Annotated in this window: 48 protein-coding genes, 1 pseudogene and 2 riboswitches (2 of these 51 only partly in view); of the genes and pseudogenes, 25 read left to right on the top strand and 24 right to left on the bottom strand. The window is 61.5% G+C overall.

The genetic code is table 11. The features are described from left to right. Together ACZ445_RS13110 and ACZ445_RS13105 are read left to right on the top strand one after the other, a co-directional pair. On the top strand, positions 1–17 hold the end of the coding sequence (locus ACZ445_RS13110) for an NAD(P)-dependent oxidoreductase (protein WP_464708422.1). The gene continues 967 nt to the left of window position 1, outside the view; 17 of the gene's 984 nt are visible here — the last part of the coding sequence; the start codon falls outside the window, past its left edge; its stop codon occupies positions 15–17. A 119-nt stretch (positions 18–136) separates the two neighbouring features. Then, positions 137–1,285: an integrase core domain-containing protein gene (locus ACZ445_RS13105; RefSeq protein ID WP_464707611.1), complete on the top strand. Its 1,149-nt coding sequence runs from the start codon at positions 137–139 to the stop codon at positions 1,283–1,285. A 136-nt stretch (positions 1,286–1,421) separates the two neighbouring features. Here ACZ445_RS13105 and ACZ445_RS13100 read toward each other — a convergent pair whose 3' ends face one another. Continuing rightward, positions 1,422–3,047 carry a methyl-accepting chemotaxis protein gene (locus ACZ445_RS13100; protein ID WP_058424868.1) on the bottom strand — a complete coding sequence of 542 codons (1,626 nt, stop codon included), beginning with the start codon at positions 3,045–3,047 and terminating at the stop codon, positions 1,422–1,424. Positions 3,048–3,281: 234 nt separating this feature from the next. Here ACZ445_RS13100 and ACZ445_RS13095 point away from each other — a divergent pair, with 234 nt between their 5' ends. Next, complete coding sequence (locus ACZ445_RS13095; protein ID WP_058424869.1) at positions 3,282–4,709, top strand: nucleobase:cation symporter-2 family protein; 1,428 nt, start codon at positions 3,282–3,284, stop codon at positions 4,707–4,709. 12 nt (positions 4,710–4,721) lie between these two features. Then, positions 4,722–5,183, top strand: a complete 462-nt coding sequence (locus tag ACZ445_RS13090) for an LEA/WHy family protein (protein WP_464705321.1) — start codon at positions 4,722–4,724, stop codon at positions 5,181–5,183. A gap of 167 nt (positions 5,184–5,350) precedes the next feature. On the opposite strand, the gene ACZ445_RS13085 is transcribed toward ACZ445_RS13090, so the two are convergent. Next, positions 5,351–6,277, bottom strand: a complete 927-nt coding sequence (locus ACZ445_RS13085; RefSeq protein WP_464705320.1) for a carbon-nitrogen hydrolase family protein — start codon at positions 6,275–6,277, stop codon at positions 5,351–5,353. An 84-nt stretch (positions 6,278–6,361) separates the two neighbouring features. Between ACZ445_RS13085 and ACZ445_RS13080 the strand changes: the two genes are divergently transcribed. Beyond that, positions 6,362–7,276 (top strand): LysR family transcriptional regulator, encoded by a 915-nt coding sequence (locus ACZ445_RS13080; RefSeq protein WP_179028718.1) that lies wholly within the window; start codon positions 6,362–6,364, stop codon positions 7,274–7,276. Here ACZ445_RS13080 and ACZ445_RS13075 read toward each other — a convergent pair. Further along, positions 7,248–7,502, bottom strand: coding sequence for a hypothetical protein (locus ACZ445_RS13075; protein WP_058424873.1), 255 nt, complete (start codon positions 7,500–7,502; stop codon positions 7,248–7,250). The two genes, ACZ445_RS13080 and ACZ445_RS13075, sit on opposite strands and share 29 nt — an antisense overlap. Positions 7,503–7,665: 163 nt before the next feature. Between ACZ445_RS13075 and ACZ445_RS13070 the strand changes: the two genes are divergently transcribed. Beyond that, positions 7,666–7,986: an ElaB/YgaM/YqjD family protein gene (locus ACZ445_RS13070; RefSeq protein ID WP_310864175.1), complete on the top strand. Its 321-nt coding sequence runs from the start codon at positions 7,666–7,668 to the stop codon at positions 7,984–7,986. A 37-nt stretch (positions 7,987–8,023) separates the two neighbouring features. Here ACZ445_RS13070 and ACZ445_RS13065 read toward each other — a convergent pair whose 3' ends face one another. Beyond that, positions 8,024–9,052: an Ldh family oxidoreductase gene (locus ACZ445_RS13065; protein WP_464708421.1), complete on the bottom strand. Its 1,029-nt coding sequence runs from the start codon at positions 9,050–9,052 to the stop codon at positions 8,024–8,026. 189 nt (positions 9,053–9,241) lie between these two features. Between ACZ445_RS13065 and ACZ445_RS13060 the strand changes: the two genes are divergently transcribed. Continuing rightward, positions 9,242–14,398 (top strand): dermonecrotic toxin domain-containing protein, encoded by a 5,157-nt coding sequence (locus ACZ445_RS13060; RefSeq protein ID WP_464708419.1) that lies wholly within the window; start codon positions 9,242–9,244, stop codon positions 14,396–14,398. An 18-nt stretch (positions 14,399–14,416) separates the two neighbouring features. Here the strand turns inward: ACZ445_RS13060 and ACZ445_RS13055 are convergent, their stop codons facing one another. Further along, positions 14,417–14,686 carry a PepSY domain-containing protein gene (locus ACZ445_RS13055; RefSeq protein WP_058424876.1) on the bottom strand — a complete coding sequence of 90 codons (270 nt, stop codon included), beginning with the start codon at positions 14,684–14,686 and terminating at the stop codon, positions 14,417–14,419. Between the two features lie 154 nt (positions 14,687–14,840). On the opposite strand from ACZ445_RS13055, the gene ACZ445_RS13050 reads away from it, so the two are divergent. The 7 genes from ACZ445_RS13050 (at position 14,841) to ACZ445_RS13020 (ending at position 20,871) form a co-directional block, all read left to right on the top strand. Then, positions 14,841–15,836 (top strand): FecR family protein, encoded by a 996-nt coding sequence (locus ACZ445_RS13050; protein WP_058424877.1) that lies wholly within the window; start codon positions 14,841–14,843, stop codon positions 15,834–15,836. Between the two features lie 330 nt (positions 15,837–16,166). Then, the gene (locus tag ACZ445_RS13045) at positions 16,167–16,628 is read left to right on the top strand and encodes a hypothetical protein (RefSeq protein ID WP_058424878.1); all 462 of its coding nucleotides are present in this window, start codon (positions 16,167–16,169) and stop codon (positions 16,626–16,628) included. Next, a complete protein-coding gene (locus ACZ445_RS13040) occupies positions 16,625–17,176 on the top strand; it encodes a hypothetical protein (RefSeq protein WP_058424879.1) in 552 nt (183 codons plus the stop codon). Before ACZ445_RS13045 ends, ACZ445_RS13040 begins: the two co-directional genes overlap by 4 nt. 67 nt (positions 17,177–17,243) lie before the next feature. Further along, positions 17,244–17,993 carry a hypothetical protein gene (locus ACZ445_RS13035; protein WP_058424880.1) on the top strand — a complete coding sequence of 250 codons (750 nt, stop codon included), beginning with the start codon at positions 17,244–17,246 and terminating at the stop codon, positions 17,991–17,993. Between the two features lie 61 nt (positions 17,994–18,054). Further along, entirely contained in the window at positions 18,055–18,735 is a 681-nt protein-coding gene (locus ACZ445_RS13030) for a C39 family peptidase (protein WP_464708418.1), read from the top strand. Positions 18,736–18,773: 38 nt separating this feature from the next. Further along, positions 18,774–19,517, top strand: coding sequence for a hypothetical protein (locus tag ACZ445_RS13025; RefSeq protein ID WP_464708417.1), 744 nt, complete (start codon positions 18,774–18,776; stop codon positions 19,515–19,517). Between the two features lie 49 nt (positions 19,518–19,566). Then, positions 19,567–20,871 (top strand): hypothetical protein, encoded by a 1,305-nt coding sequence (locus tag ACZ445_RS13020; protein ID WP_310864170.1) that lies wholly within the window; start codon positions 19,567–19,569, stop codon positions 20,869–20,871. A 169-nt stretch (positions 20,872–21,040) separates the two neighbouring features. On the opposite strand, the gene ACZ445_RS13015 is transcribed toward ACZ445_RS13020, so the two are convergent. Next, positions 21,041–22,366 (bottom strand): sigma-54 dependent transcriptional regulator, encoded by a 1,326-nt coding sequence (locus ACZ445_RS13015; RefSeq protein WP_464708415.1) that lies wholly within the window; start codon positions 22,364–22,366, stop codon positions 21,041–21,043. Positions 22,367–22,710: 344 nt separating this feature from the next. Here ACZ445_RS13015 and ACZ445_RS13010 point away from each other — a divergent pair, with 344 nt between their 5' ends. Beyond that, on the top strand, positions 22,711–22,971 hold the full coding sequence (locus tag ACZ445_RS13010) for a hypothetical protein (protein WP_179029255.1): 261 nt from the start codon (positions 22,711–22,713) through the stop codon (positions 22,969–22,971). A 1-nt stretch (position 22,972) separates the two neighbouring features. Here the strand turns inward: ACZ445_RS13010 and ACZ445_RS13005 are convergent, their stop codons facing one another. The 4 genes from ACZ445_RS13005 to gnd all read right to left on the bottom strand — a co-directional run bounded on the left by ACZ445_RS13005 (position 22,973) and on the right by gnd (position 31,125). Next, positions 22,973–27,697: a dermonecrotic toxin domain-containing protein gene (locus tag ACZ445_RS13005; protein WP_464708414.1), complete on the bottom strand. Its 4,725-nt coding sequence runs from the start codon at positions 27,695–27,697 to the stop codon at positions 22,973–22,975. Between the two features lie 94 nt (positions 27,698–27,791). Then, a complete protein-coding gene (locus ACZ445_RS13000) occupies positions 27,792–28,625 on the bottom strand; it encodes an HAD family hydrolase (protein ID WP_179029252.1) in 834 nt (277 codons plus the stop codon). Further along, a complete protein-coding gene (gene zwf / locus ACZ445_RS12995) occupies positions 28,622–30,145 on the bottom strand; it encodes a glucose-6-phosphate dehydrogenase (protein ID WP_179029251.1) in 1,524 nt (507 codons plus the stop codon). The genes ACZ445_RS13000 and zwf overlap by 4 nt, the downstream gene beginning before the upstream one ends. Continuing rightward, positions 30,142–31,125, bottom strand: a complete 984-nt coding sequence (gnd, locus tag ACZ445_RS12990) for a phosphogluconate dehydrogenase (NAD(+)-dependent, decarboxylating) (protein WP_058424889.1) — start codon at positions 31,123–31,125, stop codon at positions 30,142–30,144. The genes zwf and gnd overlap by 4 nt, the downstream gene beginning before the upstream one ends. Before the next feature lie 269 nt (positions 31,126–31,394). Between gnd and ACZ445_RS12985 the strand changes: the two genes are divergently transcribed. The 4 genes and pseudogenes from ACZ445_RS12985 (at position 31,395) to ACZ445_RS12970 (ending at position 36,202) form a co-directional block, all read left to right on the top strand. Beyond that, positions 31,395–31,574: a DUF6026 family protein gene (locus ACZ445_RS12985; protein WP_259641660.1), complete on the top strand. Its 180-nt coding sequence runs from the start codon at positions 31,395–31,397 to the stop codon at positions 31,572–31,574. A 161-nt stretch (positions 31,575–31,735) separates the two neighbouring features. Then, on the top strand, positions 31,736–33,493 hold the full coding sequence (locus tag ACZ445_RS12980; protein WP_058424890.1) for a phosphoethanolamine transferase CptA: 1,758 nt from the start codon (positions 31,736–31,738) through the stop codon (positions 33,491–33,493). Between the two features lie 114 nt (positions 33,494–33,607). Continuing rightward, positions 33,608–35,836, top strand: a pseudogene (locus ACZ445_RS12975) (TonB-dependent siderophore receptor). 144 nt (positions 35,837–35,980) lie between these two features. Beyond that, positions 35,981–36,202 (top strand): hypothetical protein, encoded by a 222-nt coding sequence (locus tag ACZ445_RS12970; RefSeq protein WP_058424892.1) that lies wholly within the window; start codon positions 35,981–35,983, stop codon positions 36,200–36,202. Between the two features lie 88 nt (positions 36,203–36,290). Here the strand turns inward: ACZ445_RS12970 and ACZ445_RS12965 are convergent, their stop codons facing one another. The 4 genes from ACZ445_RS12965 to ACZ445_RS12950 all read right to left on the bottom strand — a co-directional run bounded on the left by ACZ445_RS12965 (position 36,291) and on the right by ACZ445_RS12950 (position 39,179). Next, the gene (locus ACZ445_RS12965) at positions 36,291–36,782 is read right to left on the bottom strand and encodes a GNAT family N-acetyltransferase (RefSeq protein WP_058424893.1); all 492 of its coding nucleotides are present in this window, start codon (positions 36,780–36,782) and stop codon (positions 36,291–36,293) included. 173 nt (positions 36,783–36,955) lie between these two features. Continuing rightward, positions 36,956–38,059, bottom strand: a complete 1,104-nt coding sequence (gene zapE / locus ACZ445_RS12960) for a cell division protein ZapE (protein ID WP_058424894.1) — start codon at positions 38,057–38,059, stop codon at positions 36,956–36,958. Positions 38,060–38,074: 15 nt separating this feature from the next. Further along, entirely contained in the window at positions 38,075–38,410 is a 336-nt protein-coding gene (locus tag ACZ445_RS12955) for a nuclear transport factor 2 family protein (protein ID WP_058424895.1), read from the bottom strand. Positions 38,411–38,462: 52 nt separating this feature from the next. After that, entirely contained in the window at positions 38,463–39,179 is a 717-nt protein-coding gene (locus ACZ445_RS12950; RefSeq protein ID WP_058424896.1) for a helix-turn-helix transcriptional regulator, read from the bottom strand. 161 nt (positions 39,180–39,340) lie between these two features. Between ACZ445_RS12950 and ACZ445_RS12945 the strand changes: the two genes are divergently transcribed. Continuing rightward, on the top strand, positions 39,341–40,387 hold the full coding sequence (locus tag ACZ445_RS12945; protein WP_058424897.1) for an aldo/keto reductase: 1,047 nt from the start codon (positions 39,341–39,343) through the stop codon (positions 40,385–40,387). A gap of 53 nt (positions 40,388–40,440) precedes the next feature. Here ACZ445_RS12945 and pepN read toward each other — a convergent pair whose 3' ends face one another. Genes pepN through ACZ445_RS12915 form a run of 6 tightly spaced genes read right to left on the bottom strand, consistent with a single transcriptional unit; the run spans position 40,441 to position 46,941 of the window. After that, positions 40,441–43,098 carry an aminopeptidase N gene (gene pepN / locus ACZ445_RS12940; protein ID WP_464708412.1) on the bottom strand — a complete coding sequence of 886 codons (2,658 nt, stop codon included), beginning with the start codon at positions 43,096–43,098 and terminating at the stop codon, positions 40,441–40,443. Positions 43,099–43,111: 13 nt separating this feature from the next. After that, positions 43,112–43,942: a DUF2797 domain-containing protein gene (locus tag ACZ445_RS12935; RefSeq protein WP_058424899.1), complete on the bottom strand. Its 831-nt coding sequence runs from the start codon at positions 43,940–43,942 to the stop codon at positions 43,112–43,114. Then, entirely contained in the window at positions 43,939–44,199 is a 261-nt protein-coding gene (locus ACZ445_RS12930; RefSeq protein WP_017528545.1) for a YeaC family protein, read from the bottom strand. Before ACZ445_RS12930 ends, ACZ445_RS12935 begins: the two co-directional genes overlap by 4 nt. A 14-nt stretch (positions 44,200–44,213) precedes the next feature. Continuing rightward, positions 44,214–45,083, bottom strand: a complete 870-nt coding sequence (locus ACZ445_RS12925; protein WP_058424900.1) for a rhomboid family intramembrane serine protease — start codon at positions 45,081–45,083, stop codon at positions 44,214–44,216. Continuing rightward, positions 45,080–46,054, bottom strand: a complete 975-nt coding sequence (locus ACZ445_RS12920) for a metallophosphoesterase (protein WP_179029684.1) — start codon at positions 46,052–46,054, stop codon at positions 45,080–45,082. Before ACZ445_RS12920 ends, ACZ445_RS12925 begins: the two co-directional genes overlap by 4 nt. Beyond that, positions 46,051–46,941, bottom strand: coding sequence for an NAD(+) kinase (locus tag ACZ445_RS12915; protein WP_038845279.1), 891 nt, complete (start codon positions 46,939–46,941; stop codon positions 46,051–46,053). The genes ACZ445_RS12920 and ACZ445_RS12915 overlap by 4 nt, the downstream gene beginning before the upstream one ends. Before the next feature lie 145 nt (positions 46,942–47,086). Between ACZ445_RS12915 and ACZ445_RS12910 the strand changes: the two genes are divergently transcribed. Then, entirely contained in the window at positions 47,087–48,040 is a 954-nt protein-coding gene (locus ACZ445_RS12910; RefSeq protein ID WP_058424902.1) for a DUF1853 family protein, read from the top strand. Between the two features lie 107 nt (positions 48,041–48,147). On the opposite strand, the gene ACZ445_RS12905 is transcribed toward ACZ445_RS12910, so the two are convergent. From ACZ445_RS12905 to cobW, 4 genes are all read right to left on the bottom strand, one after another. Then, on the bottom strand, positions 48,148–48,879 hold the full coding sequence (locus tag ACZ445_RS12905; RefSeq protein ID WP_183133335.1) for a vWA domain-containing protein: 732 nt from the start codon (positions 48,877–48,879) through the stop codon (positions 48,148–48,150). Continuing rightward, the gene (locus ACZ445_RS12900) at positions 48,804–49,802 is read right to left on the bottom strand and encodes an ATP-binding protein (protein WP_058424903.1); all 999 of its coding nucleotides are present in this window, start codon (positions 49,800–49,802) and stop codon (positions 48,804–48,806) included. The genes ACZ445_RS12905 and ACZ445_RS12900 overlap by 76 nt, the downstream gene beginning before the upstream one ends. 213 nt (positions 49,803–50,015) lie before the next feature. Beyond that, the gene (gene cobN, locus ACZ445_RS12895) at positions 50,016–53,777 is read right to left on the bottom strand and encodes a cobaltochelatase subunit CobN (RefSeq protein WP_464708411.1); all 3,762 of its coding nucleotides are present in this window, start codon (positions 53,775–53,777) and stop codon (positions 50,016–50,018) included. Between the two features lie 3 nt (positions 53,778–53,780). Further along, positions 53,781–54,842: a cobalamin biosynthesis protein CobW gene (cobW, locus tag ACZ445_RS12890; RefSeq protein WP_092248911.1), complete on the bottom strand. Its 1,062-nt coding sequence runs from the start codon at positions 54,840–54,842 to the stop codon at positions 53,781–53,783. A 93-nt stretch (positions 54,843–54,935) separates the two neighbouring features. Then, positions 54,936–55,135: riboswitch (cobalamin riboswitch) on the bottom strand. 681 nt (positions 55,136–55,816) lie between these two features. Further along, a riboswitch (cobalamin riboswitch) is annotated at positions 55,817–56,020 on the top strand. A gap of 97 nt (positions 56,021–56,117) precedes the next feature. On the opposite strand from cobW, the gene ACZ445_RS12885 reads away from it, so the two are divergent. The 4 genes from ACZ445_RS12885 to cobM all read left to right on the top strand — a co-directional run. Then, positions 56,118–56,306 carry a CbtB domain-containing protein gene (locus tag ACZ445_RS12885; protein WP_012723860.1) on the top strand — a complete coding sequence of 63 codons (189 nt, stop codon included), beginning with the start codon at positions 56,118–56,120 and terminating at the stop codon, positions 56,304–56,306. 11 nt (positions 56,307–56,317) lie between these two features. After that, positions 56,318–57,019, top strand: coding sequence for a CbtA family protein (locus ACZ445_RS12880; protein ID WP_058427814.1), 702 nt, complete (start codon positions 56,318–56,320; stop codon positions 57,017–57,019). Then, positions 57,016–57,408, top strand: a complete 393-nt coding sequence (locus tag ACZ445_RS12875) for a cobalamin biosynthesis protein (protein WP_179040949.1) — start codon at positions 57,016–57,018, stop codon at positions 57,406–57,408. Before ACZ445_RS12880 ends, ACZ445_RS12875 begins: the two co-directional genes overlap by 4 nt. A gap of 69 nt (positions 57,409–57,477) precedes the next feature. Next, on the top strand, positions 57,478–57,671 hold the 5' portion of the coding sequence (gene cobM, locus ACZ445_RS12870; RefSeq protein ID WP_310864105.1) for a precorrin-4 C(11)-methyltransferase. 553 nt of this gene lie beyond the right edge of the window; 194 of the gene's 747 nt are visible here — the first part of the coding sequence; it begins with the start codon at positions 57,478–57,480; its stop codon lies off the right edge, out of view.

The following is a 57,671-nucleotide window of genomic DNA, read 5'->3' as shown; positions in this document are numbered from 1 at the left end:
GGAAGCAGCAGCGCTGACACAACACAGAGCAAATGTGGGAGGGGGCTTGCCCCGGTACAAACCGGGGACATCGTTTACATTTCTAACCGGGGACATGGTTTACAGGTTAATACGCATGATCAGGAGGTAACTGATCATGCCCTGGAACCAAGAGTCCCCCATGAACCAACGAATCAAGCTGGTTGCTGACTGGCTTTCGGGTAACTTCACGAAAAGCCAACTGGCCCGCCGCTTCGGTGTCAGTCGACCTACCGTAGACAAATGGATTGCTCGGCATAACGGCGATTTGAAGTCGTTAGCCGAGGTTTCTCGTCGACCCCACAACAGCCCCAACAAGACCGACGATAAGATCCTCGCTCGCGTAGTGGCCATGAAGGAAGCCCACGATAAATGGGGGCCAAAGAAGCTCATTGAGCTATTGCGAATTGAAGATCCCTCTATCGATTGGCCGTCTCCCAGTACAGCCGGCCAATGGCTTGACCGACTTGGGCTGGTCAGAAAACGGCGGTTCAAGCGTCGGCACGGTACCTCGCATATTGAAATGCGAGAGGCCAATGACCCCAACAAAACCTGGTGCGTGGACTACAAAGGGCAATTCAAGATGCTCAACGCCCAGATGTGCTTCCCGCTGACGGTTACAGACCATGCATCCCGTTTGATTCTGGCTTGCAGGGCTCATCCTAAAATCATGACCCAGCCTGTAAAACAAACCTTTGAGCGGCTTTTTCAGGATTACGGCATGCCGGAAGTCATTCGTTCTGACAACGGAGTCCCTTTCGCCTCTCCTGGCCTGGCGAGGATATCCACACTGGCCGTCTGGTGGATCCGTTTAGGTATCTATCCCGAGCGAACCATGCCGGGAAGACCTGCCCAGAATGGTCGACACGAACGAATGCATCGCAGCCTGAAACTTGAGCTACCGCTAGGGAGCAACTTGGTGGAGCAGCAGCTTTTGCTGGAGCACTTCCGGCATGAGTTCAATTACGTACGCCCTCATGAAGCGCTTGGTATGAAACGTCCGGGAGATGTGTACGTGCCGTCTACTCGGCTTTACCCAGGGTGCTTGCCCGATGTGGAGTATCCGGCAGAAATGCGGGTGCGAAGCGTCAGGCAGGATGGATCGATCAAGTGGAACGGCAAGTTGGTATTTGTCAGCGAGGCCCTATCCGGAGAAAGGATAGGGCTTAAAGAAGCTGAGGATGATGCCTGGGATTTGTACCTGTGTGATTATCCCTTGGGGAGGCTTGGACGAGGTATGACCCGCGTCCAAGCCTCAAATGTGTAAACGATGTCCCCGGTTTCAGATGTAAACGATGTCTACGGTTCTACACCCCGATGGCGGTGTATCAGTCAGCCAATGTCTAGCTGACACATTGCAATCGGGGGCAAGCCCCCCTCCCACCTTTTGACCTCATTTCAGGTCAGATAACGAACCTGGCCACCATTCCATTCAGGTCCACCGCCAACCGCGACAGCTCGTGGCTGGCCGCGCTGGTCTGGTTGGCACCCGCCGCCGACTGGGTCGCCAGGTCACGGATATTGACCAGGTTGCGGTCCACTTCGCGGGACACCTGGGCCTGTTCTTCCGAGGCACTGGCGATCACCAGGTTGCGCTCGTTGATCAGGCTGATGGACTGGGTGATCTGCTCCAGGGCCACACCGGCGGCGCGGGCCATTTCCAGGGTGTCCTGGGTGCGCTGGTTGCTCTGTTGCATGGACTGCACGGCTTCACCGGTGCCGTTCTGGATACCGGCGACCATTTTCTCGATTTCCTGGGTCGACTGCGCCGTACGGTGGGCCAGTGCCCGCACTTCGTCGGCCACCACCGCAAAACCACGCCCGGCCTCACCGGCACGTGCCGCTTCGATGGCGGCGTTGAGCGCCAGCAGGTTGGTCTGTTCGGCAATCGCGCGGATCACGTCCAGCACCTTGCCAATGTCCCGGCCTTGGGTGGCCAGGCCTTCGATCATCGCGGCAGTGGTCTGCACGTCCTGGGTCATGGTCTGGATCGCGCCGACGGTTTCCACCACGCGGTCGCGCCCTTCCCGCGCCGCCTGGTTGGACTGGGTCGACGCCTCGGAGGTGGACACCGCGTTGCGCGCCACTTCTTCCACCGCCGCCGTCATCTCGTTGACCGCCGTGGCGGCCTGGTCGATTTCGTTGTTCTGTTGTTGCAGGCCCTTGGAGGCTTCCTCGGTGACCGCGCTCAGCTCTTCAGCGGCAGACGCCAGTTGGGTGGCCGAGCCGGCAATGTGCTGAATGGTCTGACGGAGGTTGCCTTGCATGGTCGACAAGGCCTTGAGCAAACGGGCCGGTTCATCCTTGCCGCCGTCTTCAATGGTCTTGGTCAGGTTGCCACCGGCGATGGTTTCGGCCACTTCCACGGCTTTGCGCAAAGGGGCGACGATGCTGCGGGTGAGCAACCAGGCCAGCAACACGGTCATCAGCGCGGCAACGACCGAAACAACCACAACACCGGTGATAGCACTGTCGTAACTTTGCCCGGCTTCCTCGTCGGCTTGCTTGGCATCCGCCGCGTTGATGGCGATCAGCTTGTTCAGTTGCTCGCCCATCTGGTCGGTGCCGTCCTTGATCCGCGTATTGATCAGGGCACGCATCTCATCGACCTTGTTCTGCCTGGACAGCGCCAGCATCTCGGCCTGGGCCTTGAGATAGTTGTCCAGGGTGGTCGTGAATACCTTGTACAGGGCGGCCTCCTCGGGCCCGGCAGGCAAGGCTGCGTAACTGGCCTGGGCGGTCTTCACCTTGTCGGCCAGCACGCCGATACGCACTTCAGCTTCCTGAAGGCCGGCAGGCTCACGGTTGACCAGCACGCGGAACGAAAGGATGCGCATACGCAGCACGTTTTCGGTGATCACCGACAGTGACGTCACGCTCGGCAGTTGATTGGTACTCATGTCCACCGAGGCCTGGCGGATCAGCGTCATACGGTTGACCGCAAACACCCCCAATACAACCACCAACACAGCAATAAACGCGAAACCGAGAGAAGCGCGAGGAGCGATATTCAGATTACGGATGGACATGGGGGTGCTCTCAAAAGTAGTGTCTGCGCGCGTCCCTGCCGCGAAACGATCTGTCAGCGTCAACGCACTGCCCAGACCTTGGTCACCACCGTTGTCATTAGTATGTGGGCCTGACCACGCTATCGGCCGGCGCTGTGGTTTCCCGCAGGGGGCTTTATAAATATTTTTTTACACTTCTGACGACAGGCAGTTTCTGGCATCCTGCGCCTCCATTTTCTGACCCGAGCCCGCACTTTGTCTGACGCTCAAGCTCCGCGCCCCCGCTATAAATCCGACCTGATCTACGGCCTGGAAGACCGCCCGCACTTCACCGCCGCGATATTCGCCGCACTGCAGCATGTGTTGGCGAGCTTCGTCGGGATCATTACGCCTACGCTGATCGTCGGCGGCGTGCTGGGCCTGGAAAGCGAAGTGCCGTACCTGGTGAGCATGGCGCTGTTCGTGTCAGGGCTCGGCACCTTTGTGCAGGCGCGCACCTTCGGCCCGATCGGCTCGGGGCTGCTGTGCCTGCAAGGCACCAGTTTCTCGTTTATCAGCGTGATTCTCAGCGCGGGCTTCATGGTCAAGGCCCGGGGTGGCGGCACCGACGAAATCCTCTCGACGATCTTTGGCATCTGCTTTTTCGCCGCGTTTATCGAGGTGGTGCTCAGCCAGTTCATCGGTAAGCTGCGCAAGCTGATCACCCCGGTGGTCACCGGCACCATCATCACACTCATGGGATTGTCGCTGATCAAGGTGGCGGTTACTGACATGGCCGGCGGGTTTGGCGCCAGCGACCTTGGCGCGGCGAGCAACATGGGCCTGGCGGCGCTGGTGCTGCTGACCATCGTGGTGCTCAACCGCTTCAATAACCCCTTCCTGCGCCTGGGCTCGATCGTGATCGGCCTGACCCTGGGCTTCGTCGTGGCCTGGCTGCTGGGCCGCGTGGACATGGCGGCGCTGCCCGAGGTGCCGTTGATCAGCGTGCCGGTGCCGTTCAAATACGGCTTCTCGTTCGACTGGGTGGCGTTTATCCCGGTGGCGGTGATCTTCCTGATTTCGCCGCTGGAAGCAGCCGGCGACCTGACAGCCAACTCGATGATTTCCCAACAGCCGGTCAAAGGCCCGCTGTACATCAAGCGCATCAAGTCCGGCCTGCTGGCCGATGGCCTCAACTCGGCGATGGCCGCCACCTTCAACAGCCTGCCGATGGTGACCTTCGCCCAGAACAACGGCGTGATCCAGTTGACCGGCGTAGCCAGCCGCTACGTGGCGTACTTTATCGCCGGCCTGCTGGTGCTGCTGGGGCTGTTCCCGATGATCGGTGCGGTGCTGCAACTGATGCCCAAGCCGGTACTGGGCGGCGCCACCCTGATCATGTTCGGCACCGTGGCCGTCGCTGGGATCAAGATCCTTGCCGAAGCCGGGTTGCACCGGCGCAATGTGCTGATCGTGGCGATCTCCCTCGGCATGGGCCTGGGCGTCGCCGCCGTGCCGGAAGTATTGCGCGAGCTGCCCAAGGCGCTGCACAACATCTTCGAGTCGCCGATCACCGTGGGCGCTTTCTGTGCAATCCTGCTGAACATTTTCCTGCCGGAAGAGTTCATAGAGCTGGAAGAAGATGAATTTGATCCGGAATCCTCTACCCTCAAAGTGATGCAGGACCCGGACGTCACGAAATAGGAGCACCATTGTATGCGCAAGCTCATGGTTCTATCGCTGTTGCTGCTGACCTTGAGCGCCTGTGCACTGTTCCCCAACCGTGATCCGGCGAACATCAACGTAGTGGGCATCGAGCCCCTGCAAAGCCAGGACCTGGAAGTGCGCTTCGCCGTGAAACTGCGGGTGCAGAACCCCAATGAAACGGCGATCGACTACAACGGCGTGGCCATGGACCTTGAGGTCAATGGCCGGCCGTTGGCGTCGGGGGTGAGTGACCAGAGGGGCTCCATCCCACGTTTTTCCGAGACGGTCCTGATGGTGCCGGTGAGTGTTTCGGCGTTTTCCGTGTTGCGTCAGACCCTGGGCCTGAGCCAGACCCAGAGCCTGAACAACCTGCCCTACGTGCTGCGGGGCAAATTGGCGGGCGGGCTGTTCGGCACCCTGCGCTTTGTGGACCGTGGCACGCTGGACCTGCCCAATACCGCCACCTGGTAATTGACGCGACTCACTTGTGGCGAGCGGGCTTGCCCCGCGTTGGGCTGCGTAGCAGCCCAGGCTCCGCACAGTGTCAGACAAAAACGGTCGCTTGCTTCAGGGCGGCTTCGCCCCCCCTATGCTGCGCATCCCAACGCGGGGCAAGCCCGCTCGCCACAGGATTTTGCTCAATCCGTCAGGTAGCGCACGCCGGGCTTGGCGCGCTCGTCCACCGTCAGCTCGAAGACATCCGGTCGGGCGTAGTGGCCCACCACGTCATAGTCATACCGCGCGCGCACCAAGTCATCCGTATTGATTTGCGCCGTCAGCAGCCCGGCTTCTCCCAGCAATGGCCCGGCGAGAATGTCGCCCATCGGCCCGACAATCACGCTGCCGCCCGCGATCAACGGGCGGTCTGCCGGCCAGTTGGCGATCTCGACCCCCAGCGCCTCGGGCGAGGCCTGCACCTGGCAGGCACTCACCACAAAGCAACGCCCTTCGTGAGCCACATGGCGCATGCTCACCTGCCACATCTCGCGCTCATCCACCGTCGGCGCGCACCACACTTCCACGCCTTTGGCATACATCGCCGTACGCAGCAGCGGCATCATGTTTTCCCAGCACACCGCCCCACCGACCCGGCCCACTGCGGTGTCGATCACCGGCAGCGTCGAGCCGTCGCCCTTGCCCCAGATCAACCGTTCGGTGCCGGTGGGCATCAGCTTGCGGTGCTTGGCCACCAGGCCGCCCGCCGGTTCGAAATACAGCACGGTGCAATACAGGGTGCTGCCGCTGCGCTCGATCACACCGAGCACCAGGCTGGCACCGGTACGTGCCGACAGGCCGGCCAGCGCCTCGGTTTCCGCGCCCGGTACATCGATGGCATTGGCGAAATAACGGGCAAAGGCTTCGCGGCCTTCCGGCAGGCGATAACCCAGCTGTGTGCCGAAGGCCTCACCTTTGGGATAACCACCCAGCAGCGCTTCAGGCATCACCACCAATTGCGCGCCGCTGCGCAGGATCTCGTCCTCATAACCCAGGATTTGCGCCAGGGTTTCAGCCTTGCCGTCGGGCAAGGAGCCGATTTGCAGGGCTGCGACAGTAGAAACAGGCATCACGATCACTCCAGATATAGGGGGGGTTGCCCATTCTCCCGCCAGCCCGGATCATGAATAAAGCCCACTTAAGTGCTGAATGATATGAGCCAAATAAATATCGACCAGGTCGATCTCAACCTGCTGAAAACCTTCGAGGCCCTGCACGACGAGTCCAGCGCCAGTCGCGCAGCCTTGCGCCTGGGCGTCACGCAATCGGCGATCAGCGCGGGGTTGCGGCGCTTGCGCGAGGTGTATGGCGATCAACTGTTCGTGCGTACCGGGCGCGGCCTGGCGCCGACATTACGGGCCAACCAACTGAAGCCGGTGATCAGTGAGGCGCTGGACCGCTGTCGGCAGAGCCTGGCAATGGTCAATCCGGATAACCAGCAGTATCAGGGTCGCTCGGTGGTGCTTGGGTTATCCGATGATTTCGAGCTGGCCTATGGCCGCCATCTTATAGAAGCAATTGCACAACGTGCGCCCAAATTGCGGGTGATTTTCCGTCAGACCCACAGCCAGATCGTCGCCGGCGCCCTGCTCGACCGCACCCTGGATCTGGCAATTACCGCTGGCGGTTTTGCCCAGGGCAGGCTGAGCCGGCAGGTGCTGGGGGAAGGTGATTATCGCTGCCTGGTGGATTCGGACCAGGCACACATCAGCCTGGACGAGTTCGTCACGCGCGAGCACATTCTGGTGTCGTCAGGCGGGTTTATCGGCATCACCGATGAAGGCTTGGCGGCGCAGGGCCTGAGCCGCCAGGTGTGTGCGTCGACCAGCCACTTTGCCGCGCTGCCCTTTTTGCTCAAGGGCAGCCAAGCCGTGGCGACCATTCCAGGGCATGCGGCCCAGGCCATTGCCGAGATGACCGGCCTGCGCGTGTTGCCCTGCCCGCTGGCACTGCCGCGCTACCCGGTGGAGCTGGGCTGGCGCACCCAGGCGCAGCTTGATCCGTTGTTGCTGAAAGTGCGTGAAGCCATCGTGGCAAGCTTTACTTGTTGGCCGCCATCAGCTTGTTGACTTCGCTGCGCACCATGTTGGAAAACTCCGGCGGCGACATGCCGTCGAGCTCTGCGCGGACCCATTCGGCCCACTTGCCCTTGCGCTTGGCGCGCTCGCCGAACAAGCGTGCGGCTTCGCCCTTGGCCTTGCCCAGGTTGGTTTGCCACAGGTCGTAGAGGCGCGACTTTTCATCTTCCAGCTCGGCGCGTTCGGCGAGGGTCTTATTGGCGAGATTGAAGCTCATGTTGAATTACCTGCTGCACAAATAGGCGACATCTTACACTGTAGGTCGAAATTTCCTGATCCGGATTTTGCTCAAGAACAGGCGGCGGCAAAAAAACTGCAACTTTTGCCGCTGGCCGATACTCCATTGTTCACTGCCACATTCACTCGCAAGGAGTCACACAATGGCCCGCAAAACCGCTGCCCAAGCCGTCGAAGACCAAATCAAGGACCAAGCCTTCAGCGAACTGACCGCGCTGATCGAAGAATCGGACAAACTGCTCAAAAGCAGCGCCGCCCTGGTCGGCGAAGAAGGCGAAACCCTGCGCGAGCAGGTCGCCATCAAGCTCAAGCAAGCCCTGGACTCGGTGTCCAATGTGCGCGAGCGCGGCAAGCCGGTGGTGGATGCCACCGAGACCTACATCGGTGGCCACCCGTGGCAGACCGTAGCGATTTCCGCAGGGTTTGGCCTGGTGGTCGGCCTGCTGCTCGGTCGCCGCAACTAAGTAAGCAAGACGGGCTGCGCCAGCGGCGCAGCCCTGTTTAAAGTCCCGCGATCTCCCGCAAGTGTTCCAGCTCTTTGCGATCGATTTCGATCCCCAGCTCCTGCGACTTCGCCCGTGTGCGATGGCGCCGATCCCCCGGCAACCGCCGCAACCCCACCGCATGCATCTGCCGCACCAGCTCCTGGCTGCGCTCGGCGAACGCTTGCCCGGCGGTCTTGCTCGGGTCGATCACGATCAGCAACTGGCCGGTCCAGGGTGTGCGTGCGCCCGGATGATCGGCCCAATTGAATTCGAAGGAAAAATTGCCGCCGGTCAACGCCGCTGCCAGCAACTCGACCATCATCGACAACGCCGAGCCCTTGTGCCCGCCAAACGGCAGGAGTGCGCCGCCTTCCAGGATCGCCTTGGGGTCCTGGGTCGGCTGGCCCAGGCTGTCAACGCCCATGCCCGGCGGCAGGCGCTCGCCTTTGCGCGCGGCGATCTGCACATCGCCGTGGGCAATGGCGCTGGTGGCCAGGTCAAATACAATCGGCAAGCCATCGGCGCGGGGTGCGGCAAAGGCGATGGGGTTGGTGCCGAACAACGGGCGGTCGGCGCCATGGGGCACCACGCAGGTCATGCTGTTGACCACGCTCAGGGCCACCAGGCCTTCTTCGGCGAATGGCTCGACATCCGGCCACAGGGCGGCGAAATGGTGGGAATTATGGATCGCCAGCAGCGCAATGCCGGCACTGCGGGCTTTCTCCACCAGCAGCGCGCGGGCGGCTTCAAGCGCCGGTTGGGCGAAGCCGTTGGCGGCGTCCACGCGAACAAACCCTGAGGCGACATCCGTGACCACCGGCACCGCCTTGCCATCCACCCAGCCGCTGGCCAGGGTGCTGAGGTAACCGGGAATACGGAACACCCCATGGCTATGGGCACCATCGCGCTCGGCACTGGCGCAGTTGCGCGCCAGGATCGCGGCCACCTCGGGGGAGGTGCCATGGTTCACGAAGACCTGATGAAGCAACGCCACCAGTTCGGTAAAGCCGATGCGGGCCGTAGCCTGCTCATGGACCTGTGACATCTGAAGCTCCGATTTTATGATTGGAAGGGGCAACCAGCGTGAAATCCAGGCCCACGATTAAACAACGCGGCCCGCGCATGCTGTCAACGTCTGTTTGTGCATCGGCCCCCACCGCTGCACTTATTTACCGCCGCCCCCTCGGCGGCCCTCCCTACCCTGAGGCCTTCATCCAACGACGGTGAGTATGCAATGGCCCGGGTCACCCCTCCCTACTTCTTCGATGAATTCCTGCTGCCCCTAAAAAGAGACGAACCCACACCGCGAGAACGTGCGCTGGGGTTGACCGTCAAGGACCTGGACTGGCTGCATCGCCTGTATTACGCGACCGACCACGCACGCCGAAACCCGGTACGCCAGGAAGCGCCCATGGTCGTGGAAAGCCTGCTGCTGCAGGTGAAGCAGAAACCGGACATTCCCCTCGCCGGCGCCTTCATCATGAGCCCCAGCCCCGACGGGCAAAAGGCACTGCTCTACACGCCCTATGACGGGCTGGAAGTGTTCGACAGCCGCGCCGACTTGCTCACCGAGATCACCGAGCGCCTGAAGGACCGCTCCCGGCGCGTCGACTTGCTGCGCTTGCTGTCGATTGCCCAGCGCACAACCCTGGACGCGGAAAAAGCACCGACCGTGGTGGCCCAAGCCATTGAAGGCCCGGTGATGGAACATCAGGAACACGCGATCCAGCACGCCCAACAACACAACGTGCAAGGCCTGCTCGACCAGTTGCGCCGCATCCCCGGTTTGCCGACGATGCTCGACACGTCCCTGGCCGTCATGGCGCGCACCGACTTCCCCAGCCTCGATCACCGCGATGCGCGCATGAACAGCTTTGCGCTCAGAGACCCGGCGTCGACCGCCGACCAGCAGTGGCTGGCCTCCGTGCCGTTGAGCGAGGCCTTGCTGCACTATTACTTGAAACAGGCCTGGCCCATCGGGCAGACGCGCACCTTTACCCACCCCAAACAGGTCACTGCGGGCCGGACACCGACCCAGCTCGCCCAAGACCAGCGTCGCTGGGAGAGCGTGGTGGAGCAGACCGCCGGCATCCTGTCGAAACTGCTCGGCAGCCTGTTGCAGACCTACTGGAACGAAGACATCAAGGACGGCCACTCCCGCCTGGGGCTGGTGGCCCAGACCCTCAGCGACACGTTCCGCGTCGATCTGTTGCTCAAGCGCCAACAAGGCATTTTGAGCGCCGAAGACAGCCAGCAGTTGCTGGCCATGTTTCTCCCGGACTCGGGGGCGCGCACCGCCCATGCCGAGAACCTGCGCATCGAAAAGATCCGCGTCAGCGCGCCCTCCCAGCACTACGTCGACCTGGCCGGCACGCTGATGATCAGCAACAGCCACGCGTACCTGTACACCCAGACCCGCGGCTTGCAGGTGCTCAAGAACATGGAGGATCTGAACGCCACCTTGATCAGCATGCTCAAGGCCAGCGGGCATGAGGACGAATTGCTCAACTTCCTGTCCCTGGACGAGCGCAATGTGCTGCTCGGTCTCGACCCGCTGCAGATTATTGGCGTGCCCATCTCCGGCGACATCTTCACCGAGCTGGCCGAGGACATTACGGCCAAGCAACTGAGCAACATGGAATACGCCATGGGCCTGTACCGCCGCAGCGACGGCCAGGTGAACCTGGAAGCACTGCTGGACTGCGCCCTGGATGTACGCGGCCTGATCGACCATCGCCTGTACACACTGGACGCCGGCGGGCGCTGGAGCCTGCACCCCATCACCAGCAGCAATGGGCGCCCGTCCACGGTGCAGGCGGAGCGCGCCAAGCAACAATGGGCGCAATTGAATACGGTTGAACAGGCACTGGCCTCGGACCGTGCGGCACATCCGACGCTCAGGCGGTTGGCTGCCCATGCGCTGAATGTGGAGCTGGACAAGCACCACCTGCCGCTGCTGGCCGACGAGGTGCTGATCAACACCTATGCGACCGCCGCACAGCAGCGCGAGGATCGAGTGCCCCTGCGTTCATTGAGCATGATCGAACACTTCATCGAACGCCTCGCGCAGGAGGCCGTTTCGGTCCCCGAATCGCCCACTGTCGGGTTCTACGGTACACCACGCGGCGGCGTCGCTTACCAGTTGAACAGCCTGACCACGACGACGTTCAATACGATCATCGACACCGCGATGATGACCTTCGCCAACCACGATGTACGCCCACTGCCGCAGATGTTCCTCAACAGTCATCGCGCTCACCTACGGCACGCCTTGATGCTCGGGCTGCGCAGCGAGTCAGAACTGCGACAGTTGGACAACACCCTCAGGCAGCGCGGCCAGGAGATGCTCGACACCGTGTTGCGCCCCGACAGCCTGCTGCGGGTGAAGCGCCACGCCTTGAATGGCTTCCTGCCGGACGCGTACGGGCTGACCCTGATGGTGGACGCCAATTCACCACCGCAGCCCCTGGCCAACTGCCTGGTGCTGACCGAGCGCGGCGGCACCGACCCGCAGCGCTCCGGCCAGGCGGCGCTGTGGACGCCCCGCGGCGGTCATGAAGTGTTCAATTCCATACAGCACCTGCGTGAGACAGTGCGACAACGCCTGCATGACCCCCTCCAGCGTCTGCCCTTCCTGGAAAACCTGCCGATGCGCCTGCGCAGCCCGCACCAGGTCTACACCCTGGGTGCTTTGCAACGTATCGATGACGACCTGCTGGACAATCGCCTGCAAAGCCATACCGACACCCTCACCGATAACGTCGATGCTGTGCTGGCGATGAACCTGGGGGCGCGGCGCCTGCAGGACTATCTGGACGTGGTGATGCAGCAGGCGCTGCCCACCAACCTGCCCAGGGCCATGCAACTGGCACGGGCCATGGCCAACCAACAGGCACTCCCCGTATGGCTGGGGATGGCGGCGCCCGATGAGCAGATCCTGCACGCCGAATTGCTCGAGCAATACCGCGTCAGCGCACCGGATGAACAGGATTATTTGCACGGGATCACACCGCTCAACGAGCAGGTCACCGCTGCATTGGTTACGCTGCTGGAGGCGCGTTTCCCCGGCCTGGGGCTACACCCCGACAATGTCCTGATCCCTATCCGCAAGGCGCTGAACGGCAACACCCAGAGCCTGACCGACTTTGCCCAGCGCCATCTCCCCGACCTGCAGGCCGATGACATCCTCCCGCGCTCGCGCACCGCTACACCGTTGCCCTCTGCGCTGGACGGTAAAGCGGTGGTGCAAATGGTGCAGCAGTTAGACCTCAAATCGGTGTATCAGACATGGCTGACCAACCATCTGCAGGCCACGGACAAAGACGCCCAAACGCGCCGCCGACGCTATTGCCGGCAGCTGCCCTGGCAGTTGCTGCAATACGCCCACGAGGAAAAGCTCGAAGAAAGGATTTCCGCCACAGCCTGGGGGTTCATCCAGCAGGTCTTCGACATGCCCGACGCGGTCGCCCGCGCTCAGGTCAGTGGCGTGACGGCGTGCATTCGCCCCTTGCAATTGGTGGCCACAGTCGGTGCCTCGGTGGCGCAGGTGCAGGGTGTCTACCTGATCGGGCCTGAGGCACATGCCAGCGGACCCTGGGTGTTATACGCGCCCTACAGCCCGCAGCACGTGCTGCGCGAGTATGCACGGGAAGAAGACTTACTGAATGAACTCACCACCCCGGGACCGTTGCAGGAATGGATCCTCCAACAACTGGACCCGCCCCACCAGGCCACCTACCGTAACCTGCTTGCGCAGCATCGGCGCGACACGGCGGATATCCGGCTGGGGTCTACTCGCATCCTGGGCAATATCCTGATGCGCCTGTTCAAGGACAACATCGTACTGCTGACAAAAATGCTCGCCTGTCAATTCGACAAGCAAGGCGCGGCGCAATGGGGAGTGGTCGGTCGCCTGCTGCATAAAGGCGTTCCCAATGCACTGACCTTCTTGGCCGGCAAGCTCGCGTACCCGTTGGTGGTGTGGCGCAGCTACAAGCTGTTCAAAGCCTCGAGTGAACACTTGCAACAACATCGCTGGGGCGACGCACTCAGGACCTTTGCCGGCGGCGTGGCCGAATTGGCGTCCTTGCGCAAGGCGCTCAACCGGTTATACCCGGACAGTGAACCCGCGACCACCGTCGATGACAGTGACTGGACGGACGTCTCTGCGACCACCACCCTCGCCACGCTGGATATCACTGCCCCGCAGCGCACACAGTTGCAGACCTTCGAACAACATGAAGTTGCCCTGGCGGACCTCAAGCACGACCCCACGACCCAGGTCTATCACGATGTGGACACTGGCCGGAACTACGTGCCGGTGGCAGGCAAAGTCTACCCGGCGCGAAAAACCGGTACCCACTGGCGTATCCATCGCGATCAAGAGTCGGGGCCGGGGCTGGCGCTGACGCCGTCCAACCAATGGGTGCTGGACCTGCGGCACCGTGACCCGCGTTTCGGCAAGACGATGTCGCGTGCCGCGGGTAGAGCCGCTACTCGCATGGGCGAGTGGGGTTCGATCAATATCGAAGCCGTGGGCATGGCCGAAATAGCCGCACTGTCCAGTTGGAAAGCCCAGTGCATCAATGAGGCGCTCAACGTCGCCACGTATTACACGGTGACCTGCAAACGCAACATCCTTAACTTTGCGCTCACGCGTGACCCGCTGAGCCGGCTGGGGCGCTTTTTTACCGAGCTGTTCGGGGCACATGCGTTGAGTCCCGAGCAGGTCAGCAAAGTGGAAACCCGGATCGACGAAGTGCTCAACGAACTGGTGAATCCCACGTTGATCAGACCGGACTCGATGCGCTTCGTCACAGGGACGGCACGCTACAACCCGGAACTCGTGCATGCCTTCACCTTGCCCGACGACGTCGATAAAAAAATCTACCTGCTCAACCGTTTTTTCGAACCCAACCTGAATATCTACCAGAACCGCTTGAACGCCCCCTTCAACATCGTGGCACATGCGCGCGCCACCACGCTGATCCACGAAATTACTCACCTGGTGTCTGACTCAGAGGACATCAGCTACCTGGACAGCATGCGTCCGTTCACCGACCTGATCAATGTGCAAACTCCTCGCGGCCGGCAACTGCATGCAGAATTGGATGACCTGCGCTTGAACGCCTTGTCTACCCAGACACCCGGCATCATGTTGTTCAAGATCTGGGACGATTACGCACAGCAGTTCGAAGACCTGGGCCGGCGCCACGCGTCTCGAACCGCACGTAACCGGATACTGAACATCACCGGTGCCAAGACGCTGGACGACGCGCGCCAGATATTCATGAGTGACGACAACAGACGCATCGACATCATCCTGGCCAATGCCGACTCCATCGCCTACATGATCGCCCAACTGGGCCGCCAACTGGACCCGGGAGCCTGAGCGGCTCCCGGGTGGGTATCAGTCTTTCTGGTCGCGTATGACGTTGCCCGAAGCCCCATCAATGCGGGCTTCGTACACTACGCCATCCGACTTGCGCCCCTTGACTTCCCAATAGCCGTTGTCATCGGCTTCGGCGGCATAGACCTCGACGTAACCGGCCTTGGTCTTGGCCACCTCGATGGCTTTTTCAATGGTGATCCAACCGGCGCCCGGGCGGTCGGCCATGGCGGCGCCAGCGCTGAGCAATGCGGAGGTTGCACACAGGGCGATTAACGTTTTCTTCAGCATTTTCGTACTCCATTGGTGGTAATGACTGACACGTGTCCTGAAATTTTTAGGCGCATCCAAACGAGAATAAGTTCCAATTGATGTGCAATCGCCATGATGGCTGTTCTCGCCGTCCCTCCCAGGAGGTTAGAATGTGCAAAATCAGGACGAGTTAATGAGCGAAAAAGCCCTTTCAGAAGCCGACTATGACGCTATCACCGACGCCGCCGCGCATTGGTGTATGCGCCTGCATGCAAGCGATTGCACACCCGGCGAACGTCAGGCCTTTGCCCAGTGGCATGATTCGCACCCCCTGCACGCCTTTGAATACGCGGCGATGCTGGAAATCTGGGACGTCGCTGACCACCTGCCGCGCAGCGACATAGCGCCGGTAGTGATGCCGTTCAAACCGCGCAGCAGGATGCGCACCTATGCGGTGGCCGCCGCCATCTGCCTGGCCGCCCTGCCCCTCGCCGCCTTTACCGGCTGGCAAGCCGGTTGGCTGCCGAGTTCCTATGAACGCTACGAGGCTGCCCACGGCCTGCGCCAAGTGACGCTCGGCGACGGCAGCCAGGTGGAACTCAACCTGGGCACCGAACTGGTCTACAGCAACTACAAGGACCAGCGCCGCGTCACCCTGAACAAGGGCGAAGCGTTCTTCAAGGTCAGCCATGACAGTGCGCACCCATTTGTCGTGCACGCCGGCGCGGGCCAGGTGCGCGTGACGGGTACCCAGTTCAACGTCTGGAAATATGAAGACCAGGTGCGGGTGATGCTGCTTGAAGGGTCGGTGCAGATCAGCAGCGACCAGGTGCACGGCAGCGTCCCCCTCACCCCCGGCATGCAGGCCAGCTATCAACAGGGCGAAGCCACACCCAGCGTACGTGCGATCAGCCCGAATGACTCGGCGCTGGCCTGGCGCCAGGGCAAGCTGATCCTCGACAACCTGGCCCTGGCCGATGCGTTGCCGCTGATCAACCGCTACCTCAGCAAACCGGTGATGCTGGCCGACGCCAACACCGGGGCGATTCGCATCGGTGGCATCTACAACATCAACGAGGTCAGCAACCTCATCCCCTCCCTGCCCAAGGTTTTGCCGGTCTACCTGACCCAGAACCAGGACGGCAATCCCGTCCTCAATTCCATTCCGCGTAAAGCCCCCAAAGGCTGAGCCTGTTGCGTCGTGCTTTTGGCTTCGTTGCGCCCGCACTGTCCATTTTTTTTACACACACCGTCCCTGGATCGCCCGTGCGCAGCGGATTCATCGTTTCGTCATGCACGGTGTTACAGCGCTGATACAACGGGGTGAAGCGGTTGTGCAGTGGCTCGATAGCCGGGCCTTCGAGGGCGGTTGTCTCATGGCTGATACAGCACGGCCATCATTTTGCCTTGCGCTTTTCGCAAGCCCTTGAAAAACATTAATAAATCAAAAGCGGCACGGCTTCTGCTCTTTCCCTGACAACGCTGTTTAGGGTCAGCGTGAAGAATAAGGAATGCCGCCGTGATCACACTCACTCAAGGTTCGATGAACGTACTGCTGGCCAGCTGTGTACTCAGCGCCAGTATCAGTCTTCCAGCCCTGGCAGGTGACGGTGTGATCGTGACGGGCCGCGACGTACAGGGCCATATGTATGGCCGCTCCTCCTTTGGCCCGGATCCTTACCCCCAGACCGCCAACGCCAATCCCAGCCGAGAAATCAACAGCGCCCTGTCGGGCGAGTTGAGCGACCGTGACTTCGGCGGCGTCAGCAGCGGCCTGGGCATCACTCGCACCGCCCTCCAGCCCAACAGCAACCTCACCGGCTTGAGTGCCACGCAAAACGGCATGTCCACGCTGGGCGCAGGCGCAGCAGCCAGCCGCTCGGGCGGCAGCGGCAGCATGGGTGGGCAGATCAGCGATTCGATTCAGCGCGGCATGGCGCCCCTGAACAATTTGGGCGGCATGCTGGGGGGCAAACCATGAAACGCTCCCTGTTCATTCTGGCCCTGCTGGGCAGCGCCGTGGCCCTGGCCGACAACAACGCCGTGATCAACAACAGCGGCAAGGACTACACCGGCAACCTGATGATCAACCAGGCGGCGGGCAACCAGCAGCAAACGGCGAACAACCGCGCTGTCACGCTGGGCGGCCAGGCCACCACCGGCAATATCCAGAGGATGGACGGCAAGGTCGATCCTGCCCTGAACGCCAAGGCGGCGATCGAGGGCACTTCTTTTACCAATGGCAACGGCATGTTGGGCGTCAACCAGTCCGCCGGGGCCAATAACCAATTAGTCAATGCCGTGCGGATCAGTGTCAATCCTGGCCCGCAAGCCATCGACGACAGCGTCCTGTTGCAACAGAACACGACGACGCTGGCAACCGACTCAGGGCTCACCCCCACCACTGGCAGCCGCCAGGTCGTCACAAGCGACCAGGCCTTCACCGGCAGCCGAGGAGTGATACAGGTGAACCAGAGTGCCGGGGTGGGGAACCGAGTGGCTAACACCCTGGGCATCACTATCAAGTAACGGCTTGGTAGCACTAGCTAGACCGTACCAACACTTAACCAACTAATTAGAAGCAAGGAGAAACACCATGAAACCTCAAATGGCTCTGAAACCAATGGTTTTCGCGCTCGCCGCACTCATGGCTGCTGCAGCTCAAGCAGGTGGTGGTGGCTGGCATCCAGCGCCTCAACCTACCGGTGTGGTTGCCTCCGTGGTTACGGACGTACAAAACAGCATCGGCAACAAGTTCGATGACACCAAAACCGAAAATAACGCGTCTAACGACAACTCGGTGAACGGCAACAGCGGTAACGTCGGCGTTAACGTTCAATCCGGCAGCGGCAACCAAGCTGACAACTCTGGCGCGATCTCCAGCGCCAAGGGCGACTTTGCTACCGTTTTCGCGGTAGTCGATGTCAACCAAAACAGCGCGCTGAATAACTTCATCAACAAGGGCACTCAAAACAACGCCTCCGTGGATAACGGCATCAACGGCAACTCCGGCAACGTGGGTTACAACGGCCAGGCCGGTCAAGGCAACCAAGGCAAAAACAACCTGGCGATCACCACAGCTGATGGCAAAAACATCGCAGCGGCCGCCAATACCGAGCAAAACTCGCTCGCCAACAACTACCTCAACACGGCGGCTACCAGCCACGGCTATGGCTATGGCGGCAAACCTCAGTATGTCTCCAACAACTCGAGCCTCGACAACTCGGTTAACCGCAACTCCGGCAACGTAGGTGTGAACCTGCAATCCGGCGCCGGCAACCAAGGCAGCAACAGCCTCTCTGTAGGCCAAGGCTGCAGCGTTTGCAGCAGCGGCGTGCGCTTCTGATCCAACGGGGCCTTGGCAACAAGGCCCTTTTTTATTCCAGTGTCCATTAGGTCAGCCGATCATGCGCCTCGCGACCCTCACCCTCTTGATGCTGCTCACCGGCCCGACCTGGGCAGGCACCATGGCGATTTCCGCCATGCCTGGCGGTGCAGTCATCTACAAGAAGGTCGAGAGCATCCGCGAACGCCGCTTCGCCAACCTGGTGGAACAGAAAACCGATTTCAGCTGCGGTGCCGCGGCACTCGCCACCATCCTGCGCCAGGGCTATTGGCTCGACGTCGACGAAGACCACGTGATCAAAGGCATGCTGGTCAATGCCGACCAGGACCTGGTTCGCACCCAGGGTTTTTCCATGCTGGACATGAAGCGCTACCTCGAAAGCATCGGCATGCGGGCCCGGGGCTACAAGATTTCGCCGGACACCCTGGTGACCGTGAAAATCCCCGTGGTGGTGCTGCTGGAGATTCGTGGCTACAAGCACTTCGTGGTGTTGCAGCGCGCCGACAAGGACTGGGTCTATATCGGCGACCCGGTGCTGGGCCACAAGCGCTATTCGCGCGACGACTTCGTCAAGGGCTGGAATGGCATCGTGTTCGCCGTGCTGGGTGAAGGCTACGACAAGGCCAATGCCTTGCTCGACCCGCCCACACCGCTGACCGCCAAGAACCAACTGAATCAGTTCAGGCCCGTAGGCGATGCCGAGCTGATGGATTTCGGTTTCATCCAGAGCGACTTCTTCTAAGAAGCGCAATAAGGGGCAGGACGCTCCAGGAGCAGCAGATGAACACTTCCCGTTGGCTGACGGTCTTGTGTCTGGCAGCCTCAATGCCCGCTTATGCTTCATCGGCGTTCAAGCCGATCGAACTCAAGGATTCGGAAATGGCCGAGTTGCGCGGCCGTTATGTGATGCCGGGGCGGATCATCAGCTTCGGTATTGTCATGAGCAGCACCTGGACCAATGCCGCGGGCGATAACATCACCGGCAAGGCCAGCATGCAAGTCGACTCATCGACCATTACGCCGCAGTTCTACGTGCAGACCACCGGCTCAACCGGGAATGGCACCAACCCGAGCACCGGCACCGGTAACGTCACCGGAGGCGCCGGCCTGGGCACCGGCACAGGCGTGACCCAGAGCGTGCGCGCTGCCGGCGACAAAAACACCGCCTACAACAATGTCGGGATCAACGTCACTGAAAACGGCTTTGCACCGTCCAATGCCGCGCAGTCGGGGCAGGTGCTGGTGGCCGGCGGTACTGTCACCGGCGACAGCGCGGCAGGTCGCGTGAGCGTCTCGGCCAACAATGGCGGCTTGCAGATGGCGATCCAGGCCAATCATAACCAAGGCAACAGCCTCCAGCAGATTGGTGGCGGCCAGGTGCTGCAGGGCACGGTACTGACCGGCAACAGCAACTTCGTCAACAGCATGACCCAACTCAACGTGGTAATGAATAACGGATTGATCAACCCCGCGTTGAACTGCAACTTGGATCAACTCAAAGGCCTACGCACTCTCGGTTATTGAACTACGCTGACCCTCGACACTTTCGCATTAGAAAAGGACGGCTTATTTCATGCATCGATCGTTATCGCTACGTGCGGTGGTCTGTTTAAGTACGCTCTTGCCCGCATCCATGTTGTATGCCGCGCCAGACGCCGATATCGAGACCCTCAAACAGGAACTTCTGGAGCTCAAGCAGCGGTACGAAGTGCAGCAGAAAGCCCTGGCGGTGTTGGAACAACGGGTGCGCCAGGTCGAGGACACGCCGGCGACGCCAGCACCCAAGCGCCTGGCCAAATCCCCGGCGGACTTTCAAAAGGCCAGCGGTGCCACGGTGGCAGGCACGGGAGCGGCGGCGGCATCCGGCGGTGCGGGCGGCGGCGGCAGCTCCTATGGGCAGTCGCTCAAGGACGATTCGGCGCCTGCGCAAAGCGTGAGCAACCTCTATAACGAGGCCAGCGGCTTCTTCGGCAATGGCAAATTCAGCTTTGAAACCGGGATCACTTATGCGCGCTATGATGCACGCCAACTGACGCTAAACGGCTTCCTGGCGCTGGACTCGATCTTCCTGGGCAATATCAACCTCGACCGGATCAAGTCGGACAACTGGACCCTGGACCTGACGGGGCGTTACAACGTCGACAACCGCTGGCAGTTCGATGTGAACGTGCCGGTGGTGTACCGCGAGTCGACTTATCAGTCCGGCGGCGCCGGCAACAATGCCAACGCCACTTCGGAAGAGTCGGTGAGCCGTGACCCGACCATCGGCGACGTCAACTTCGGGGTGGCCTACAAGTTCCTCGACGAAACCCCCACCCTGCCGGATGCGGTGGTGTCCCTGCGCGTCAAGGCACCAACGGGTAAAGAACCGTTTGGCATCAAGCTGGTCAGGTCAACCGCCAACGACAACCTGTATGTGCCGGAAAACCTGCCCACCGGTAATGGTGTCTGGTCGGTTACGCCAGGTATCTCGCTGGTCAAGACGTTCGACCCTGCGGTGCTGTTTGGCTCGCTCTCCTACACCCACAACTTTCAAGAGTCGTTTGACGACATCAGCAGCGACGTCAACCAGAAAGTCGGCGGCAAGGTCAGCCTGGGCGACAGCTTCCAACTCGGTGTGGGCGTGGCGTTCGCCCTGAACGAGAAGATGAGTATGTCGTTCTCGGTCTCCGACCTGGTGCAACGCAAGAGCAAGCTCAAGCCTAACGGTGGGGATTGGCAGTCGGTGGTGTCCAGCGATGCCAACGCCGGTTACTTCAACGTGGGCATGACCATTGCGGCGTCGGATAACCTGACGATCGTGCCGAACCTGGCGATCGGGATGACGGATGATGCGCCGGACTTTACGTTTAGCTTGAAGTTTCCGTATTACTTTTAGGAGAAGCCGAGGGGCTGCTTCGCAGCCCAACGCGGGGCAAGCCCGCTCGCCACAACACGCCCGCTCGCCACAGCAAGCCGCCTAACCACGACGAGCCCGCTCGCTACAGTGCGCAAGGAAAAGCCCCGCAACGATAAGGGTCGTTGCGGGGCTTTTCGGTTTACCCGCCCTAGCGGATCTGGTGTTTGTGCAGCAACCGGTAGAAGGTGGGCCGGGAAACCCCCAGCACACGGGCGGCGACACTCAGGTTGTCGCTGTGCCGGTCGAGCACATCGCACAGCGCCTGGCGTTCGGCGCGGTGCTTGTAGTCTTCCAGTGTAGCCATCGGCGGCGAGATTGCCTGTTCGGCCTGCAATCCCAGATCAACGGCTTCGATCTGGCGCCCTTCGGCCAGCACCAGGCCACGGCGCACGCGGTTGGCCAGCTCGCGCACATTGCCCGGCCAGGCGTGCTTCGCCATGGCCACCAGGGCGCTCTCGCTGAAACTGCGCGGGCGTCGACCTGTTTCCTGGCTGTAGAAGCGCGAAAAGTGGTTGGCCAGCATCGCCACGTCGCCATGGCGTTCGCGCAGCGGCGCCGTCACCACTTGCAGGACGTTGAGCCGGTAATACAAGTCTTCGCGAAAAGCGCCCCTTTCGACTGCGGCCTCCAGGTCGACGTGGGTCGCGGCCAACACCCGTACATCCACGGGAATGGGCTGGCTGCCGCCGACGCGTTCGATCTGTTTTTCCTGAAGAAAGCGCAGCAGGTTGGCTTGCAGCTCCATCGGCAAATCACCGATCTCATCCAGGAACAGCGTACCGCCATGGGCCGCTTCAATGCGCCCGACCTTGCGCTGATGGGCGCCGGTAAACGCGCCCTTTTCATGGCCGAACAACTCGGATTGGATCAGGTGTTCCGGGATCGCCCCGCAGTTGATCGCGACAAAGGGCTTGGCATTCCGCTGGGACTGGCGGTGCAGCGTCTTGGCGACCAGCTCTTTACCCGTGCCGCTGTCACCACGGATCAACACCGGTGATTCGGTGGGCGCCAGCTTGGACAATAGTTTGCGCAGTTCACGGATCGCCCGACTGTCGCCCAGCAGCTCATGCTCAGGCTCATCCACCAGGGTGTGGCCCTTGCCGCGCAGGCGCGCCATGCCGAAGGCACGGCCCAGGGTGACCTGCACCCGGGCGACGTCAAAGGGCAAGGTGTGGAAGTCGAAAAACCACTCGCAGACAAAATCACCGACGTTCTGCAGGCGCAGTACGTCCGGGCTGAGGACGGCAATCCACTCGGTACCGCTGCGGCCAATCAACTCCTTGACCGATTCGGGGCGTTCCAGATGGGACGGTTGCAGGCGCAACAGGCCCACATCACAGGACCGATCGCCGACCGCGTCCAAGGGGCAACTGGTGACCGCCCAACCGGCCGTGCGCAATACTGGCAGCAGGTCGTGGCAATCGTCACAGGGATCAACCACTAGCAACCGACGTTGAACGGGGGGCACACCCATGACTGTTCCTTGGCGTCAAAATTGTTAAAGTTATTTATAAACAAAGGCTTGTGACGCCTGCGGCTAACACTAGCAAGATCTTGACACGCGCCTTGTACCGTTTCGCTATAAGTCGGGGCAAAAAGCCACCTCCTCGCATCTGCGCCAAAAAAGTTGGGGCATGCCTAAACTTTCATTCAGCTTTCAAAACAGCCGCTTACATGACGTCAATCACTAAACGTTGAAAATAGTTGCTCTAACATGTGACCCGTACCCCGCCATCGTGCATCAGTACAAGTAACCCGCCGCACGGTCAGCCCAACCGCCGGCAATCACTTGAATGGGCATTTAGAGAGACGACCCACATGAACGCCCCGCTCCGCATCAACGAAGCTCTTTTGATCGCAGACCGTGCTTTCCAACCCTTTCAGTGCGTGGCCTGGCATGACGGCAATGGCGCCCTGAGCCTTAGCGTCATCGACCGCACCAATACCCGTATCGGCAGCCGGCAACTGGATGCGCGCACTTATTCCGACCCTGCACAACTTGAAGACTTGCTGTTGCAGGCGCGTTCCGAGTTAGGCAAGAGCGGCTATCAGTTGCAAAAGTGGGCGATGCCGAAGTAATTCAGCGCACCGTCGAATTGACCTCTTCGGTAAAGAACACGGTTTCGGCAACTTCATGATCAATGTTCGAGCGCAGGGCATTGATCAGAAGTTCCCGGTTAGAGGCGTAGTCCTTTAACTTCGCGTAGCCGATGTTGCGTTCGGCATAGCGTTTGAGGTGTCCACGGATAAAGTGGTAGCCAATATCACGCGCGGCTTGCGTCCTATAGTGAAAACGAGCCAACCACAATGGACGCCCCGTGGACTTTTCGCGTACCTCGAACTCCCTGATCAACGGCCGCACGGATTGCAACTCCACCACGTCCACCTTCCACGCCTTGTAAAGTTGCAGCAGCCCTTCCGACGTCGGCGAATACCTCAGGATCATACGATCACGCATTGCCGCCCCCTGCCCCATGAACCGCAGAATTTCCTCATACAACGCAGCAGGGGTATGCCTGAAGAAATCCAGCAGGTCCCGATGCCTGGGCGAAGCCGACGGCACCTGGAGTGCCCCCATCAACAGCTCGCGTTGCCGGGTCATGCGCTGGATATAGTTGAACCATTCACCTCGTGCCAGGCGCGGCGAGATCCTGTGGATGGATTCCAAGTCGGATATCAACCCGTATTGACGCTCGGCATCTCGCCACAACCGTTGCGCCTCATCGCCAATCGTCGCCAACGATTCAGCCGCGTCGACTGCGTTATCCGCCGGCTCAAGACTCATCACCTGCCTCCACACCGGCTCCTGCTCGGTCCCCAGGCGCTCGAAGGTGAAGATGTTGCGATGATCGAAGGGCTCCAGCACATCAACGTATTCGTAGGATGTGCCTTGCCCGGCAACGCTGCGTCGATTGCCGATGACAGCACCTTGCGCGCCCCCATCAATCAGCTGCTTGGGGCCGCTGGAAACCGTGGTCGAAATTGCCTCCAGCCCGGCATGTTCATACTGCCGATAGAGCTCGATCAGTTCCTCCTCCTGCGCCAACTGCAACTGCCGGACATACGCCCGATAGTTGCCCAGCGCCTGGGCATTGATATAACCCGGCAACGGACCCAGCTGGTAAGCCAGACGGACATAGGCCAACACCAATGCATCGAGTACGTCATTGGCAACCCGCAGTTGGTGATCCAGGTTGAAACGGCCTTTGCTGTAAAGCTCCCGATAGGTCAGCAGTTTCAGACTGCATAACGTAGTGACCTCCTGGAGCAGGTTCAGCGTAGCGTCCCTGATACCCGCGACTCGCCCGTCAAAACACTGCAGGGCCAGGGTTCGCAGCTGCAGCTCCTGCCACTTCATCGACATGCGCCGACCGGCCCAGGCTGCGGAGTCCAACGCGGCAACAGCGGTATCGCCCACCTTGCCGGAGCGCTTCATTTCTTCAAGCCGCAGTTCGGCGTCCTGGCAGGCCTCGATAGCGCTGCGTTGCAACGTCGCGTAATCGGGCAACCTTGCGGCAATCCGTTCCCAGGTTCGGGTATCCAGGACCATCTTGCTCAGGTTCTGTGCATCGAACCACGTAGCATGGAAGTGATCATCATGGAGCATGACCTCGCGCTTGCTCGCCAGCAGCAACGCCTGGTTGCGCCTGGCCTTGACCACGCCCGCGCGGAACCGGTTGTACAACGCACTGAACTCCCTGACCAGCATCAATCGTCGCCGCCGGGTGAGTGCCTCCATCAAGGCCGTAGAACACCACAGCGAGACAGCCGCCTTGGCCAACGCGTCCTCGATCAGCGCCGGCGTACCGGGTTCGGCACTTTTGTGGGAAAGCGCCTGCAGCGTGTCGTCATCGGGAAAGTCCAGGCCCGCAAACTGCAGGACGAGTTGGTTGTACTCCTCATCGAGGGCCTTGCGCCGCTGCTCATCACTTTTCAATTGCGCCAGCCGTTGTTTTTCCAGGTCAAGGGCTTCCTGAAAGTCATGGGGCACTGCAGGCTCAGGAGAAAACGACCATTCCCCATGGGTGTCGGACACTACCTGCGGCCCCAGGCGGTTGACCAGGTCATCGTTCACCACCCGCATCACACCCGCATGCTCTTCAACCTTGAACATATCGCCATCGATGCTCGCGTAGATGCCACTGGTGGCGCGGAACAGGCCGCGTTGCTTACCCGTGCTGATACGCTCGGCAAAAGGCAGCGGCCTGACCTTGTACAACGCCAACTCCGCCAAACGAATCACCGACAGCCGTCGGTACAAGCCGCTCCACAACTGCTCCAGGTCAGGATCCCCCCGCACCAATTCCTCGGGACCGCGTACCGTCGGCAACTGCACCGTTGGCGTTCCGATACGACTGGTCTGACCCCCTTCGGACAGATACTCCGGTGCCTCACTCCAACTCATTTCAATGCTTTGCTCCAGATCGGCGCCCTGGGCCAGGTCGAGCAAATCATCCGCTTTTGATCGCCCGGCGACTTTGGTGGAAACACGGCCGCGACTGAGCAGCAGCAGACCGATATTCAACAACAGGTCCGCCACGCTGGAGACTTTGTCTTCGGCATCCTTGTCACCGATGGAACTGAGGTCCTGCACCACCGACCACGTCAGGAAAAGCCAGCCCAGCGCCCGCCCCGCGGGACCGCCGTAAAACGTCAGCAGCAGAAGCAAGCCCACCCCGAACAGCCACTTGACCCAGTCCCAGAAGGCGTCGAGTTCGGAGGACGCCGACGGCTGCGTCACACTCAAGGTGGTCTCAACACTGCTTTCGAACAGCGCTGCCAGATAGTCCCCCTCGACTTCAATATCGGCCAACGCGGCCCCCTCGCCAGACCACAATGACTGGTTGAAGTCGACCCGCTCGAACGCCGCAAGACTCGGCGCAGTCAGGTCTGGCACCAGGTAGCGCGCCCGCGCCGACGCCGGCAACCAGGCCAACACCTGAAACTGCAACTGACCTGGGCTGGCGATGGCAGCCAGCAGCGCGTCTGCGCTGGCAAACTCGATGAACTTCACGTCGCACATCGGCCGGTAGAGGATCTGCGGGCCTTCGCCAAGGTTGCGCGGGCCGATGATGAACATGTTGCGCACTTCATCAGGCGCTTCCCCCAACGCCGGCGTGAAGGCTAAAGGACGCAACACCACCGACTCGGTTTCAGCCGTGCGCGGTTGAAAAATGGCCGCCACGTTCATATAGGCTCTACGGGAAAACGCCCGTGGGTACTTGAGGTGGTATTCGAGCGCCAGCATGGGCACTTGCAGGCGCAATTGCTCGATAAACCTCGCCTTGCGCCAGAGCAGTTCGCGCGGGTTGTCCTTGAATTTCTCTTTGATCAAGCGACCGTAGCCACCCCGGACGTCCGCACGCCCAATCAGGCTTATCGCGTCACTGGGCGTGAGCCACACCGCCGGGTGGCCGGGGGCTGTCGTGAGTGTGACCCGGCTCGGATCAAGGGCCGTCAACGCCAACCATGAGAACTCACTGAGGGTCCAGCTGCCGTGGGTGTAGAGCGGCGGCAGCTGCCACAGCAAACCGGCCTGCGCGTGCAAGTCACGCTCATCGAGTTCGATCATCACCTTGACGCGATCAGGATCGATCACCGGCCGGTCCGGATAGTCCTTGACCAATTGCGCCGACAGCGCCTGACGGGCGTAATCCAGCAGCGAGGGAACGCCTTCGTCAAATGGCCGCCAATCCGGTTGCCGAATCTGCTTGGCCAGGTCGATGGCGTAGCGGCTCATCTGCCATTGCAGGTCGACGGGAGCCTGCAACAACCAGCCGGGCAGTGCGTCATGCAGGCGCTGCATGAGCGTTGAGCCGATGGGCGCACTGTCAAAGTCAAGGGTGATCACCTCGACCGCACGCACCAATACGTCCTGCGGCTTGGGTATTGAACGCACCAGCGGCAATACCGCCTTGATGTCCGCCAACTGCTTGGCCAGGAAGGTCAGGCTGAAACTGTGAAAGATGTTTCCGGCCGGCCGGTACAAGCGCCATTGCATCGAATGGCCTGGGGTGATTTCGCTCATCAGGTTGACCAGCCAATCGCCCAGTTGCGCCAGGGAGTCGAAGCGCTGGATACCTCTGGACAGGGTGAACAGCAACACCGTGGTGCGCTCGCCGTGCTGCTTGACCAACACCAGCCCGCGCAGCATCTCCAGGTTCGTCGCCCCCTGCTCGCCCCATTGATCGATGATATAGGCTTGCCCGTCGACCGGCAGGAAGCGCGAGGCCGGCAACGAGCGGCTGACCAGGCTGATCACCATGTCCAACTGTGGCCCGGCCAGCGAAGCGTGGGTCGCCGCGTCCAACACTGCATTCCTGAGGGTCTCGGCCAGCCACAGGTAACGAATGGTCTGGTCGTCGCCCGGGCTCATCCAGTAATCCACCAGTGCTTGCTGGTAGCGCTCAAGCAACAGCGGGCCTTGCTGATTGAGCACCTTCTCGACATCCCGGATCTCTACCTTCTGGGGCAGTGTCGCGCCCTGGGCATTCTGCGCAATGAGCTGGCCCTGGTTGAAATCGACGAACTGCCCGGTCGCGCAACGCTCAATCAATGCATCGGGCAAATTCTGCGCGTCGTGGCCTTCAAGCACGAAAGTACGGTTGTCATAGCGGTACACCGGGGTGAGCAGCATCGGCCCTGTGTGGTTGATCGGCAACCAGCGATAGCGGGTGGGCAGGCTATCCTCCATCACCCGCAAGGCAACCTCCTGCAATGAAGGCCGCGTGGCAAAGTAATCGAGGATTTTGCGGGCAAGCTCAGTGGCAAGCTCGCTGCGGGCAAACGAAGACGGGGCAGTCATGGAGGGTTCCTTGCTGATAAAACGCCCCGGGGTGCGGGGCGCAAGACTCAGCGTCCATTGTTGATGTACTGCCCAGACTTATCGCTGTAACTGTCTATCGTATATTGCGGTCGGCCAGGATAAACCGCTCGATCGCCTCGGCGGCGCCATCCTCGAGGTTACTGCCAGTGACCACATTGGCTTGGCGCTTGACGGTTTCTTCCGCCTGCCCCATGGCAATCGACAACCCGGCCACCTCAAACATCGCCGGATCATTGCCGCCATCGCCGATCGCTGCGGTCTGCTCCAGTGGTATGCCAAGGTGTGCAGCCAGGGTCTTCAAGGCTTCGCCCTTGTTGGCCAACATCGCCGTCACATCCAGATAAACCGGTTGTGACCGCGACACGTGGGCCAGCCCCTGAACCTTGGGCTGCAACTGCGCTTCCAACTCGACCAGCCGCTGGGTGATATTGCTCGCGGCGACGATCTTGTCGATCCGATCCAGGTAGGGTTCGAAACTCTCCACCACCACCGGCCCGTAGCCCAGGCCATCGGCTTCGCGCCGCACCATCGGCCCGGGCGGATCGCGACGCAGCCAGTCACCGTCGGCAAACACCCACACTTCCACGTCCGGCTCGCCCGAAAACAGCGCCAGGGTGACCAGCGCCGCTTCCGCCGGCAAATGGTGGGCAACCAGAATGCTGCCATCCGGGTTGATCAACGTGCCGCCGTTGAAGCCTGCCACCGGCACATCGATACCGAACGTTTCGATCAGGTGCAGCATGGCCTTGGGCGGACGCCCGCTAGCCAGGCTGAAAGCCACCCCGGCCTCACGCAGCGCACGCACCGCGTCCACGGTGCGCTGGCTGAGGCGGTGGTCCGGGTGCAGCAAGGTGCCGTCCACGTCACTGAGGATAAAACGGATGGGATGAATCGCTGCATCACTCATCCGAGGCTGTGCCAGGTACGGCCATCACGGGCCAGCAACGCGTCGGCGGCAGCCGGGCCGTCTTCACCGGCCTTGTAGGCCTGGATGCCGTCGTCCTCCTTCCACGCATCCAGAAACGGCTGCACGGCACGCCAGCCGTTCTCGATGTTGTCGGCACGCTGGAACAAGGTCTGGTCGCCGGTCATGCAATCGTAGATCAGGGTTTCGTAACCGGTCGACGGCTGCATTTCGAAGAAATCCTTGTAGGCGAAACCCAACTGGATATTGGCCATGTCCAGGGTCGGCCCGGGCTTTTTCGCCAACAGATCGAACCACATGCCTTCATTCGGCTGAATCTGGATTTTCAGGTAGGTGGGCTTGAGTTCATCGACCTCGGTGTCACGGAACTGCGCATAGGGTGCTGGCTTGAAGCAGATCACGATTTCGGTGTCGCGCACGCTCATGCGCTTGCCGGTGCGCAGGTAGAAAGGCACACCGACCCAACGCCAATTGTCGATCATCACCTTGAGCGCAACGAAGGTCTCGGTGCTGCTGTCAGGTGCAACGTTGGCTTCTTCACGGTAGCCCGGCAGTGGCTTGCCGCCGATTTCGCCGGCGGTGTACTGCCCGCGTACCGAGTTGGCCCGCGCATCTTCCAGGGACCAGGGGCGCACCGCGCCGATCACCTTGGCCTTTTCACCGCGCACGGCGTCGGCACCAAAGGCTGCGGGCGGCTCCATGGCCACCATCGCCAGCAACTGGAACAGGTGGTTGGGCACCATGTCGCGCAGGGTGCCGGTCTTTTCGAAGAAATTGCCCCGGGTTTCAACGCCGACGGTCTCGGCGGCGGTGATTTGCACGTGGTCGATGTAATGGTTGTTCCAGAACGCTTCGAACAGCACGTTGGAGAAACGGCTGATCAGGATGTTCTGCACCGTTTCCTTGCCCAGGTAATGGTCGATGCGATAGATCTGCTTCTCGCTCATCACCTTGAGCAGGCTGGCGTTCAGCGCCTCGGCGGTGGCGAGGTCGGAGCCGAAGGGCTTCTCGATGACCACGCGCCGGAAGCTGTCGTCGGTTTCCGTCAACAGCCCGGCGCTGCCCAGGCGTTGCACCACTTCACTGAAGAAGCGCGGCGCGGTGGCCAGGTAGAACACCGCGTTACCGGTGCCGCTGTCGGCGATCTTCTGGCCGATGTCGGCGTAGGTGCTGTCGTCGAGGAAGTCGCCCTCGACGTAGCTGATGCCCTTGGCCAACTGCGCCCACAAGGCCGGGTCCAACGCGTTGTCGGCATTGCCCTTGACCTTGCTCGCCGCTTCGGTGCGGATGAAGTCTTCGAGTTTCTTGGCGAAGTCGGCATCGCTGATCGCATTGTGATCCACGCCGACAATGCGCAAGCCATCGCCCAGCAGGCCATCACGGCTGAGGTTGTACAGCGCCGGCATGAGCAGGCGCTTTACCAGGTCACCATGGGCACCAAACAGAAACAGGGTGGTGGGCGGAGCGGGTTCGGCCTTGGGTTTCTTGCCGTTGGCGGTCATTTTTTGGAAGTCTCCACGTGACCACCAAAGCCGAAGCGCATGGCAGAGAGCATTTTGTCACCGTAAGTGCTCTGCTGGCGCGAACGGAAGCGGGCGAACAGCGACGTGGACAACACCGGCACCGGCACGGCTTGTTCCATGGCGGCTTCGATGGTCCAGCGGCCTTCGCCACTGTCGGCCACGGAGCCTGAGTAGCCGTCGAGTTTCGGGTCGGTGGCCAGGGCGTCGGCGGTCAGGTCCAGCAGCCAGGACGAGACCACGCTGCCACGGCGCCAGACTTCGGCAATGTCGGCGACGTTCAGGTCGAAGCGCTGGTCTTCGGGCAGGTTTTCCGAGTTCTTGGTCTTGAGGATGTCAAAGCCTTCGGCAAACGCCTGCATCATCCCGTACTCGATGCCGTTGTGGATCATCTTCACGAAGTGCCCGGAACCGGCGGGGCCTGCGTGGATGTAACCCTGCTCGGCACGCGGGTCGGCGCTGGCGGAACGGTCCTTGGTACGCGGGATATTGCCCAGGCCCGGGGCCAGGCTCTTGAAGATAGGATCAAGGCGTTGCACGGTCTCGGCGTCGCCACCGATCATCATGCAATAGCCGCGTTCCAGACCCCAGACGCCGCCGGACGTGCCGACGTCGACATAGTGCAGGCCCTTTTCCGCCAGGGCCTTGGCCCGGCGCACGTCGTCCTTATAGTTGGTGTTGCCACCGTCGATGATTGCATCACCGTCTTCCAGCAGCGCGCTCAATTCGTGGATGGTGTCTTCGGTGGGCGCGCCCGCCGGCAACATGACCCACACGGTGCGCGGCTTTTGCAGCCCGTCAACCAGGGCCTGGAGGCCGGAAACGCCGGTGGCGCCCTCTTCGCTCAGGTCTTTTACAAAGGCTTCGTTACGGTCGTAAACAACGGTGGTATGCCCATTGAGCATCAGGCGCCGTGCAATATTCCCGCCCATGCGGCCTAGTCCGATAATCCCCAGTTGCATGTGCTGATGCTCCTAACTACTAAAAAATGTGTGACATAGTTTATAGCGCAATGCGGCTAATGAGGGTTAGTCGAGCGCGGATACCGCTAGTTTCATGGAAAAAAGTTGCCATCGTTTCAGCATCACGGCACTAAAAGTCACACGACCATCAAAAATAAAAAAGTTCCATTGCCTGCAAAAAGAATTCAGAATTGCCCTGACTGCTGCCGAGAACCTCGACTCAAGCGTTCTGGCACACCGCGACACACCGGCTATTTGCGAGGTAAGCAATGAGCACTGCACAGATGACACGTCCGCCACAGACCCTCTACGTCACTATCCGTCGCGACGAGTTGCGCGAGTTGAAAGACGAGCGCGAACAGCTGCAGCAGGAAGTCCTGCGCCTGCGTGCCCATATCATCCAGGCCCAATTGGACCAGCCCGCCGGTGCGCAACCCGCGCTCTGCTGAGCCCCGCCATCGCTTTGTAAGATAACCGCTACAAAAATCTCACAAAGTTTTCACATGCCTCTCCCGATACTCCAGCCCCCAAGGGCCACCCCATGTAAGGGTGGCCTCTGTTGCGTGCAGCCCCGCGCGTCAACTGAAAAATCAACGGGTTGGAGCGCTGGATGGCGATGTTCAAACGCAGCACCACGTCTGCGAAAGGCTTTGATTGGGCCGGCCTTGGCTGGCTGTTCCTGTTTTTCTGGTACTTCTCGGGCATTACCCAACTGCTGATCCAGTTGACTGGGACTTCCGGTTTCAGTGGTTTTCGCCAAGCCTTCTTCATGAGTGCGCTGTGGCTTGCGCCCATGCTGCTGTTCCCCCGCCGTACACGACTGCTCGCCGCCTTGATCGGCGTGGTGCTGTGGGCGTGTTCCATGGCCAGCCTGGGTTATTTCTTCATCTACCAGCAGGAATTCTCCCAAAGCGTCATCTTCATCATGTTCGAGTCGAACATCTCGGAAGCCGGCGAATACGCCACCCAGTATTTTGCCTGGTGGATCGTACTGGCATTCATCGCCCATACCGCCTTCGCGGTATTCCTGTGGACGCGGCTGCGCCCGGTCTACCTGCCTCGCGGCCAGTCGATGCTGGCGGCGGCAGCGATTGTGCTGGCGGTGGTGGGTTATCCGCTGGTCAAGCAGATCGCCACCAGCGACAACATGGAGCAGGCCATCGATCGCTTTGAAACCCGTATCGAACCGGCTGTGCCGTGGCAGATGATCGTCGCCTACCGCCGCTACACCGAGCAACTGGACAACATGCAAGGCATGCTCGACAGCGCCAGCCAGATCCCGCCCCTGACCAACCTCAAGGACACCATGGCCGGCCAACCGTCGACCCTGGTGCTGGTGATCGGCGAGTCCACCAATCGCCAGCGCATGAGCCTCTACGGCTACCCGCGCAACACCACGCCGGAGCTGGACAAACTGCGTGACCAACTGGCGGTGTTCGACAACGTCATCACCCCGCGCCCCTACACCATCGAGGCGCTGCAACAGGTGCTGACCTTCGCCGACGAAGAAAACCCGGACCTGTACCTGAAGACGCCTTCCATCGTCAGCGTGATGAAACAGGCCGGCTACAAGACCTACTGGATCACCAACCAGCAGACCATGACCAAGCGCAACACCATGCTCACGACCTTTTCCGAACAGGCCGATGAGCAGGTATACCTGAACAACAACCGCAACCAGAACGCCCGCCAATACGACGGCGATGTGCTGGCACCGTTTTCCAAGGCCCTGGCCGATCCGGCCGAGCGCAAGTTCATCGTGGTGCATTTGCTGGGTACCCACATGAGCTACCAGTACCGCTACCCGCCAACCTTCGATAAGTTCACTGACCGCCAGGGCGTGCCGGCGGGCATCAGCGACGACCAGTTGCCCACCTATAACAGCTACGACAATGCGGTGCTGTACAACGACTTCGTGGTGTCGAGCCTGATCAAGGATTACGCCAAGACCGATCCGAACGGTTTCCTGCTGTACCTCTCGGACCATGGCGAAGATGTCTTCGACTCGATTGGCCACACCACCCTGGGACGTAACGAAGGCAAGCCGACAGCGCCGATGTACACCATTCCGTTCATGGCCTACGCCTCACCGAAATGGCGCGAAACCCACGACTGGAGCTTCGCCGGTGACTTGCAACGGCCCTACTCCAGCTCGCAGTTGATTCACACCTGGGCTGATCTGGCCGGTCTTAGCTTCAATGAACTCGACCGTACAAAAAGCCTGGTGAGTGACAGCTTCACGCCGCGCCCGCAGATGATTGGCAACCCTTACGAGCGCCAACAAAAGCCGCTGATCGACTTCAGCCTGATCAAGCCGAAAAAGGCCAATCCGACCGACGTGGTGCTGCAGGAAAAACCGGCCTTGTAACAGAAAGATAACAATCATTCTCGTTTAGACCTAAAGTTCCCCCTCTCCTTTCGTCTTTGAACCAAGGCCTTTCCCAACCGGAAAGGCCGCAAAGACGACAAGGAGTCTTCCGCGATGTTTGCGCCTTTCACCCGTTCCATGACGCTCACCCTCGGCCTCTTCAGCGTGGTCGCAAGCCCCGGCCTGTTGGCTGAAACCGACCCCGAAAACAAAGCCCTCGAGCTGCGGGCCACCAACATCAACGCCGAAGGCCTGGGGGCCACCACCGAGCACACCGGGGCCTACACCACCGGCTCGATGAGCACCGCCACGCGGCTGAACCTGTCGGTCAAGGAAACCCCACAGTCGATCTCGGTGATCACTCGCCAGCAGATGGATGATTTCAATCTCAATACATTGACCGAAGTGCTACGCCAGACCACCGGGGTCAACGTCCAGCACAACGACTCCGACCGTGTGTCCTATTCCTCCCGTGGCTACGGCATCAACAACTTTCAGATTGACGGGATGCTCAACACCTTCGGCTACATGAAGTCCGATTCCGACACCATCATCTACGACCGCATCGAGGTGGTTCGCGGTGCTACCGGCTTGACCACCGGTGCGGGTGACCCCTCGGCCACGGTCAATATGGTGCGCAAGCGCCCCACCGCCCAGTGGCAGGCGAAAACCGGGGTGAGCGGTGGCAGCCATGACAACTACTACAGCTTCGTGGATGTCGGCGGCCCATTGGCGTACGACGGCAAGCTGCGCGGGCGTACAGTGCTGGCCTATCGCAACAGCCAATCGTTCCGTGACAACTACGCGCTGCAGCGGGCAGTCGGCTACGGCATCCTTGAAGGCGACCTGTCGGACGACACCGTGCTGGCGGTCGGTTTTGATTACCAAGACAAAAAGGTACAGGGCACGTCCTGGGGCACCGTGCCCTACTGGAACAGCCAGGGCGGCAAGGCTGGGCTGTCACGCTCAACCAATATGGCGGCGCACTGGAGCTCCTGGCCGCTGACCGACAAGACCACCTTTGCCAGCCTCGATCACCGCCTGAATGGCGACTGGCACTTGAAGGCGGCCTACACCCATCGCCAGAGCGACACGGACGGCAAGGTCTACTAAGGCGGCGTGGGGTTCCCTAACGACGACCGCAGCGGCATGACCGCCTGGGCCAGCCATATGCGCGGCACGTCGAGAATGGAGGCGATTGACCTGAACCTGGCTGGCAGCTATGCGCTGCTTGGCCGTGAGCATGAACTGATGATGGGTTATGGCGAGGCCACGCAGCGGGACGTCTCGCCCGTGATGCGCAGCAGCATTCCGGGCGGCTACTACAGCATCGAAGACTGGAAATACATGGGCGGGATCGGCAAGTTCGCCGACACCGTGACCGGGCTCAAGGGCGAGCACAGCAGTAAGGAGCAGAAAGCCGGCTACTTGGCTACGCGCCTGAACCTGACCGAGCGCCTGCATGCGGTGCTCGGCAGCCGTTATGGCAGTTGGGAGCTGGAAAGCTCGGCGCCTGAATACGCTGCCAATGACCAATTGCTCAGGGCCAACAAGACCCGCCAGACCCACAACGATATGTGGACGCCCTACGCCGGGCTGCTCTACGACATCACGCCGGAGTACACCGTCTACGCCAGCTACACCGACATCTTCAAGCCGCAGAGCCTCAAGGACGTCAACGAGAAGTACCTGGAGCCCGTGGTGGGCAGCAACTATGAAGTGGGGCTCAAGGGCAGCTTGCTGCAGGAGCGCTTGAACGTAGCGGCCGCCTATTTCTGGAGCAAGCAGGACAACGTCGCCGAACGGGATGACTCCGTACCGCCGAACCCGATCACAGGCGAGGAATACTACAAGTCAGGCGGCAAGGGTAACAAGGTAAGCGGCTTCGAGTTGGAGGTGGCCGGCGAGGTGCGGCCGGACTGGAATCTCACGGCTGGCTACACCTATACCCACTCGGTGAACGGCGCGGACAAACGCAACAACACCGGCCAGCCGCTGAACCTGCTGAAGGTCTCCAGTGCCTACCGGTTACCCGGTGCATGGCGCAACCTGACGGTCGGCGGCGCCGTGAATTGGCAGAGCGATATCTATGAATTCAGCAACCGGCCGACGGGGGCTCGTGATAGCGAGGGCAATCGAATCACCACTCGGGCAAAGATCACCCAGCAGGCCTACAGCGTGGTCAACCTGATGTCCCGCTATCAGTTCGATGAACATGTTACGGCGTCGCTAAACGTCAACAATCTATTTGATAAAAAGTATTACGAGCGCGTTGGTTTTTATAACGGCGTGTATTGGGGCGACCCACGCTCAATCACCTTGGCGTTGGACTGGAAGATGTAGGACCTTTTAACCAAAAGTTAACGAAATTGTTAGCTTTTGGTTTTTTAGGCGTTAATTCCTACTTAATAAACTCCCTCCACACTCGCCCCATGAATCTGATCAAGGACAGAGCGGATACCGATCACACTTACCGGAAACACTGCCATGAAACTCTCCACCCTGATGCTTGCCAGCCTGATGACCCTGACCTCCGCCGCCGCCTTTGCCGAAGGTGGCTCGGAGCGATCCAAAGCGTTCTACAAGGACTTCAACTTTGTGCAGCAACAAACCCACGGCACGGCTGAACAAACCGCGCTGGCCGATGGAAAGAACGTGAAGAAAGAAACTGCTGACAAGTCCACTGCCGAGCAACAACCGAACACTTGATGTAACCGTAATACCCTTTGCCATCCCGCTCCTTTGGCCAAGGTCAACTTGGCGCCATTTAATGGCGCCTTTTTTTGCCTGTTATTTATTAAAGCGGTTTGCTCCAGAACAACATGCGCCCATGGGCCGGATCAAATTTCGAATCATCAAAACCAAACTTGCGATACGCCGCTTGGGCCACCGCATTCCCCTCCAGCACCTCCAGGGTGATCTTGCAGCAGCCACGCTGACGGGCGATTTCCTCGACCTTTTGCAGCATTTTCTGGCTCAGCCCCAAGCCACGGAACGCATCCATCACCGCCACGTCGTGGACGTTGACCAAAGGACGGCAGGCAAACGTGGAAAACCCTTCAAAACAATTGACCAGACCCGCCGGTTCTCCGCCGACAAACGCCAGTACGCTGAACGCATGGGGCCGCTTGGCCAGTTCGCCAGGCAGTTGCTCCAGGAGGTCGGCGGGCAGGCTGTGGCCACCGCCCATCGGGTCTTCGGCGTAATGGTTGAGCACGCGGCCGATGGCGTCGGCATGCACGGGGTTGGTGTAGCTGGCTTGCAGCACCAGGATATCTGGGGTGTCCATGTCCTTCCTCAATCACGATTACAAGGGATTCGGCTCCCTGTGAGGGGCACGATTGTAAGCGTGGAGCAGGCGCCAGATGAAGGAGATTAACTACAAATACGCGCATGAATACGCGAAGGTTGCGTGGTTGAAAAAGCGCAATCGGACGATTCCTGGATTTTTTCGTACGGGCGTCAGCCGAAACGCTGCAACTGCATTTCTTGCAGGCGGCTGAGTGTCCTGCGGAATGGAAACTCCAGGTAGCCCTCGGTATAAAGTTGCTCCAGCGGCACTTGGGCCTCGATGAACAACGGCACTTTACGGTCGTAGCACTCGTCCACCAGGGCGATAAACCGACGCACGCTGTCATCGTGCACTGACAGCTCCGGCAATTCGCGATCACCGGCCACCACACGTTGCGCGCCATCCTCGGTGCCGCGGGCAATCCGGCCAGGACGTTTTTGCGCACTGAGGTTGGGGACTTCACCGAGCAGGATCGCCTTGAAGCGATCGCACAGCAGCATGAAGTCCATGGCCGCCAGCGGTTGTTCACACAGGTCGGCGTAACGACACCAGAGCACCGTGTCGCTGGACTGCACGGCGACGATGGTGCGGTGCCCCACCACGAGCGGCCCGCTGCGAGTCGGTTGACCTTGGGCCAAGCGCTGGAACACGCCCGCCAGTGCCTCGGGTTGGTTGGCCCAGTAGCGCTGAATACCCGCGCCCGGATGCAACCGGTGATCCTCTCCCCCATCCACCGCAACCACCTGCATGTGCTGCTTGATCGCCGCAATGCCCGGCAAAAATCGCTCGCGGTTGAAACCCTCGGCATACAGTTGATCAGGTGGTTGGTTGGAGGTGCAGACCATCACCACGCCTTCTTCGAACATCACCTGGAACAGCCGCCCGAGGATAATCGCGTCACCGATGTCATTGACGAACAATTCGTCGAAGCACAGCACGCGTACGGCCTGGCTCAGTTCCCGGGCCAGGGCCTGCAAGGGGTCGTGGGTGCCGGTGAGTTGGAACAGACGCTGATGCACCCACTGCATGAAGTGATGGAAGTGCTGACGCCGCGCTGGCACCTGCAGGCTTTGGTAGAACTGGTCCATCAGCCAGGTCTTGCCCCGCCCCACCGGACCCCACAGGTACACGCCAGTGATCGGTGCATGGCTGTGGTGCAGGGCTTCGTGGCAGGCTTGCAGGGCGTCCACCGCGCGGCGCTGAGCGGCGTCGGCGACGAAACCCGGTTGAGCAACGGCGTATTGGTAGGCAGCGAGGGGCGAGTCGAAAGTCATGCCCGCCAGTATGAACTACAGCGAAATATCCAGCCGCGAAATCTTGCCCTGCTCGTTCAAGCGAAAGGTGTAGCGCAGCTCCAATGGGCTGCCCGGGAAATTGCCGGACACGATATTGCTGACCAGCACCTTGCCGGTACGGTGTTGCACCTTGAGCACTTCGACCCGCGGCTGGTAACGACGCCCGGTGTCTTCCATCCAGCGCGCAATGGCGGCAGCGCCGACCTGGTGCTGGCCCTCATCGAACACATTGGCATCCTCGGCAAAACACTGGGCGATAGCCGAGGTGTCACGGGTATTGGCCGCCGCGATATAGGCCGCGATGGCCGGTGCCAACTCAGGGATAGACATGACACAGCTCCTTTCTTGGTGATTTGTAGTGCCATGCTAAGCCAGGGTTGTGTCAGTTTTTGTCAGGAGTAAACGGCCCGGATTCGTTCTGCTCCATCAACTTGCGCCAGGCCCGCAGCCAATCGCTGCGCCTCCCCGGGTAACGTTCGCCAAGCACCTCAGCACTCGCCACGCGGTCGGTGCGAAAGGTGCGATAGGCCCCGCGCAATTCACACCAGGCCACGATCACCCTCACTTCATTCAGAAAGCCCAGGGCCAGGGGCCAGATCAGGCGTTGGCTCTGGGTCTGGCTGGCGTCGGCGTAATCGATCTGCAGCTTCGCCTGGTTGCGAATGGCCTCGCGAAACACATTGAGCGGCACACGGTTTTCCGGGTAACCGAACCCTGGCGGCCCCGGCAGCAGCGTCGGGTTGCGCAAGGCTTCCTGGGCGGCGGGGTCGAGTACATCGGCGATCTTCGCCAGGGCATTGGCAGCCGCACGGCTGAGCACGTCATCGCCGCGTTGGTCCACATACCTCAAGCCGAGCACGATGGCTTCGGTTTCCTCGGCGTTCAGCATCAAGGGCGGCAGAAACAAGCCACTGCGCAACACATACCCTACCCCCGCCTCACCAAAAATCGGCGCGCCCAAGGCCGTCAATTCGGCGATATCGCGATACAGCGTGCGCTCAGACACCTCCAACTGCGCCGCCAGCACGGCAGCGGTCACCGGACGCTTCTTGCCCCGCAGGGCCTGGAGCAAAGTGAGTAGACGAGTGGTACGCGACACAGGGTTTCCCGCCAGAAAATGGAAAAGTGCAGCAGCATAGCAAAGCCCCCTGTCAGAAATCGTCAGCAGTAAAAAAGTCGCTTGACCCGATAAATTACGCATATCATATTAAATACATGTTACCAAACATGTAAGACAATCACTGCCTCTGGAGTCCTTGTATGCGCAATAAAATCTTTGGTCGCCGCAGCGGCCTGCAGGTATCTGAACTGGCCTTGGGCACCGGTAATTTCGGTACGGGCTGGGGCCATGGCGCCGAGCGCGACGAAGCCAAGGCGATCTTTGATGGTTACCTCGAAGCCGGGGGCAACTTCCTCGATACCGCCAACGGTTACCAGTTCGGCCAGGCCGAAAAGCTGCTAGGGGAATTTATCGCCTCGGAACGCGACAACCTGGTGGTGGCCACCAAGTACACCCTGCGCACCGAGCCGTCCGATGAAGGCACGATCCGGATCGGCAACAATCGCAAGAACCTGGTGCGCTCGGTAGAAGAAAGTCTAAAGCGCCTGAACACCGACCGCATCGACCTGCTCTGGGCGCATATGAGCGACAACGTCACGCCCATGGAAGAGATCCTGCGCGGCCTCGATGACCTGGTGCGCGCCGGCAAGATCCACTATGCCGGCCTGTCCAACTTCCCCGCCTGGCGCATTGCCCGCGCCGATCTGCTGGCCGACGTGCGCAGCTTCGCACCGCTCATCGGCATCCAGGTGGAATACAGCCTGGTCGAGCGCAGCGCGGACCGCGAACTGCTGCCGATGGCCGAAGCGCTGGGGCTGGGCGCCACGCTGTGGTCACCCCTGGGCGGCGGCTTCCTGACCGGCAAGTACCGCCACACCCAGGACGATAACCGCGCCAACAAACTCGGGATCCTGGTGCACGCCGAACACACTGCGCGTGAAACCGCCGTGCTCGATACGCTGCTGGCCGTTGCCGGGGAAATTGACGCCACACCGACCCACGTCGCCATCGCCTGGCTGCGGGAAAAGGCCCGGCGCTCGACCACCGCGCTGGTGCCGATCCTGGGGTCGCGCACCCGCGCACAGTTGGACAGCACCCTTGGCGCGTTGAATGTGCAACTGTCGGCTGAGCAAGTCACCCGCCTCAACACCGCCAGCGCCATCCCGCTCGGCGTGCCACACGGAATCATCGCAGAGCGCTTCCCCGTCGATAACGGCCTCGACACCCCGCGACCGCCGGTTATCTGAGGCGAAAAAAAAACGGCCTGTTCAACAGGCCGTTTTTTATTCAACGAGGTAACTCAGGCAAGGCTTTTGCTGACCACCTCAAACACATCACTCGACAACTCACCGGACGCCAGAATGCGCTCCAGCTCCGCCTTCATCAGCGCTTGACGCGCACTGTCGTATTTACGCCAGCGGGTCAGCGGCGCCAACTGGCGTGAAGCGATCTGCGGGTTGAAGCCATTCAACTGGATCACCAGGTCCGCCAGGAAGCGATAACCCGAGCCATCCGCCGCGTGGAAGTTGATCAGGTTCTGGCCGGCAAAGGCACCGATCAAGGCACGCACCTTGTTCGGGTTCTTGAGGGTAAACGCCGGGTGCTCCATCAACGCCTTGACCCGCGCCAACCCACCCGGCAACGTGCTTGCAGCCTGCACGCTGAACCACTGGTCCATGACCAGTGGGTTGTCCTTGAAGTTCTCGGCAAATACCGCCAGCGCCTTGGCCTTCTCTGCCTCGAACGGCGAATTCACCAGCACTGCCAGCGCGGTCAGGCGCTCGGTCATGTTGTCACTGGTGTCGAACTGTTCGATGGTTGCTGCCAACACGTCCGGCTTGCCACTGAGCATCAGGTACGACAGCGCGATGTTCTGCAACGCGCGGCGGGCAAAGTGCTCGGCTGCCGCCACATACGGCGTTTGTTTGGACAACTCGCGGTTGGCCTGGTAACGCAGCCACAACGCTTCGTGCAGGTTGTCCGCCAGTTGCTTGCGCGCAAACTCACGGGCGGCGTGGATGGCATCCACATCCGCCACTTCGCTGATTTCGGTCAGGTAGGCTTCACCCGGCAACGACAGCATTTCCGCGACCATCGCCTGATCCAGGCTTTCATCACTCAGCACGCTGCGCAGCGCAGTGATCAAGCGCTGATCCATCTTCAAGGCCTGGCCCTGTTGATGCTGCTCAATCAACTCCTGCAGCACCTGCACCGACAACTGCTGGCCGGCGTCCCAACGGTTGAAACCGTCACTGTCATGCTGCATCAGGAACATCAGTTGGTCGCGGCTGTACGGGAAGCTCAGCTTCACCGGCGCCGAGAACCCGCGCAGCAGCGAAGGCAACGGCTGCTCGGCGATATCAACGAAGGTGAAGGTCTGTTCAGCCTCGGTCACCGAGATCACCCGCGACGTGCCAGCAGCAGTTGCTTCACCGGCCAGGCGCAAGGCAATGCCGGCACCCTTCCCGTCCAGCAAGCCCAGTTCCACCGGAATCACGAACGGCAGTTTCTCCACCTTGTCCGGGGTTTCCGGGCAGCTCTGGCGGAAGGTCAGGCTGTAGGTTTTCGCCGCAGCGTCGTAGGACTCGCTCACCGCCAGACGCGGCGTACCGGCCTGGCTGTACCAGCGTTTGAATTGCGTCAAATCAGCGCCGTTGGCGTCTTCCATGGCCTTGATGAAGTCGTCGCAGGTCACTGCCTGGCCGTCATGGCGTTCGAAATACAGGTCGCTGCCTTTGCGGAAGCCTTCGGCACCGAGCAAGGTGTGGATCATGCCGACCACTTCCGAGCCCTTTTCGTACACGGTCAGGGTGTAGAAGTTGGAGATCTCGATAAAGCTGTCCGGACGCACCGCGTGGGCCATCGGACCGGCGTCTTCGGCGAACTGATGGGTACGCAGGTACGCCACGTCCTGGATGCGCTTGACAGTGGCCGAGTTCATGTCGGCGGAGAATTGCGAGTCACGGTAAACGGTGAAACCTTCCTTGAGCGACAGCTGGAACCAGTCGCGGCAGGTCACGCGGTTGCCCGACCAGTTGTGGAAGTATTCGTGGGCGACAATCGCCTCGACCCGCTGGTGCGCGGCGTCGGTGGCGGTTTCGGCGCGGGCCAGCACGGCGCTGGAGTTGAAGATGTTGAGGCCCTTGTTTTCCATGGCGCCCATGTTGAAGTCGTTCACCGCGACGATCATGAAGATGTCGAGGTCGTACTCGCGGCCATAGGTTTCCTCGTCCCAGCGCATGGATTTTTTCAGGCTGGTCATGGCGTGCTGGCACTTGTCGATGTTTTCCGGTTCGACGTAGATGCGCAGTGCCACGGTGCGGTCGGTCATGGTGGTGAAGGTATCTTCGACACACCACAGGTCGCCGGCCACCAGGGCGAACAGGTACGCCGGTTTCTTGAACGGGTCTTCCCAGGTTGCCCAGTGACGACCATCTTCACCGGGGCCGCTGGCGATCGGGTTGCCGTTGGACAGCAGGATCGGGTAGCGATGTTGCTCGGCGATCACCGTGGTGGTGAAGGTGCTCATCACGTCCGGGCGGTCGAGGTAATAGGTGATCTTGCGAAAGCCCTCAGCCTCGCACTGGGTGCAGAACATGCTGCCGGACTTGTACAGGCCTTCCAGGGCGATATTGGTTTCCGGGTGGATCTTTACCGTGGTGTCCAGGGTAAACGTCGCGCTGTTCGGATGCACCGTCAGGTGGCTGTCGGTCAGTTCGTAGTCATCGGCGGTCAGTGCCTGATCGGCCAGGTTTACGCTCAGCAGCTCCAGCTGCTGGCCGTCCAGCACCAACGGCGGCAAACCTGCGCCGCGCTCAGGGTTGCGGCGCATCACCAGTTGCGCGTGGACCAGGCTGTGGTCCTCGAACAACTCGAAGGTCAGGTGGGTCTCTTCGATCAGGTAGTCCGGCGCCTGATAGTCCTTGAGGTAAATCATCTTCGGTTGTTCGGTGCGCATGGGTGGCATCCTTCTACTGATGCACGGCGAGCTGGTAGGCCGTGTACTTACGAATATTGATCACGCCGGTATCGAAGATCAGGTACTGGCCCTTGATCCCCAGCAGCGTGCCTTCGGCAATCGGGTTCTTGTCCAGGTTGAAGCTGACGATCTTCGCCGGATACTGCTCCACCGGGTAGCAGATTTCGAGCGGCTCGATGTCGGTGACCGGTTGGATGGCCTGCAGGCCAAAGCGTTCCTGCAATCCCAGCAGGCCGTCGGCGCAGGCGGCGAACAGTTCGTCACGCACCTGCTTGAGGTCGACGGACTGGGCGTCGCCCTTGAGCAGCGCACGCCAGTTGGTCTTATCGGCCACCTGACTGCGGAACAGGTCTTCGACAAAACCGGACTGCTGGCGGGTCGCCACGCGCATGATCGGCAGTGCCTGGCTCGCGCCCTGGTCGAGCCAGCGCGTCGGCAACTGGGTGGCACGGGTGATGCCGACCTTGATCCCCGACGAGTTCGCCAGGTACACCACATGGTCGGTCATGCAGAATTTTTCGCCCCAGCCTGGATCGCGGCAGGTGCCGGCGTCGTAATGGCAACGCTCGGGGCTCATGATGCACAGGTCACACTGGGCCAGCTTGGTCATGCACGGGTAGCAATACCCCTGGCTGAAGCTGGTCTTGGTCTTGCGGCCGCAATGGCTGCAATGGATGGCACCCAGGTATTCCAGGCGCACGTGGGTGCCGATCAACGGGTTGACCGGCACCTCGGCGTCGCCTAGGCGAAACGCGTATTGAACGGTCGGCTCACCGAGTTGCGCCGACATCTTGCTGACTGCACCGCGACCAATTTCAATCAATGGATCGCATCCGACTTGAACAGGATGTTCGGCACGGTGGTCGATTTCGACTGGCATTCCTGCGGGCCCATGTAGCCGGTGCGCTGGTCTTCCGGCAGGTTCTGGATTTCCCAGGCGATCACCGCCTGCAACGACAGCTCGCGCTGTTCGGCGGTGAGCTTGCGGCCATCGGACCACTTGCCGATTTCCACGGCGAGCTTGAGGCTCTCGTAGATGTCCGGGGTGATGTTTTCGATCATTTCAGCAAAAGAGGACATAAGGCTCTTCCTTATCAAATAGACGATTTGCGGCGGCTGTACAGCCCGCCCAGCAAACCTGTCAGGCAACCGATGACCAAGCCGCCGACATGGGCCGCATTGGCGATTTCGCCGAAACCGATCATCGAGACCAGCCCCGACAGGCATAGCAGTAGCCAGACCAGCATCATCACCAGCACCCCACGGGGCAGGCGATAGGCCGGGTTGGGCGACAGCAGTTGAAAAATCCAGCAATGCCCGAGCAGGCCATACAGCACGCCGGACAACCCACCGAACAGGCCGGGGCCGCCATAAGCGTATTGAGCGTAGTTGGAGACCAGGCTGAACAACAGGGTCAGGCCCAGCAGGTTGATGCTGCCCTGGCGCGCTTCGATGCGCCGGCCCAGCTCCCAATACCACATGCCGTTCATGGCCAGGTGCAGGATGCCGAAGTGGATCAGCATCGGCGTGACCAACCGCCACCACTGCCCCGCCGCCAGGCTATCGGCCAACGGCGTGAACTGGATGTACTCGCCGACAATACGAAACTGCAGGAACGTCAGCCAGCTCATGGCTTGCAGGTTTTCACCGAGCAAGGTCACCGCGCCGACGATGATGCTTGCCAGCAACACCAGTGCGGTCAACGGGCTGTGCCGCAGTTGCTGGACAAATCCAGGGCGCCTGGCCGCTGCCTGCTCGGGAATATCCAGTTGCTGGTCCGGGTCACCGGCGGGAAAACGCTGGTACAACACGCGCACGTCGTCGCTGATGGTCTCGGGTACCCATAACACTTGCTCCCCGGCCTCTTCACTGACGCGATGGGGCACCTGCATGCGTTGCAGCAATTGGATAAAGCCGCCCAGGTCCACACTCAGTGGCAGGCGCAATACGGCCACGGTACTCATTGGATGACCTCGGGCCGCTCAACGTCGACCCAGACGAATTTATTCGGGTCCAGCCGTGTTTCCTGATCCAGACGGTACGCCACCAGCTTGCCGTACAGCACTGCGCTGTAGTCCAGGCAGGCCAGGTTCGGGCGGATCGGCGCCGGTTTGCCGCTGCGCCAGTAGTGCCCGACGAACAACAACGGTTCGTCGACGCCGTAGCGCAGCAGGGAATTCTTTTCGGTGGACGACAACGGTGTACGCGCCACCGGCTCGGGCAGTGCGTCAGGCTGGAACACGATGTCGCCGTAGGTCTTGGGATCGTCTTCCCAGAACTTGGTGCGGAAGAACGAGCGCGTCAGGCCATCGCCGCCGGTCAACGTGAGACCGTCCGGTAAACGCATGTCGGTGCCACGCAACAGGCGGTCGAACGCGTTGCAGGCAAAACTGCCCGGCACGGCGGCGGCCTGCAGGAAATGCTGGTCGATGCAGCCGTCCGGGAAGGTGGCACGCAGCGGCTGGATAAAGCCATCGTCCCAGCACGCATGCACCACGCGAAAGCGCCCGGCGTCGACAAACAGCGGCATGTCGTAGAACCAGCCGAGGAAGTCGTGCCAGTCGGCCGGGTGATGTTCGAACTGGGTCAGGGTCTCGTGGATCAACCGCGCATGCCGTGGGTTGTGCTCGCGCACGAACTGCTTGCCACTGCCCGGCGGTGCCGGTGTGGTCCAGCCCAGGGCGTTGAACTCGTGGTTGCCCATGATGCACAGCGCCTGGCCGGCCTCGGTCATATCATGGACGATATGCAGCGCCTCGCGGATGCGCGGGCCACGGTCGATGATATCGCCGAGGAACACCGCCATACGCGTGGGATGGCGCCAGGTGCCGCCCTGCTTGTGGTAGCCCAACAGGTCGAGCAAGTGCTCAAGGGTGTGGGCGCAACCGTGCACGTCACCAATCAGGTCGTAGCTACGCGCGGGATCGAGCATCAGTCGCCTCCACCCCCCAAGCGGCTGCCCCAGCCCAGCTTGGTACGGCACACTTCGTAGTAGTTGTGGTCCAGCGGGTGGATCAACCGCAACTTCTGTGCCTTCTTGCTCACGGTGATGGTGTCACCGGGGGCGCAGGTGAAATGGTTCTGCCCGTCGCACGACACCTGCGGGTAGATCTGCATGTCTTTGGACACCACGATTTTCAGCTCACTGTTGCCGTCGACCACAATCGGCCGGCTCGACAACATATGGGGGTACATCGGCACGATCACAATGGCATCCAGCTTGGGATGCATGATCGGGCCACCCGCCGACAGCGCGTAGGCGGTGGAGCCGGTGGGCGTGGCGACGATCAGGCCGTCGGCCTTCTGGCTGCACACGAACTGGCCGTCGATATACAGCTCGAATTCGATCATCCGCGTAGATTTGCCAGGATGCAGCACCACGTCATTGAGCGCATCGCCCTGGCCGATGGCCTCGCCGTGACGGCGTACTTCGGCTTGCAGCAGGAAGCGGTTCTCCACCAGGTAATGGCCGTCGAGCACCTTGGCCACTTCGACTTCCAGTTCATCCGGGCGGATATCGGTGAGGAACCCCAGGCTGCCTCGGTTGATCCCCAATACCGGCACGTTATGCCGCGCCAGCGCACGGGCGGCGCCGAGCAGGCTGCCGTCGCCGCCGACCACGATGACCATGTCGCAGACTTCACCGAGCATCTTGCGCGACGAGGTCTGCAGGCCGTGGCCGGGCAGGATTTCAGCGATGGTGTCTTCGAGGATCACATGCAGGTGGCGGTCCAGCAGGAATTTTTTCAGCCGGCGGACGGTGTCCAACACCTGGGTACTGCCCAGGCGACCGATAATGCCGATATTGCGAAATTGCTCCATGGGGCTCCTGCGGGATGTGGAGTGTGGCAAAAAAGAACGATTATGGGCGAAAGGCCGCCCCAGGCAAAATCCTTTGTCGCCGTGAAGCCTTGATGACAACGGTTCTCAGCCACCTTCAACGCAGTTAAAAGGCTATGCTCGGACCATGACTGTGTTCCCCGACCTGCACAACCTGCCCCGCCAGCTGCGCCACCCCGAGGTGCGCGACCTGGCGTGGGTCATGCTCGCCCCGCCGATGCTCGCGCAAACGCCGTGGCCGCAACGCCACCCGCTGGCCGGCAGCGACTGGGTGCAGGCGCCGCATTTGCTGGAACGCTGGCTGCGCGAGCTGGACCGGGACAGCAGCGCCTTGCAGCAATGGTTGAGCCTGTCGCGCACGCGTCGCCTGGGTCTGTATTACGAACGCCTGTGGCAGTTTGCGGTGCAGCATGCGCCGGGCGTGGAGTTGCTGGCCGCCAACCTGCCCATCCGCCGTGCCGGTCACACCCTCGGCGAGCTGGACATGTTGCTGCGCGACCGCGATGGCGTGCACCACCTGGAACTGGCGATCAAGCTGTATCTGGGGCCACAGAACGGTGATGGCCAGGACACCGCACAGTGGCTGGGGCCGGGCTGTCATGACCGACTGGACCGCAAGCTGGCGCATCTGGCCCAGCATCAGTTGCCGATATCGGCGCGGGAGGAAAGCCGTGAAGTGCTGGCCGCGCTGGATGTCCAACAGTTTGATGCGCATTTATGGTTGGGGGGCTACCTGCTCTACCCCTGGCCCGGCGAAGCCGAGGCCCCCAGTGGTGCCCATCCGCAGCATTTGCGTGGGCGCTGGCTGCATCAGCGCGATTGGCAGGCGTTTGTCAGCCGCAGGCAACCGGGCCGTTGGCAACCCCTGCCCCGGCATGCCTGGCTGGCGCCGGCGCACTACCCCACGGAAGAAGTGTGGAGCGAAGAACAGATGCACGGCTGGCTGGCCGACCTGGACCCGATGGCTCCGGCGCAGCTGCTGGTGCGGCTGGTGCAGGTGGGTGAGGATTGGGAGGAAGCCGAGCGGTTGTTTCTGGTGGCGGATCTTTGGCCGAATGTGCCGGGGGCGGGGGCGGGCTGAGGTTTTGTCGTGAATGTCAGGGCCTCATCGGGGGCAAGCCCCCTCCCACAGGGGAATGCATTCCAAATGTGGGAGGGGGCTTGCCCCCGATAGCGGTTGCCCAGGCACTACAGCTGATCGATATGCCGATACTCCAACTGCAACCCTGCCGCCAGCTGCTGCGCGCGACCCAACCTGATCGGCCCACGCTCGATATCCACCAGCAAGCCCGGGCACTCCAACTGCGGTAGCCCATTAACTTCCTTGAGTCGCCCGTCAGTGATCACCAGTAACCGCTGTTGTTCAGCCGGGTAGCGCTTGCGCCGCAATGCCAGCCAATTTCCGGCCTCGACAAGCGCCGCCAGCAATGGCGTACCGCCGCCCGCCCCCAACTGTTCCAGCCAACCCGCCAAGCCCTTGGCCGCTTTCAACCCTTGCACCTGCCACTTCGGCACTTGCCCGCTGGCCGTCAACAACGCCATCCGTGCCCGCTGGCGGTAGGCGTCATCAAACAACTGCGCCAACAAGCCCTTGGCGTCGGTGAGTGCTCGATGCCGTCGGGTGGATGCCGACGCATCGACAATCACCAACCACAGCTCATGGGCCGCACGACTGCGCAGGTGAAACAGCAAGTCCTCTCGCGTTTGTGGCCGACCACCGAGCAAGGTGCCCGGCCAGTTGATCGCGCCCTGCTTCGCGCTGCGTGCCTTACCGTGCCTGCCGATGCCTAGTCGCCCTGCCTTGGGTCGCGCATCCGCCCCCGCGTCAGGTCGAGGGCGAATGCCTAGGGCTTTTTTGGCCAGGTGGGCACATCCCGGCGTGCACCCGTGGGTAGCGCCGGTGCGGGCATATCGCCCCATTGGCCTTGACCGGGGGAGGTGTCGGAGGATTTCGGCGACTGCCCTTCGCTCGGTGGGCTGGCCGGAGGGGACTGTTCCTGACGGCGATGGCGCAGGGCAAATTCGGCCACCGCCTGGATGTCTTCCTCGGCGATGGCGCTGGCTCCCCGCCACGCGGCATGGGCCCTGGCGCCGCGCAACCAGACAAGGTCCGCACGCAGGCCATCAACCCCCGCCGCAAAGCAGCGCTCGGTGATCTGCGCCAGTGCCAAGTCATCCAGTGCAATGCTGTCGAGCCGCGCCCGTGCCTGGGTGCAGCGCTCACGCAATGCCGCTTGTGGCGCGTCCCACTGCGCGCAGAAGGCAAGAGGGTCGCTGTCGAAATCCAGGCGACGCCGGATGATCTGCCCACGCTCGGCTGGCAAGGTCTGCCCTCTCAAGGCGACGTTGAAACCGAAGCGGTCGAGCAGTTGCGGACGCAACTCACCCTCCTCCGGGTTCATGGTGCCGATCAGCACGAAGCGCGCCGAATGGCGATGGGAAATGCCATCGCGTTCGATCAGGTTGGTGCCGCTGGCGGCCACGTCCAGCAGCAGGTCTACCAGATGGTCGGGCAGCAAATTGACTTCATCGACGTACAACACGCCGCCGTCGGCCTTGGCCAATACGCCGGGGGAGAACTGGGCCCGACCTTCACCCAATGCGGCGTCCAGGTCCAGCGTGCCGACCAGGCGTTCTTCGGTGGCGCCCAAGGGCAATGTCACGAATTGACCGCTGGCCAGCAGATCCGCCAACCCCCGCGCCAGGGTGGACTTGGCCATGCCGCGCGGGCCTTCGATCAGCACACCGCCGATCTTCGGGTCGATGGCGGTCAGGCACAGCGCCAGTTTCAGGTCATCGGCACCGACCACGGCGGACAGCGGGAAATGGGGAATATCAGTCATGCAAACCCTCGATCAATTTCATCGTTCAGCAGCTGCCCTGTGGAGAGCGGGCTTGTTGTGGCGAGCGGGTTTGCCCCGCGTTGGAGTGTGCAGCGCTCCCGCTTTTTTTTGGGGCCGCTTCGCAGCCCAACGCGGGGCAAGCCCGCTCGCCACACTAGCCTAGCCACACCAGCCACAGTAGCCTCACATGCCACATAGGCCAGGCGTGACATCTCAGCCATCCTCTTCTATATCCAGCAACAGGTTTTCCAACGCCTCGCGGTATGCCCCCGGCTCCTGCCACAGGCCACGCTGCTGGGCTTCGAGCATGCGCTCGGTCATGTCGCGCAGTGCATCGGGGTTGTGCTGTTGCACAAAGGCCCGGGTGTCGGGGTCGAGCAAATAGGCGTCGGCCAACAATGCATATTGGTGATCGTCGATCAGTGCGGTGGTGGCGTCGAAGGCGAACAGGTTGTCCACGGTCGCCGCCATTTCAAACGCACCTTTATAGCCATGGCGCTTCACGCCTTCGATCCACTTGGGGTTGGCCGCGCGGGAACGGATCACCCGGTTCAGCTCTTCCTTCAATGTGCGGATCTTCGGCAAGTCCGGCTGGCTATGGTCGCCGTGGTAGCTGGCGGCCTTGTCGCCGCTCAGGGTTTCCACGGCGGCGAGCATGCCGCCCTGGAATTGGTAGTAGTCATTGGAATCGAGCAGGTCGTGCTCGCGGTTGTCCTGGTTCTGCAAAACGGCCTGCACCTGGCTCAGGCGCTGGGCGAATTGCGCGCGGGCAGCGGTGCCGTCATCCGAAGCGCCATAGGCGTAGCCGCCCCAGTTCAGGTAAACCTCAGCCAGGTCTTCACGGCTTTGCCACAGTCGCCCGTCGATTGCGCCTTGCACACCAGCACCATACGCGCCAGGCTTGGCACCGAAGATGCGCCAGCCAGCCTGTTTTGCTGCTGCCTCTGCATCCAGGCCGGACGCCAGCAACGCTTCACGCTCGCTACGCACCTTGGCAGCCAGGGGGTTCAGATCATCCGGTTCGTCCAGCGCAGCCACCGCCTGCACCGCCGCATCGAACAGGCGGATCAGGTTGGCAAAGGCATCACGGAAGAAGCCGGATACACGCAACGTCACGTCAACCCGCGGGCGGTCGAGCAGGCTGATCGGCAGGATTTCAAAGTCATCCACGCGCTGGCTGCCCGTCGCCCACACCGGACGCACGCCCATCAGCGCCATGGCCTGGGCGATGTCATCGCCGCCGGTGCGCATAGTCGCAGTGCCCCACACTGACAAGCCGAGTTGGCGCAGGTGGTCGCCATGGTCTTGCAGGTGCCGCTCCAGAATCAGGTTGGCCGACTGGAAACCGATGCGCCAGGCGGTGGTGGTGGGCAGGTTGCGCACATCCACGGTGAAAAAGTTGCGCCCAGTGGGCAGCACATCCAAACGCCCACGACTCGGCGCACCACTGGGGCCAGCAGGTACGAAACGGCCGCCCAGGGCATCCAGCAATCCGCGCATTTCCGCCGGGCCACAGGCATCCAGCCGAGGCGCCACGACAATACGCAGGCTTTCGATCACGGCTTTCACATCTTCCCAGCCGGGTTCTTCCAGCTGTTCAAGCGGCCCTTCCAGGGCTTGCTCGATCAACCGCGCGGCGTACAGCTCCAGGCGCTCGCGGGTATCACCGGCGGTGCGCCACAACTGCCCATCGATCTTCTGCAGCACCAGCGGCCGGCGTCCGGTCCAGGGCTCAGCCAGGGCGCAGTCCAGCGGGTCGAAGCCCAGTTCGAAGGCCTTGGCCAGCACGCGCAGCAAGCTCGACTGCGGGCCTCGACCATCGCCACGCGGGATGCGCAGCAGCGCCAGCAAGGTGTCGATACGCAGGCGGCCCTCGGGCGACTCGCCAAAAATATGCAGGCCGTCGCGGATCTGCGACTCCTTCAAGTCACACAGGTAAGTGTCCAGGCGCGGCAGCCACACAGCGGCATCGGCATCGCTCTCCAGCTCAAGTTCCTGGTCGATGCGGGTTTCGCGCACCAGCTTGAGGATGTCCTTTTGCAGTTCCAGGGCACGGCGCGGATCGAGCAACTGTGCTTCGTAATACTCGTCCGCCAGCAGCTCCAGGTTGCGCAGCGGGCCATAGGTTTCGGCACGGGTCAGCGGCGGCATCAGGTGATCGATGATCACCGCCTGGGTGCGCCGCTTGGCCTGGGCGCCCTCGCCCGGGTCGTTGACGATAAACGGGTAGATATTCGGCAGCGGCCCCAGCAATGCGTCGGGCCAGCAGTTTTCCGACAGGCCCACGCCCTTGCCCGGCAGCCACTCCAGGTTGCCGTGCTTGCCCACGTGGATCACGCCGTGGGCGCCGTAGGTGTGGCGCAGCCAGAAGTAGAACGCCAGGTAAGCGTGGGGCGGCACCAGGTCCGGGTCGTGGTACACCGCGCTGGCGTCCACCTGGTAACCCCGCGCCGGCTGGATGCCGACAAACGTCAGGCCCAGGCGCAGGCCGGCGATCATCAGGCGGCCGTCGCGGCACATCGGATCGTTTTGCGGGGTGCCCCAGCGTTCCAGCACCGCCTGGCGATTGGCTTCGGGCAGGCGCTGGAACATCGTCTCGTACTCGTCCAGGCCCAGGCTTTGATGGCAAGGGCGCAGGTCGAGGCTGTCCAGGTCGTTGGTGACGCCGCCGAGCAAATCATGGATCAGCGCCGTGCCGCTGTCGGGCAATACGTCCGGCAGCGGATAGCCTTCGGCTTGCAAGGCACGCAGGATATTCAGCGCCGCCGCCGGCGTATCCAGGCCCACACCGTTGCCGATGCGACCGTCGCGGGTCGGGTAGTTGGCGAGGATCAGCGCAATGCGTTTATCCGCATTCGGCACCCGCGCCAACTCGACCCAACGCCGCGCCAGCTCGGCGACAAAATCCATGCGTTCGGGCGCGGCGCGGTAGCACACCACATCCGACTGGCTGCGCTCGCTGCGCCAGGCCAGGTCCTTGAAGCTGATGGGCCGGCTGATGATGCGTCCATCCAGCTCCGGCAACGCGATGTGCATCGCCAGGTCGCGGGGGCCGAGGCCCTGCTCGCTGGCTTCCCAGCCGGGCTGGTTGTCCTGGGCGCAGATGGCCTGGATCACCGGGATATTGCGGCGAAACGGGCGCAAATGCGGCGCTTCAGGGCTGGATTGGGCGAAGCCGGTGGTGTTCAGGATCACCGCCGCGCCGACCTCATCCAGCAGCTCCTCGACCACCGCCAGGCAGCCGGGTTCTTTCAAACTGGCCACCGCCATCGGTAACGGGTTGAGGCCCGCCGCGTGCAGGCGCTGGCAAAACACATCGATAAAACCGGTATTGGCCGCCTGCAAATGGGAGCGGTAGAACAGCACCGCCGCCACCGGCCAGTCGGCGTTCCAGTCTGCCTGCCAATGGTTCAGGCGGGCGTTGGCATGGTGCGGGTGATAGATCGCCGTGCGTGGCAGGGTGTGTGGCTCGCCCCAGGCATAGTCGCGACCCAGGTAAGCGCTGGCCAGGCAGCGATAGAAATCCAGGGCATTGCCCAGGCCGCCCTGACGCAGGAAGTGCCACAGCCGATCACGTTCTTCTGCACCGACGGTGCTCAGCCCGCTGAGTTCCGGGTCCGGGCGATCATCCCCCGGCACCAGGATCAGTTGCACACCGAGCTCGGCCAGTTCCACCAGGCGCTCGATGCCGTAGCGCCAGTAACCGATACCGCCATGCAGCGAGATCAGGATGACCTTGGCATGGCGCAGCACTTCATCGACGTACAGGTCGACCGAGGCATGGTTCTGCACCTGCATCGGGTTGGCCAGGCGCAGGCTCGGGTAGTCGTCGGGCAACTGCTGGGCCGCTTCGGCCAGCAGTGCCAGGCTGGAATCGCCGCTGCACAGGATCACCAGGTCAGCGGGGGTTTGTCCGAGGTCGGCAATATTGTCGTCCGAGACGAAACCACCGGGCTGGGTCCTGAGCAGGTGCATGGGTCAGACGCTGAGCGCGGCGCGCAGTTGCGCTTCGAGGCCCGCCGCGTCCAGTTCCTGGCCGATCAGCACCAGGCGCGTGGTGCGCGCTTCGTCGGCGCCCCAGGCACGGTCGAAGTGCTTGTCGAACCGCGTGCCCACACCCTGGATCAGCAGGCGCATCGGCTTGTTCGGGATGGCGGCGAAACCTTTGACGCGCAGGATGCCGTGTTGCACCACCAGTTGCGTCAGAGCGTCGAGCAGCAGCGCTTCGTCGGCTTGCGGCAGGTCGATGGAGATCGAGTCGAACGCATCGTGGTCGTGGTCGTCTTCACCTTCGTGGTGATGATCGTGGTGGCTGTGGCGGCCGTCGATGTGCTCCTCGGAACCGGCGCCCAGGCCGATCAGTACATCCAGGGGCAAGCGACCGCTGCTGGCTTCGACGATCTTCACCGCCGGCGGCAGCTCTTCGGCGACTTCCAGGCGCACGCGGGCCAGGTCTTCGGCGCTGATCAGGTCGGTCTTGTTGAGGATCACCAGGTCGGCACTGGCCAGTTGGTCGGCGAACAGCTCGTGCAGCGGCGATTCGTGGTCCAGGTTGGGGTCGAGCTTGCGCTGGGCGTCCACTTGGTCCGGGAATGCCGCGAAGGTGCCAGCGGCGACGGCCGGGCTGTCGACCACGGTGATCACCGCGTCAACGGTGCAGGCGCTGCGGATTTCCGGCCACTGGAAGGCTTGTACCAACGGCTTTGGCAGCGCCAGGCCGGAGGTTTCGATAAGGATATGGTCAAGGTCACCGCGACGGGCGACCAGTTCGCGCATTACCGGGAAGAACTCCTCCTGCACGGTGCAGCACAGGCAGCCATTGGCCAATTCGTAGACGCGGCCGCTGGCCTCTTCTTCGGTGCAACCGATGGCGCATTGCTTGAGGATTTCACCGTCGATGCCCAGCTCGCCGAATTCATTGACGATCACCGCGATGCGACGGCCCTGGGCGTTGTCGAGCATATGGCGCAGCAGGGTGGTCTTGCCCGAGCCGAGGAAGCCGGTGACGATGGTGACGGGGAGTTTGGCCAGTGTTTTCATCGGATGCCCTTGGGGGCGGGCATATGGGACGATTGGCGCTGCGACGGCGCGCAGCAGCGGATTTCGTCACCGGATCACCCCGCCCGGTTGAAGTAGAAAATCGGTTGCGAGGCAGGTCTCCTGGCTTGGGGCTTGCAGGTCTTGCGACCGGCGCTGGCTGCGCCTTCCCGCCTTGTCGGCAGTGGCGTGGCAGTCAACTGGACCCTTTACAGTTGCGGGGGCAGCCGCGGCTTGGACCGCGTTCCCTTCTTAGCTTCGGCCTGGGCCGAAGAACCTCGAGGGTGCAAGGCTACGCAGTGCTTGGGGGATGGTCAATGATGGGGTTGGGTTGGCTTGTGTACATATCCGTTGCTGCGGTAACGGCTGATATTGGTTCCGCCCTTACGGCGGCTCACTTTGGAAAAGCCGGAATGCCGGCCCAGCCCAAAGTAAGCAAAGGGCTCTTGCTCCAACACTCGGCACCTCGCTTAGGCTCGGTATGCCCGTAATCCGACAGGGATTTGGGGGGCCGCCGCCCCGCGCCATCCATGGCGCGGGGCGGCTAAGATCAAAATCAAAAGCAGATCAAAAGTCAGAGCCACAGCCACAGCCACAGCCAGATCCAGATCCAGATCCAGATCCAGATCCAGATCCAGATCCAGAGCAAACCACCCTTCAACTGATACATGAAGATCAAACTGTGGGAGGGGGCTTGCCCCCGATGGCGGTGTGTCAGCCAACTCAGCAGTGACTGACACACTGCCATCGGGGGCAAGCCCCCTCCCACACTTTGACCGAGTACCGCCCATACAATCCGGTCGGCTCTAAGGCCGCCGCGCTCTTGTTTTTGATCTGGGGCGCCCCGTCAAACACGCAGGCCGAACGCAGGCTTGAATACGTGGGCCGCCGTAGGGGCGGAACCATAAGCCGCCGTTACCCAAATAACGGATATGTACCCACATACCCAATTGACTCCCCTCCCACCCCCATGCTCTCCTACACATCTTGTTTCGGGTGCCCTGCAAAGGGTGAAACGGGAAACCGGTGACTCATGCACACGCATGACAGTCCGGTGCTGCCCCCGCAACGGTAAGCGAGCGAAACGTCATATCCACTGTGCCAGGCGGCATGGGAAGGCGACGTTTTCAGGCATTGAGCCCCTCGCAAGCCCGGAGACCGGCCCGAAAAAATCAGATAACAAACCCGCGGTGGGCGGGCGCTGTTCAAAGCCCTGCGTGCCCGGCTCGCGGGGTTTTCATGCGCTCGTTTCACCCTGACACCTGAAAGGGACGCGCCATGTCGATCATCAGCAGCACTTCGCACTCCGCCAGCAGCACCTCTACCCTGAGCCAACGCCTGACCGCCGCCATCGGTGCGTCGATCCTCGGTGCGTGCCTGGTGTACTTCGCCGGTTTCTCGCACATTGAGGCAGTACACAACGCTGCCCACGATACCCGCCACAGCGCCGCGTTCCCGTGCCACTGAGACCTGCCGACATGATCAAGCGTATTGCGCAAACCGCAGGTTTCACCGGCCTTCTGGCTGCCCTGCTGCTGACCTTGCTGCAAAGTTTCTGGGTCGCCCCGCTGATCCTGCAGGCGGAGACCTTTGAAAAGGCCCCGGCAGCGACCGAGGTGCACGAGCACGCCGAAGGTGCGGCTGCACATACCCATGACGCCGAAGCCTGGGAGCCGCAAGACGGCTGGCAGCGCGTGCTGTCCACCACGGGCGGCAACCTGGTGGTCGCCGTTGGCTTCGCGTTGATGCTGGCCGGCCTGTACACCCTGCGTGCACCGACCCGTACCGCCCAAGGCCTGCTCTGGGGCTTGGCGGGCTACGCGACCTTTGTATTGGCGCCAACCCTGGGTCTGCCGCCCGAACTGCCAGGCACCGCAGCTGCTGACCTGGCACAACGGCAGATCTGGTGGATCGGTACCGCCGCGTCTACCGCTGCCGGTATCGCACTGATCGTGTTCGGGCGCAACTGGCTGCTCAAGGCGCTGGGCGCCGCGATCCTCGTAGTGCCGCACGTGATCGGCGCGCCACAACCGGAAGTGCATTCGATGCTGGCCCCGGAAGCACTGGAAGCGCAGTTCAAGATTGCTTCGCAGTTGACCAACGTGGCGTTCTGGCTGGCCTTGGGCCTGATCAGCGCCTGGCTGTTCCGGCGTAACCGTGACGATCAATACTCGGCGTGAAACTGGTCGTCGGCCTGGGCTGCCAGCGGGGCTGTGATGTTCACACCCTGCTGGCCCTGTTTGACGCCGCCCTCATCGAGGGCGGTATCGAGCGCCACCGCGTCAGCGCGCTGGCCAGCATTGATCGCAAACAGGAAGAACCCGGGCTGCTGGGCTTGGCCGCGCTGCTGAATCTGCCGTTGCAGTGCTTCAGCGCTGAACAACTGGCGATTTATGCAGACCGGTTGAGCCATCAATCGGACGTGGCTTTTGCCCACACCGGCTGTTACGGCATCGCCGAAAGCGCCGCCCTGGCCCTGGCCGAACACCTCGCCAACGCCCCTGCGCGCCTGCTGATCACCCGCCAGAAAACCGCCCAGGCCACATTTGCATTGGCGTGCGCCGACTGAAAACCCGATAATCGCCGCTTCCGATCATGAGCAGATTTCATGCTCGCCCGTTTTTCATCAGGATTCCCCATGACCGTCTACTTCATCGGCGCAGGCCCCGGCGACCCGGAATTGATCACCGTCAAGGGCCAGCGGCTGATCCGCAGTTGCCCGGTGATCATCTATGCCGGCTCGCTGGTGCCGGCGGCGGTACTGGAAGGTCATCAGGCAGAAACGCTGGTCAACAGCGCCGAATTGCACCTGAAACAGATCATCGACTTGAT

The organism is Pseudomonas allii, assembly GCF_055380095.1.
The sequence above is the reverse complement of the archived record's forward strand: the minus strand, read 5'-3'. Positions and strand labels throughout refer to the sequence as shown.

Bases quoted from the DNA above. Each gene is read 5' to 3' on its own strand.
- zwf (WP_179029251.1), bottom strand. From the start codon at position 30,145: ATGACCGCCAACGGCAAGAAACCCAAGGCCGAACCCGCTCCGCCCACC.
- ACZ445_RS12955 (WP_058424895.1), bottom strand. From the start codon at position 38,410: ATGTCTATCCCTGAGTTGGCACCGGCCATCGCGGCCTATATCGCGGCG.
- ACZ445_RS13100 (WP_058424868.1), bottom strand. From the start codon at position 3,047: ATGTCCATCCGTAATCTGAATATCGCTCCTCGCGCTTCTCTCGGTTTC.
- ACZ445_RS12930 (WP_017528545.1), bottom strand. From the start codon at position 44,199: ATGTCCTCTTTTGCTGAAATGATCGAAAACATCACCCCGGACATCTAC.
- ACZ445_RS12910 (WP_058424902.1), top strand. From the start codon at position 47,087: ATGACTGTGTTCCCCGACCTGCACAACCTGCCCCGCCAGCTGCGCCAC.
- ACZ445_RS13000 (WP_179029252.1), bottom strand. From the start codon at position 28,625: ATGAGTGATGCAGCGATTCATCCCATCCGTTTTATCCTCAGTGACGTG.
- ACZ445_RS13015 (WP_464708415.1), bottom strand. From the start codon at position 22,366: ATGGGTGTGCCCCCCGTTCAACGTCGGTTGCTAGTGGTTGATCCCTGT.
- ACZ445_RS13065 (WP_464708421.1), bottom strand. From the start codon at position 9,052: ATGTCACAGGTCCATGAGCAGGCTACGGCCCGCATCGGCTTTACCGAA.
- cobN (WP_464708411.1), bottom strand. From the start codon at position 53,777: ATGCACCTGCTCAGGACCCAGCCCGGTGGTTTCGTCTCGGACGACAAT.
- ACZ445_RS13105 (WP_464707611.1), top strand. From the start codon at position 137: ATGCCCTGGAACCAAGAGTCCCCCATGAACCAACGAATCAAGCTGGTT.
- ACZ445_RS13005 (WP_464708414.1), bottom strand. From the start codon at position 27,697: ATGACTGCCCCGTCTTCGTTTGCCCGCAGCGAGCTTGCCACTGAGCTT.
- ACZ445_RS13085 (WP_464705320.1), bottom strand. From the start codon at position 6,277: ATGCCTGTTTCTACTGTCGCAGCCCTGCAAATCGGCTCCTTGCCCGAC.
- ACZ445_RS13090 (WP_464705321.1), top strand. From the start codon at position 4,722: ATGCGCAAGCTCATGGTTCTATCGCTGTTGCTGCTGACCTTGAGCGCC.
- ACZ445_RS12970 (WP_058424892.1), top strand. From the start codon at position 35,981: ATGAAACTCTCCACCCTGATGCTTGCCAGCCTGATGACCCTGACCTCC.
- ACZ445_RS12915 (WP_038845279.1), bottom strand. From the start codon at position 46,941: ATGGAGCAATTTCGCAATATCGGCATTATCGGTCGCCTGGGCAGTACC.
- ACZ445_RS13050 (WP_058424877.1), top strand. From the start codon at position 14,841: ATGAGCGAAAAAGCCCTTTCAGAAGCCGACTATGACGCTATCACCGAC.
- ACZ445_RS12985 (WP_259641660.1), top strand. From the start codon at position 31,395: ATGAGCACTGCACAGATGACACGTCCGCCACAGACCCTCTACGTCACT.
- ACZ445_RS13025 (WP_464708417.1), top strand. From the start codon at position 18,774: ATGAACACTTCCCGTTGGCTGACGGTCTTGTGTCTGGCAGCCTCAATG.
- ACZ445_RS13075 (WP_058424873.1), bottom strand. From the start codon at position 7,502: ATGAGCTTCAATCTCGCCAATAAGACCCTCGCCGAACGCGCCGAGCTG.
- pepN (WP_464708412.1), bottom strand. From the start codon at position 43,098: ATGCGCACCGAACAACCGAAGATGATTTACCTCAAGGACTATCAGGCG.
- cobW (WP_092248911.1), bottom strand. From the start codon at position 54,842: ATGAAAACACTGGCCAAACTCCCCGTCACCATCGTCACCGGCTTCCTC.
- ACZ445_RS12925 (WP_058424900.1), bottom strand. From the start codon at position 45,083: ATGAGTACCGTGGCCGTATTGCGCCTGCCACTGAGTGTGGACCTGGGC.
- ACZ445_RS12880 (WP_058427814.1), top strand. From the start codon at position 56,318: ATGATCAAGCGTATTGCGCAAACCGCAGGTTTCACCGGCCTTCTGGCT.
- ACZ445_RS12980 (WP_058424890.1), top strand. From the start codon at position 31,736: ATGGCGATGTTCAAACGCAGCACCACGTCTGCGAAAGGCTTTGATTGG.
- ACZ445_RS13030 (WP_464708418.1), top strand. From the start codon at position 18,055: ATGCGCCTCGCGACCCTCACCCTCTTGATGCTGCTCACCGGCCCGACC.
- ACZ445_RS13010 (WP_179029255.1), top strand. From the start codon at position 22,711: ATGAACGCCCCGCTCCGCATCAACGAAGCTCTTTTGATCGCAGACCGT.
- ACZ445_RS13040 (WP_058424879.1), top strand. From the start codon at position 16,625: ATGAAACGCTCCCTGTTCATTCTGGCCCTGCTGGGCAGCGCCGTGGCC.
- ACZ445_RS13060 (WP_464708419.1), top strand. From the start codon at position 9,242: ATGGCCCGGGTCACCCCTCCCTACTTCTTCGATGAATTCCTGCTGCCC.
- ACZ445_RS13070 (WP_310864175.1), top strand. From the start codon at position 7,666: ATGGCCCGCAAAACCGCTGCCCAAGCCGTCGAAGACCAAATCAAGGAC.
- ACZ445_RS13035 (WP_058424880.1), top strand. From the start codon at position 17,244: ATGAAACCTCAAATGGCTCTGAAACCAATGGTTTTCGCGCTCGCCGCA.
- ACZ445_RS12965 (WP_058424893.1), bottom strand. From the start codon at position 36,782: ATGGACACCCCAGATATCCTGGTGCTGCAAGCCAGCTACACCAACCCC.
- ACZ445_RS12945 (WP_058424897.1), top strand. From the start codon at position 39,341: ATGCGCAATAAAATCTTTGGTCGCCGCAGCGGCCTGCAGGTATCTGAA.
- ACZ445_RS12900 (WP_058424903.1), bottom strand. From the start codon at position 49,802: ATGACTGATATTCCCCATTTCCCGCTGTCCGCCGTGGTCGGTGCCGAT.
- ACZ445_RS13055 (WP_058424876.1), bottom strand. From the start codon at position 14,686: ATGCTGAAGAAAACGTTAATCGCCCTGTGTGCAACCTCCGCATTGCTC.
- zapE (WP_058424894.1), bottom strand. From the start codon at position 38,059: ATGACTTTCGACTCGCCCCTCGCTGCCTACCAATACGCCGTTGCTCAA.
- ACZ445_RS12905 (WP_183133335.1), bottom strand. From the start codon at position 48,879: ATGGGGCGATATGCCCGCACCGGCGCTACCCACGGGTGCACGCCGGGA.
- ACZ445_RS12885 (WP_012723860.1), top strand. From the start codon at position 56,118: ATGTCGATCATCAGCAGCACTTCGCACTCCGCCAGCAGCACCTCTACC.
- gnd (WP_058424889.1), bottom strand. From the start codon at position 31,125: ATGCAACTGGGGATTATCGGACTAGGCCGCATGGGCGGGAATATTGCA.
- ACZ445_RS13020 (WP_310864170.1), top strand. From the start codon at position 19,567: ATGCATCGATCGTTATCGCTACGTGCGGTGGTCTGTTTAAGTACGCTC.
- ACZ445_RS13080 (WP_179028718.1), top strand. From the start codon at position 6,362: ATGAGCCAAATAAATATCGACCAGGTCGATCTCAACCTGCTGAAAACC.